General features: G+C 43.6%; 46 protein-coding genes and 5 pseudogenes. 22 read left to right on the forward strand and 29 right to left on the reverse strand.

The features are described 5' to 3' along the window. Positions 1-178: 178 nt before the first annotated feature. Positions 179-1,042: a glutamate racemase gene (gene murI / locus AACQ83_RS17635; protein WP_112878932.1), complete on the reverse strand. Its 864-nt coding sequence runs from the start codon at positions 1,040-1,042 to the stop codon at positions 179-181. Beyond that, positions 987-2,846, reverse strand: coding sequence for a TonB-dependent vitamin B12 receptor BtuB (btuB, locus tag AACQ83_RS17640; protein WP_112878933.1), 1,860 nt, complete (start codon positions 2,844-2,846; stop codon positions 987-989). The genes murI and btuB overlap by 56 nt, the downstream gene beginning before the upstream one ends. Before the next feature lie 199 nt (positions 2,847-3,045). Between btuB and trmA the strand changes: the two genes are divergently transcribed. Then, complete coding sequence (gene trmA, locus AACQ83_RS17645; protein WP_370446073.1) at positions 3,046-4,146, forward strand: tRNA (uridine(54)-C5)-methyltransferase TrmA; 1,101 nt, start codon at positions 3,046-3,048, stop codon at positions 4,144-4,146. Between the two features lie 62 nt (positions 4,147-4,208). Here trmA and AACQ83_RS17650 read toward each other — a convergent pair whose 3' ends face one another. Continuing rightward, on the reverse strand, positions 4,209-4,580 hold the full coding sequence (locus AACQ83_RS17650) for a YijD family membrane protein (protein WP_112878973.1): 372 nt from the start codon (positions 4,578-4,580) through the stop codon (positions 4,209-4,211). A gap of 23 nt (positions 4,581-4,603) precedes the next feature. Then, on the reverse strand, positions 4,604-5,248 hold the full coding sequence (gene fabR / locus AACQ83_RS17655) for an HTH-type transcriptional repressor FabR (protein ID WP_011148806.1): 645 nt from the start codon (positions 5,246-5,248) through the stop codon (positions 4,604-4,606). 374 nt (positions 5,249-5,622) lie between these two features. Here fabR and sthA point away from each other — a divergent pair, with 374 nt between their 5' ends. Further along, entirely contained in the window at positions 5,623-7,020 is a 1,398-nt protein-coding gene (gene sthA / locus AACQ83_RS17660; RefSeq protein WP_112878934.1) for a Si-specific NAD(P)(+) transhydrogenase, read from the forward strand. Here the strand turns inward: sthA and oxyR are convergent. From oxyR to argC, 5 genes are all read right to left on the reverse strand, one after another. Beyond that, positions 7,012-7,917 (reverse strand): DNA-binding transcriptional regulator OxyR, encoded by a 906-nt coding sequence (gene oxyR / locus AACQ83_RS17665; RefSeq protein WP_112878935.1) that lies wholly within the window; start codon positions 7,915-7,917, stop codon positions 7,012-7,014. The two genes, sthA and oxyR, sit on opposite strands and share 9 nt — an antisense overlap. Before the next feature lie 155 nt (positions 7,918-8,072). Continuing rightward, positions 8,073-9,452 (reverse strand): argininosuccinate lyase, encoded by a 1,380-nt coding sequence (gene argH / locus AACQ83_RS17670; RefSeq protein WP_112878936.1) that lies wholly within the window; start codon positions 9,450-9,452, stop codon positions 8,073-8,075. Positions 9,453-9,604: 152 nt separating this feature from the next. Next, positions 9,605-10,819 carry an argininosuccinate synthase gene (locus AACQ83_RS17675; RefSeq protein WP_112878937.1) on the reverse strand — a complete coding sequence of 405 codons (1,215 nt, stop codon included), beginning with the start codon at positions 10,817-10,819 and terminating at the stop codon, positions 9,605-9,607. A gap of 68 nt (positions 10,820-10,887) precedes the next feature. Further along, the gene (gene argB, locus AACQ83_RS17680; protein WP_112878938.1) at positions 10,888-11,661 is read right to left on the reverse strand and encodes an acetylglutamate kinase; all 774 of its coding nucleotides are present in this window, start codon (positions 11,659-11,661) and stop codon (positions 10,888-10,890) included. A gap of 25 nt (positions 11,662-11,686) precedes the next feature. Next, positions 11,687-12,691, reverse strand: a complete 1,005-nt coding sequence (argC, locus tag AACQ83_RS17685; protein ID WP_112878939.1) for an N-acetyl-gamma-glutamyl-phosphate reductase — start codon at positions 12,689-12,691, stop codon at positions 11,687-11,689. Positions 12,692-12,793: 102 nt separating this feature from the next. Between argC and argE the strand changes: the two genes are divergently transcribed. The 3 genes from argE (at position 12,794) to AACQ83_RS17700 (ending at position 17,753) form a co-directional block, all read left to right on the forward strand. Beyond that, positions 12,794-13,951: an acetylornithine deacetylase gene (gene argE / locus AACQ83_RS17690; RefSeq protein ID WP_112878940.1), complete on the forward strand. Its 1,158-nt coding sequence runs from the start codon at positions 12,794-12,796 to the stop codon at positions 13,949-13,951. A gap of 282 nt (positions 13,952-14,233) precedes the next feature. Next, a complete protein-coding gene (gene ppc, locus AACQ83_RS17695) occupies positions 14,234-16,870 on the forward strand; it encodes a phosphoenolpyruvate carboxylase (RefSeq protein ID WP_112878941.1) in 2,637 nt (878 codons plus the stop codon). Positions 16,871-17,171: 301 nt separating this feature from the next. Continuing rightward, the gene (locus AACQ83_RS17700) at positions 17,172-17,753 is read left to right on the forward strand and encodes a YolA family protein (protein ID WP_112878942.1); all 582 of its coding nucleotides are present in this window, start codon (positions 17,172-17,174) and stop codon (positions 17,751-17,753) included. A gap of 304 nt (positions 17,754-18,057) precedes the next feature. Here AACQ83_RS17700 and AACQ83_RS17705 read toward each other — a convergent pair whose 3' ends face one another. The 4 genes and pseudogenes from AACQ83_RS17705 to metF all read right to left on the reverse strand — a co-directional run bounded on the left by AACQ83_RS17705 (position 18,058) and on the right by metF (position 21,705). After that, positions 18,058-18,453 carry a type III secretion system chaperone gene (locus AACQ83_RS17705; RefSeq protein WP_112878943.1) on the reverse strand — a complete coding sequence of 132 codons (396 nt, stop codon included), beginning with the start codon at positions 18,451-18,453 and terminating at the stop codon, positions 18,058-18,060. Positions 18,454-18,464: 11 nt separating this feature from the next. Next, a complete protein-coding gene (locus AACQ83_RS17710) occupies positions 18,465-19,400 on the reverse strand; it encodes a hypothetical protein (RefSeq protein WP_112878944.1) in 936 nt (311 codons plus the stop codon). Between the two features lie 954 nt (positions 19,401-20,354). After that, positions 20,355-20,719, reverse strand: a pseudogene (locus AACQ83_RS17715) (Tc toxin subunit A-related protein); the annotation flags it as partial. A 101-nt stretch (positions 20,720-20,820) separates the two neighbouring features. Then, positions 20,821-21,705 (reverse strand): methylenetetrahydrofolate reductase, encoded by an 885-nt coding sequence (metF, locus tag AACQ83_RS17720; protein WP_112878974.1) that lies wholly within the window; start codon positions 21,703-21,705, stop codon positions 20,821-20,823. Positions 21,706-21,990: 285 nt separating this feature from the next. Here metF and AACQ83_RS17725 point away from each other — a divergent pair. Further along, positions 21,991-22,437: pseudogene (locus tag AACQ83_RS17725) on the forward strand (RNA-guided endonuclease InsQ/TnpB family protein); the annotation flags it as partial. A 48-nt stretch (positions 22,438-22,485) separates the two neighbouring features. Here the strand turns inward: AACQ83_RS17725 and AACQ83_RS17730 are convergent. Continuing rightward, on the reverse strand, positions 22,486-24,921 hold the full coding sequence (locus tag AACQ83_RS17730; RefSeq protein WP_112878947.1) for a bifunctional aspartate kinase/homoserine dehydrogenase II: 2,436 nt from the start codon (positions 24,919-24,921) through the stop codon (positions 22,486-22,488). Between the two features lie 2 nt (positions 24,922-24,923). Continuing rightward, positions 24,924-26,084, reverse strand: a complete 1,161-nt coding sequence (gene metB, locus AACQ83_RS17735) for a cystathionine gamma-synthase (protein WP_112878948.1) — start codon at positions 26,082-26,084, stop codon at positions 24,924-24,926. Between the two features lie 287 nt (positions 26,085-26,371). Here metB and metJ point away from each other — a divergent pair, with 287 nt between their 5' ends. Beyond that, the gene (gene metJ, locus AACQ83_RS17740) at positions 26,372-26,689 is read left to right on the forward strand and encodes a met regulon transcriptional regulator MetJ (protein WP_036780112.1); all 318 of its coding nucleotides are present in this window, start codon (positions 26,372-26,374) and stop codon (positions 26,687-26,689) included. A gap of 129 nt (positions 26,690-26,818) precedes the next feature. Here metJ and rpmE read toward each other — a convergent pair whose 3' ends face one another. After that, positions 26,819-27,034 carry a 50S ribosomal protein L31 gene (rpmE, locus tag AACQ83_RS17745; protein WP_112878949.1) on the reverse strand — a complete coding sequence of 72 codons (216 nt, stop codon included), beginning with the start codon at positions 27,032-27,034 and terminating at the stop codon, positions 26,819-26,821. Positions 27,035-27,254: 220 nt separating this feature from the next. Between rpmE and priA the strand changes: the two genes are divergently transcribed. From priA to rraA, 7 genes are all read left to right on the forward strand, one after another. Further along, a complete protein-coding gene (gene priA / locus AACQ83_RS17750; RefSeq protein ID WP_112878950.1) occupies positions 27,255-29,453 on the forward strand; it encodes a primosomal protein N' in 2,199 nt (732 codons plus the stop codon). A gap of 326 nt (positions 29,454-29,779) precedes the next feature. Beyond that, positions 29,780-30,808, forward strand: coding sequence for a DNA-binding transcriptional regulator CytR (cytR, locus tag AACQ83_RS17755; protein ID WP_112878951.1), 1,029 nt, complete (start codon positions 29,780-29,782; stop codon positions 30,806-30,808). Between the two features lie 69 nt (positions 30,809-30,877). After that, entirely contained in the window at positions 30,878-31,705 is an 828-nt protein-coding gene (ftsN, locus tag AACQ83_RS17760; RefSeq protein ID WP_112878952.1) for a cell division protein FtsN, read from the forward strand. 248 nt (positions 31,706-31,953) lie between these two features. Further along, positions 31,954-32,484, forward strand: a complete 531-nt coding sequence (gene hslV / locus AACQ83_RS17765; RefSeq protein ID WP_112878953.1) for an ATP-dependent protease subunit HslV — start codon at positions 31,954-31,956, stop codon at positions 32,482-32,484. 11 nt (positions 32,485-32,495) lie between these two features. Then, on the forward strand, positions 32,496-33,827 hold the full coding sequence (gene hslU / locus AACQ83_RS17770; protein WP_112878954.1) for an HslU--HslV peptidase ATPase subunit: 1,332 nt from the start codon (positions 32,496-32,498) through the stop codon (positions 33,825-33,827). 94 nt (positions 33,828-33,921) lie between these two features. Beyond that, complete coding sequence (locus AACQ83_RS17775) at positions 33,922-34,839, forward strand: 1,4-dihydroxy-2-naphthoate polyprenyltransferase (protein ID WP_112878955.1); 918 nt, start codon at positions 33,922-33,924, stop codon at positions 34,837-34,839. Between the two features lie 149 nt (positions 34,840-34,988). Further along, positions 34,989-35,498: a ribonuclease E activity regulator RraA gene (gene rraA / locus AACQ83_RS17780; protein WP_112878956.1), complete on the forward strand. Its 510-nt coding sequence runs from the start codon at positions 34,989-34,991 to the stop codon at positions 35,496-35,498. Between the two features lie 68 nt (positions 35,499-35,566). Here rraA and zapB read toward each other — a convergent pair whose 3' ends face one another. Beyond that, positions 35,567-35,809 carry a septal ring assembly protein ZapB gene (gene zapB / locus AACQ83_RS17785; RefSeq protein WP_011148831.1) on the reverse strand — a complete coding sequence of 81 codons (243 nt, stop codon included), beginning with the start codon at positions 35,807-35,809 and terminating at the stop codon, positions 35,567-35,569. A gap of 304 nt (positions 35,810-36,113) precedes the next feature. On the opposite strand from zapB, the gene AACQ83_RS17790 reads away from it, so the two are divergent. Together AACQ83_RS17790 and glpK are read left to right on the forward strand one after the other, a co-directional pair. Beyond that, complete coding sequence (locus tag AACQ83_RS17790; RefSeq protein ID WP_112878957.1) at positions 36,114-36,944, forward strand: MIP/aquaporin family protein; 831 nt, start codon at positions 36,114-36,116, stop codon at positions 36,942-36,944. A 30-nt stretch (positions 36,945-36,974) separates the two neighbouring features. Continuing rightward, complete coding sequence (gene glpK, locus AACQ83_RS17795) at positions 36,975-38,498, forward strand: glycerol kinase GlpK (protein WP_112878958.1); 1,524 nt, start codon at positions 36,975-36,977, stop codon at positions 38,496-38,498. Between the two features lie 57 nt (positions 38,499-38,555). Here the strand turns inward: glpK and emrD are convergent. Continuing rightward, positions 38,556-38,816, reverse strand: a pseudogene (emrD, locus tag AACQ83_RS17800) (multidrug efflux MFS transporter EmrD); the annotation flags it as partial. Positions 38,817-39,026: 210 nt separating this feature from the next. Here emrD and fpr point away from each other — a divergent pair. Continuing rightward, entirely contained in the window at positions 39,027-39,773 is a 747-nt protein-coding gene (gene fpr, locus AACQ83_RS17805) for a ferredoxin--NADP(+) reductase (RefSeq protein WP_112878959.1), read from the forward strand. Between the two features lie 2 nt (positions 39,774-39,775). Here fpr and AACQ83_RS17810 read toward each other — a convergent pair whose 3' ends face one another. Beyond that, positions 39,776-40,210 carry a DUF805 domain-containing protein gene (locus AACQ83_RS17810; protein ID WP_112878960.1) on the reverse strand — a complete coding sequence of 145 codons (435 nt, stop codon included), beginning with the start codon at positions 40,208-40,210 and terminating at the stop codon, positions 39,776-39,778. A gap of 67 nt (positions 40,211-40,277) precedes the next feature. Between AACQ83_RS17810 and AACQ83_RS17815 the strand changes: the two genes are divergently transcribed. Next, on the forward strand, positions 40,278-40,880 hold the full coding sequence (locus AACQ83_RS17815; protein WP_370446074.1) for a YiiQ family protein: 603 nt from the start codon (positions 40,278-40,280) through the stop codon (positions 40,878-40,880). A gap of 134 nt (positions 40,881-41,014) precedes the next feature. After that, the gene (gene tpiA / locus AACQ83_RS17820) at positions 41,015-41,782 is read left to right on the forward strand and encodes a triose-phosphate isomerase (protein ID WP_112878962.1); all 768 of its coding nucleotides are present in this window, start codon (positions 41,015-41,017) and stop codon (positions 41,780-41,782) included. Positions 41,783-41,834: 52 nt separating this feature from the next. Here the strand turns inward: tpiA and AACQ83_RS17825 are convergent, their stop codons facing one another. From AACQ83_RS17825 to AACQ83_RS17855, 7 genes are all read right to left on the reverse strand, one after another. Then, positions 41,835-42,830: a sulfate ABC transporter substrate-binding protein gene (locus AACQ83_RS17825; protein ID WP_112878963.1), complete on the reverse strand. Its 996-nt coding sequence runs from the start codon at positions 42,828-42,830 to the stop codon at positions 41,835-41,837. Positions 42,831-43,002: 172 nt separating this feature from the next. Further along, the gene (pfkA, locus tag AACQ83_RS17830) at positions 43,003-43,974 is read right to left on the reverse strand and encodes a 6-phosphofructokinase (RefSeq protein WP_112878964.1); all 972 of its coding nucleotides are present in this window, start codon (positions 43,972-43,974) and stop codon (positions 43,003-43,005) included. 174 nt (positions 43,975-44,148) lie between these two features. Beyond that, complete coding sequence (locus tag AACQ83_RS17835) at positions 44,149-44,427, reverse strand: hypothetical protein (protein ID WP_240000850.1); 279 nt, start codon at positions 44,425-44,427, stop codon at positions 44,149-44,151. Then, on the reverse strand, positions 44,417-44,668 hold the full coding sequence (locus tag AACQ83_RS17840) for a plasmid stabilization protein (protein WP_112878965.1): 252 nt from the start codon (positions 44,666-44,668) through the stop codon (positions 44,417-44,419). Before AACQ83_RS17840 ends, AACQ83_RS17835 begins: the two co-directional genes overlap by 11 nt. Positions 44,669-44,743: 75 nt before the next feature. Next, entirely contained in the window at positions 44,744-45,688 is a 945-nt protein-coding gene (locus AACQ83_RS17845) for a phosphatidate cytidylyltransferase (protein WP_191214902.1), read from the reverse strand. Continuing rightward, positions 45,685-46,326 (reverse strand): lysophospholipid acyltransferase family protein, encoded by a 642-nt coding sequence (locus AACQ83_RS17850; RefSeq protein ID WP_112878967.1) that lies wholly within the window; start codon positions 46,324-46,326, stop codon positions 45,685-45,687. The genes AACQ83_RS17845 and AACQ83_RS17850 overlap by 4 nt, the downstream gene beginning before the upstream one ends. Next, positions 46,319-46,993, reverse strand: a complete 675-nt coding sequence (locus AACQ83_RS17855; RefSeq protein ID WP_112878968.1) for a CDP-alcohol phosphatidyltransferase family protein — start codon at positions 46,991-46,993, stop codon at positions 46,319-46,321. The genes AACQ83_RS17850 and AACQ83_RS17855 overlap by 8 nt, the downstream gene beginning before the upstream one ends. A gap of 384 nt (positions 46,994-47,377) precedes the next feature. Between AACQ83_RS17855 and AACQ83_RS17860 the strand changes: the two genes are divergently transcribed. Then, a complete protein-coding gene (locus AACQ83_RS17860; RefSeq protein ID WP_112878969.1) occupies positions 47,378-47,728 on the forward strand; it encodes a type II toxin-antitoxin system RelE/ParE family toxin in 351 nt (116 codons plus the stop codon). Continuing rightward, entirely contained in the window at positions 47,725-48,030 is a 306-nt protein-coding gene (locus tag AACQ83_RS17865) for a helix-turn-helix domain-containing protein (protein ID WP_238399218.1), read from the forward strand. Before AACQ83_RS17860 ends, AACQ83_RS17865 begins: the two co-directional genes overlap by 4 nt. Before the next feature lie 663 nt (positions 48,031-48,693). Here the strand turns inward: AACQ83_RS17865 and AACQ83_RS17870 are convergent. Both AACQ83_RS17870 and AACQ83_RS17875 read right to left on the reverse strand, forming a co-directional pair. Beyond that, entirely contained in the window at positions 48,694-48,999 is a 306-nt protein-coding gene (locus AACQ83_RS17870) for a type II toxin-antitoxin system RelE/ParE family toxin (protein WP_023043869.1), read from the reverse strand. Between the two features lies 1 nt (position 49,000). After that, positions 49,001-49,279: a damage-inducible protein J gene (locus AACQ83_RS17875; RefSeq protein WP_112878970.1), complete on the reverse strand. Its 279-nt coding sequence runs from the start codon at positions 49,277-49,279 to the stop codon at positions 49,001-49,003. 155 nt (positions 49,280-49,434) lie between these two features. Between AACQ83_RS17875 and AACQ83_RS17880 the strand changes: the two are divergent. Beyond that, positions 49,435-49,729, forward strand: a pseudogene (locus AACQ83_RS17880) (transposase); the annotation flags it as partial. A 382-nt stretch (positions 49,730-50,111) separates the two neighbouring features. Here AACQ83_RS17880 and AACQ83_RS17885 read toward each other — a convergent pair. Then, a pseudogene (locus tag AACQ83_RS17885) lies at positions 50,112-50,223 on the reverse strand (IS982 family transposase); the annotation flags it as partial.

Below are 50,223 nucleotides of genomic sequence, written 5' to 3' on the forward strand. Positions count from 1 at the left end.
GTATACTACGCTTTTCGCCCGCAGAGTCAAGCGCTTATTGCCGCTTTCTCTGCCCGACCTCACAATGTTTATCAGCGTTGTGTCGGTCAGTGGTGGCGCATTATAGGGCGTTCTTTGGCGCTGGCAATACTTATTTTGAAAAAAATTAACGATCGATGATTATTTCATCAAATTTAACTTAAGTTATCAATTTTTCTAGTTTTGAAAATCCATATTCCTGCAAAACGGGGATTAATGCATCAGTATCAGCATTCACTTTCATACAATAAGCAAGACTATCTGCTGAAGTGCAAACAAGATTATTCTGATGTTTAACCAACCAAGCCGTTCTTCGAGCAATAGCAACACCAGAATCAATTAAACGCGTGCCATCAGGTAATATCTGAACTAATTCTTCTGCTAATAGTGGAAAATGGGTACAACCCAATACCACTGTATCAGGTGGTTTTTTCATTCTAAGCCACGGTTTCAGTATCTTTTTTAAAATATCGGAAGAAACCTTACCACCATGCAGTTTAATTTCAGCTAATTCTACTAATTCAGAAGAACCTATAGATTCAATCCTGCAACCTGTCGCAAACTTTTCGATAAGTTCTTTTGTATAGGAACGATTAACTGTTGCTCTAGTCGCCAATAATCCAACGACACCATTACGAGTTAACTTTGCAGCAGGTTTTATCGCTGGAACCACACCAACAACCGGAAAGCTGAACCGCTCACGTAGAGCTGGCAAGCTGACTGTACTGGCAGTGTTACATGCAATAACCACTATTGTCAGAAGGTGTTTTTGCTGAACAGCACCAACAATTTGAACGACTCGTTCAACAATAAACTCTTCCGATTTTTCACCATAAGGGAATGCTTCGTTATCAAAAACATATATATAATGGAGATCTGGTAATAATTGTCGGATCTCTTGGTAAATAGATAAGCCGCCTACCCCAGAATCAAACACTAAAACTGTTGGGCGTGCGGCTTTATTTAAATCAGAAGTTATAGCTCCCAGTGAGGTAGTATTCACGTCCTGGAATGCGATAGCCATAAACTGTCTCGTAATCTTTATCAAGCAGGTTGGCTATTCTAGCACGAATTGTCAGATAAGAAGTGACTGGATATGAAACTGTTAAATCCCAAAAGCTGGCGCCACCTAATTTCACACTCTTAGCCGGGAATGTACTGAAATCCTTGTCATAACGCCGCCCTAGATATTGATAAGTTAACCCCCAATCAAAATCATATAACTGCCAGTCAAGTTGATATTTCACTTGCTGCTTCGCACGACGAACTAAAATTTCATTAGTTTCACTATTACGGGGGTCAATATACTGTATTGTCAATTGATGCTGAAATATGCCAGTGTCTATTAAGCTAGTCCACTCAACACCTTTAATTTTTGCTTTACCAATATTGTAGTAGCGACTATTTGCATAATCGATCAATTGCTCAATCTCATTGCGATATACAGTCAGACGCCAATTTAGCTGGCCTGTGACGCCTTCAATACCGCCTTCCCATTGTTTACTTTCTTCCGGCTTCAAATCATGATTACCACCAAAACCATACATCTGGCTAAGCGTTGGAGCCTTAAATGCCGTACCATAAGAAGCGATCAAGCGATAATCTTTAATAAACTCCCAACCTAAACTGGCTTGCCATGTAGTATTCCAGCCAGCTTCTGAATGTTTATCTGAACGAATTGCGCCTTCTAAAATAAAATCTTTCAGCTGTTGCTGTGCTGTCAGATACATTCCTGTATTACGTACCGTTTTACTCTTCGGAATATAACTGGTTCCAGCTTCTATCGATTGTTCTTGGAAATCCACACCGGTACTGACCATGCCCTGATATAGCTGAAAAGTATTCCCCCATTGCAAGTTATATTGTTCAGAATCATTAAGGCTAGCAGACTTATCATAGCGTCCATATTGAGGATCAAAGTTATAATCTTTTGTATGACTATAACTGGTAATTAACTGGGATGAGTAGATCCCTTGGTTAAATCTGACTCCCATGTCATAGTGGCGGCTATAAAGTTCACGAGTATCCGGTCTGGCATATGGATAGCTCCAATTAATATCCGCATCATAAGATGTTCTATTGTTATAGCCATAAGCTCGAACAAATCCACTGACTTGCTCATTAAATTTTTGATCGACTCCCAACCAAAGCATTTTGCTCATGAAGCCATCACGATCAGGTTGTCTAAAACCACCGGTATTACCATCAGCAACAACATCGTATCCTTTGGTATAAGTATAGTTAGCTGCTGCTGTCAGAACTGTATTTTCAGCTATCGTTTGTTGAGTTGCACCATCATAAGTTTGATAACCATGTGAGCCGATACCTACATTAAAGCTGGTTCCTGGTTTCTCTCTGGTAGTGATGATATTAATAACACCACCAATAGCATCAGAACCATAAACAGCAGAACGTGGTCCACGGATATATTCAATTTTCTGAACCAATGATACAGGTATTTGGCTTAAATCAGAGGAGCCACTGATGCCCGCTTGATTCAAACGTATTCCATCCATCAATACCAATACATGACTAGCATGAGTACCACGTATAAACAAAGAGCTTAACTGTCCAATACCTCCATGCCGCGCAATATCAACACCGGGTAGACGACGCAAAATATCGGCTACACTATTTGGCTGCCAACGATCAATTTCATCCCGTGTTACAACAGTATAAGGAGCCAGTATGCTTGATACCGGCTGTTTAAAACGACTCGCTGTCACAACCAATGAATCCTGCGACTCCACCGCAACAGAAGCTTGATTCCAACCAGAAATTACCATGATTGAAACAGTGGATAATAATAACCGCTTTTTATTTATCATGAGAGAAAACATCCCACAATTTATTGTTAGAAGGACACGCTACGATGAAGCGTTGAACCTATTCATAGTTGAACCTATTCATAATAGTAAGCATAGACAGGATCGTGTATGAGTAATAAGAAAACTGGACATTCTTTGCTCTTCCCCTACAATTTTGCCCGAAAATTTTTCTTACTACAGATATAAGAGAACAAACATAATGCAAAATCTCCTGCCAACGGAAAGCTATGAACAGCAACTGACGGATAAAGTCAGCCGTTTAAAAAACATGATGGCGCCTTTCCAACCCCCGGGGCCAGAGGTTTTCCGCTCACCGCTATCTCATTACAGAATGCGAGCAGAATTTCGAATCTGGCATGAGCAGGATGATTTGTACCATATTATGTTCGATCAACAGACGAAACAGCATATTCGCCTTGTTCAATTCCCTGTCGCCAGTAAGTTAATCAACAAAATGATGGTAGTATTAATTGACTCCATTAGATCTGAACAGATCTTACGTCATAAGCTATTTCAAATTGATTATCTGTCTACTTGCAGTAATAAAATCCTTGTTTCTCTGCTTTATCACAAAAAATTGGGTGATGAATGGACACAACAGGCATTAAGACTGCGTGAAGCGTTAAGAAATAAAGGATTTGACGTTGAGTTAATTGGCAGAGCCGCTAAAACCAAAATCACATTGGATCATGATTATATTGATGAGGTTTTACCTGTTGCAGGCCGAAAAATGATTTATCGCCAGGTGGAAAACAGCTTCACCCAACCAAATGCTAGCGTCAATATTCATATGCTTGAATGGGCAATTAATATTACCAAAGATTCAAAAGGTGATTTACTTGAGCTCTATTGTGGTAATGGCAATTTCTCTCTGGCATTAGCTCAAAATTTTGAACGAGTATTGGCAACAGAAATTGCCAAGCCATCCGTTGCTGCCGCTCAATACAACATTGCAGCCAACGGTATTGATAATGTACAAATTATCCGAATGTCAGCAGAGGAGTTCACCCAAGCAATGAATGGTGAACGCGAATTTAATCGCCTTCAGGGAATCAATTTAAAAAGCTATCAATATGAAACTATCTTTGTCGATCCGCCACGTAGCGGCCTTGATGAAAAAACGCTTGAGATGGTCCAAACATATCCACGGATTCTTTATATTTCCTGTAACCCGGAAACCCTTTGCCATAATCTGAAAACATTAACCCAAACGCATAAAATTAGCCATCTGGCCCTGTTTGATCAGTTTCCTTATACTCATCATATGGAATGCGGCGTGCTTCTGGAAAAATTAAACTGATACTTGACGAATATATAAAACAAAAACGCCGGCAGATAGATTTCTCCGGCGTTTTTCAACAATTAATGACAATTTTCTGTAATTGCCTGGTTTTTACGAATTTTTACCTTTCTGTAAATCCAAAATACCAGTACGGTACCCATTACTGCGGGCAGAAAATTAGAGCCAATTTCAGGGTATTCAACCCTGATAATCGCACTATAACTAAATAATCCTAAGAGGAAACAAGCAACAACTAACTTAGGCATCCCATCTGGCATTGAATAATTTAAATAGCGCTGATGGATACAATAAATTGATAAAATCAGTGTTATCAATGGGAAAACTGAAAAAGAAACAACTGAGCTAAAAACTGCTGAAAACGTTCCATTCGTTGCTAATCCGACAATAAAAGCGAGTAACAATGTACTTTTGTCCTGGCGATATTGTTCCATCATTGCGTTCTCCTCCTTCATAGTTATTTAAGTTTAGGGTTCGGTGGGTTCATTTCTTTGCGATACCAATAATATGCACCTTTAGCAATCATCCGTAGCTGCAAGACTAAACGTTCTTCTAAACGCTGTCTTTTCTCCAAATCAATATCCAATGCTTCTGCACCGGCACTGAATACTATTGTTACCATTGCCTCTGCCTGCACCTCAGTAAAATGCCTCGGCATACAGCTTTCCTGTTCTAAATAGTCTGCCAGTTCAGCAATAAAATGTTGGATTTCCCGTGCGACAGCGGCACGAAATTCAGCAGAAGTCCCCGAACGTTCACGTAATAATAATCGGAATGCATTTGGATTATTACCGATAAATTCCATAAAAGTTGAAACAGATGTGCGGATGACACTGCCACCTTTAGCAATACGTTGTCGAGCTTGCCTCATTAACTGACGTAGCATCAAACCACTTTCATCCACCATAGTCAGCCCAAGCTCATCAACATCGCGGAAATGACGATAAAATGAAGTAGGTGCAATACCTGCTTCACGGGCGACTTCACGCAAGCTAAGGCTGGTAAAACTCCTTTCGGCACTCAACTGGCTGAAAGCAGCTTCAATCAGTGAACGACGAGTTTTTTCTTTCTGTTTCGCTCTGATGCCGATAATGTTACTCACACGAATCCTGACTCTTTATCTGAACTACATGTTAGGAAATATACCAAATTTTAACGCGTTTGCCGTAATGATATGCTTGTCATGTCATTTATAATGATCCATGTCATTTTCTCAGCGCATTTTCTTATTAGATATTAAGATGATAAAAGTGACTACGCGTAGTCAGAAAATCATTAAGGGGGCATTCCCCCTTTGTTAATTCGATCGTTAGATAATTATTTATTTTCCAAAAACTTCATGGTATCAGCATAGCGGGTAAAACTATGTTCAATTCACCCTAAACGATGACATAAACTCCTTATGAGGATTGGGTTATTAAGTCAACCGATGTTAATATAGCGTTGTAATTTTGTGTAAAAACAGGTCTCTCCTCTATGCAACATATTCATTTTGACGCCATTGTCATTGGTTCTGGTCCCGGTGGAGAAGGAGCAGCAATGGGATTGGTGAAACAGGGTAAAAGCGTTGCTGTTATTGAACGCTATAATAATGTCGGCGGTGGTTGTACTCATTGGGGTACCATCCCGTCGAAAGCCCTCCGCCACGCCGTCAGTCGTATTATTGAATTTAACCAAAACCCTCTGTACAGTGATAATTCCCGCGTTCTTCGCTCTTCATTTGCTGAAATCTTACGCCGTGCTGAAATGGTAATTAATCAGCAAACTAGAATGCGTCAAGGATTTTACGAACGTAATGGGTGTCGTATGTTTTCCGGAGAAGCAACATTCATTGATGACCACCGGGTGAGTGTGCGCTATGCTGACGATAGCCACGATATTTTAAGCGCAGATAAGATTATTATCGCAACTGGTTCTCGCCCATATTGTCCGCCAGATGTCGATTTCACTCACTCCCGTATTTATAACAGCGATTCCATTCTGAAATTGGATCATGAACCACGGCATGTCATTATTTACGGTGCCGGAGTGATTGGTTGCGAATATGCTTCAATCTTCCGTGGATTAGGCGTAAAAGTTGATTTAATTAACACTCGTAATCACTTACTCGCTTTCCTTGATCAAGAGATGTCAGATGCACTTTCTTACCATTTCTGGAATAGCGGTATAGTAATCCGCCACAATGAAGAATATTCTAAAATTGAAGGTGTTGATGATGGTGTTATCGTTCACCTTAAATCCGGTAAAAAAGTCAAAGCTGACTGTCTGCTTTATGCTAATGGTCGAACAGGTAATACGGATACTTTAGGGCTAAAAAACGTTGGTCTGGAAGCAGATAGCCGCGGTTTACTGAAAGTTAATAAGATCTATCAAACCAGCAACGAAAATATCTACGCTGTAGGAGATGTTATCGGCTATCCAAGCCTAGCCTCAGCTGCTTATGATCAAGGCCGAATTGCCGCCCAAGCGATGACGAAAGGAAACGCCGAAGTTCATCTGATTGAAGATATTCCAACGGGTATCTATACCATTCCTGAAATTAGCTCTGTAGGTAAAACCGAACAACAATTAACAGCAATGAAAGTGCCTTATGAAGTTGGACGCGCACAATTTAAACATCTTGCACGCGCACAAATTGCGGGGATGAACGTAGGAAGCCTGAAAATACTGTTCCACAGAGAAACAAAAGAGATTCTTGGCATTCATTGTTTCGGGGAACGTGCGGCTGAAATTATTCATATCGGCCAAGCGATTATGGAACAAAAAGGTGAAAGTAATACTATCGAATATTTCGTCAATACTACTTTCAACTATCCAACTATGGCTGAAGCCTATCGTGTCGCAGCTTTAAACGGGCTTAACCGGCTATTTTGATTGCCCGTAATAAGTGCCCATTTTAGCTCTAATAGCCTCTGCTAGTTGCTCATAGCGACCACGCAGAGGTGAACCAGGACGATAAATCAAAACAACAGACCGCTTAGGTTCAGGGCTGCCACACTCCAGATAACAGACGCCATCACGTTTTTTCTCTTGTGGTACTGCCAGATCAGGCAATAAGGTTATTCCGCTACCGGCAGCAACCATATTACGCAGGGTTTCCAAACTGGTTGCACGAAAATGGGTATCTTCCTTCGCGCCCGCCTGAAAACAGAACCCCATTGCCTGATCACGCAAGCAATGACCATCTTCTAACATCAACAATTTTTCACCTGCCAATTCATCCATAGCGATTTTTTTACGCTCTGCCCAAGAATGGCCATCATAGATAGCTAGTTTCATGGGTTCTTCAAACAATGGCACTTCAATGAAAGCTCTTGTCTCCTTAACCATTGCCAGAATCGCACAGTCCAATTTGCCACTATCCAACTGGGCTAACAGACTTTGAGTCTGGGCTTCATATAGATACATTTCCAACTTAGGAAACAAACTATGAAGCCCAGGGATAATATGAGGCAACAGATATGGACCAATTGTCGGGATCAAACCAATATGCAGAGGACCAGACATGTTTTCCCCTTGAAGTGACGCCATTTCCTGCAAAATCCTCACCTCGCGGAGAACTGTTCTGGCTTGTTCTACTAATAACATCCCTTGTTGCGTGAACAAAACTTTACGGCTGGTGCGCTCCAATAACATGACACCCAGATCATCCTCAAGCTTACGAATTTGCCCGCTTAACGTAGGCTGGCTAACGTGGCAAGAATCAGCAGCACGGCGAAAGTGCCGATGCTCCGCAAGCGCCACAAGATATTCCAGATCGCGGATATTCATTCCCACCTCAACATATTTAATATAAATGATAGAAACTACCAATAGATAATTATATCAATGTGAGGAAAAGACTATCAGATAATCCTTAAGAACTTATATATAAAGCTCTCATTTATTTTACAGGGGATAAATTAATCCCCCTACTATTATGATGACTAACTTAATTTTAGCCTCTGCTTAGCCTCTGCAATCGCTTTCATAACCTGTTTTTGCGACACTCCTCCCTTTGCAAGGCGTTTGTCCAGACAAGATTGCAAAGACAAAATATCATATACATCTTCAGTAATTGCACTACTGAACTTCTGCAACTCTGCCAATGACAACGCTTCCAATGCCTGCCCCTGGGCAAGCGCCATAATCACAATTTCCCCAACAATATGGTGAGCTTCTCGGAATGGAACACCTTTTGCAACCAAATAATCAGCTAATTCGGTCGCGTTAGCATAACCCTGTTTAGCTGCTTCCGCACAACGTGAACGCCTGACCTGAATACCATCTAACACCAACGCGGACATATGTAAACAATCCAGCCAAGTATCCAGCGCATCGAATAACCCTTCTTTATCCTCCTGCATATCTTTATTGTAGGCTAGCGGCAAACCTTTCAAGGTCATCATCATACCGGTCAATGCCCCCTGCACCCGGCCACATTTCCCACGAATTAACTCCAGTGCATCCGGGTTTTTCTTCTGTGGCATCAGAGAAGAACCGGAAGTGACTCGATCTGACAGTTCAATAAACCCGGCTTCACCGCTATTAAAGAAAATTAGGTCTTCCGCAAAGCGGGAAAGATGGATCATACTGATACTGGCATTAGATAACAGTTCCAATACATGGTCACGATCTGAAACGCTATCCAAGCTGTTACGCGTCGCAGAAACAAAACCTAGCCATGATGCTAGTTGTTCGCGGTCAATATCATAAGCGGTTCCAGCCAATGCACCACACCCAAGCGGGCTGGTATCCAGCCGTTTCAAAGTATCCTGTAACCGACTTTCATCACGGACCAACATTTCTACATATGCCAAGCACCAGTGAGCAAATGTGATAGGCTGCGCTCTTTGCAGATGGGTATAGCCCGGCATCACTGCATCCTGATTATTCTCCGCAGTAATCACCAATGCCTGCTGTAACTCCACAATTGCCTGATAGAGATGTGAAATGTATTCTTTACACCAAAGTTTGAGATCTGTTGCCACCTGATCGTTACGGCTACGACCAGTGTGGAGTTTCTTACCCAGATCGCCAACTTTACTGATCAACTGCCCTTCTACCCAACTATGGATATCCTCTGCACCACTTTGCAAGATGGCTTGTGGGTTAGCCTGAACCTCATTCAACAATTCATTTAATGCCAGCTCCAGTCTTTGTTGTTCTTCAACGGTCAGCACACCAACCGTTATCAACGCTTTCGACCATGCAACTGAACCGGTAATGTCCTGTTCCGCCAACCGGTAATCAAAGCGAAGTGAATCGTTAAATTGTTTGAACCGTCGATCTGCTTTCTGACTGAAACGCCCGCCCCAGAGTGCCATATTTTCGTTCCTGATTATCTGATGTCTGAGTGATTGATTACCTTTCATAAACAGCAATTTCATTCGCAACATGGAGATAATAGACTCGATAAATCAAATACAAGGATGAATTCACGATCTGGTCATTACCTCCATAACTACGAACGATGAAATTACTCTTTACTATTTAATGCCCGAATGCGCGAAGGGAGAGAATACAGACGGATAAATCCCGCTGCATGGCTGTGATCGTAAACCTCATCTTCACCAAACGTTGCAAACGCTTCAGAATAAAGGCTATTTGTTGATTTTTTCTGGATCGCTGTTACCTGACCTTTATAGAGTTTCAGTACTACTTCACCGCTGACATCCGCAGCCAACGCCTCAGCCGCGGCCTGAATAGATTGACGTAGCGGGGCAAACCAACGTCCGTCATAAACGACATAAGACATTTCTAGCCCAAGCTGCTGACGCCATTTAAAGCTATCACGGTCCAGAACCAGTTGTTCAACACCACGCAACGCAGCCATCATGATGGTTCCTCCCGGCGTCTCATAACAACCACGAGATTTCATTCCCACCAGCCGGTTTTCCACGATATCGATACGGCCGATACCATGTTTTACTCCCAAAATGTTCAGCGCTTCAAGGCATTGATATGGAGACATCACCTTGCCGTTAACCCCAACAACCTCGCCTTTCTCAATAGTGACACTGACCAATTCAGCTTCATCTGGTGCTTCTTCTGGATCGACTGTCCACACCCAACAATCTTTATTGGATGCATTCCAAGTACTTTCCAGTACGCCACCTTCGGTAGAGATATGCCACGCATTCTCATCACGGCTGTAAATTTTCTCCAATGTTGCGGTAGTTGGAATATCTCGCGCTTTCAGATAATCCAGCAACGCTTCACGGGAACGCAAATCCCACTCTCTCCACGGTGCAACTACTTTTAGCTGGGGGGCTAATGCCGTATAAGTGCTTTCAAACCGAACCTGATCGTTACCCTTACCTGTTGCACCATGAGCAAGTGCATCTGCTCCCACTTTCAGTGCCAATTCAACCTGTGCTTTAGCAATAATGGGGCGTGCCATTGAAGTGCCCAACAAATAGCTACCTTCATACAGAGCACCGGTTTTCAGTACCGGATAAACATAATCTTTAATGAATTCCTCACGCAGATCCACAACGTGACATTCTGATGCGCCAGAACGCAAAGCTTTCTGCTCCACGCCTTCCAAATCTTCACGGCTTTGCCCCACATCGGCAACAAACGCAACAACTTCACAGTTGCCATAATGTTCCTTCAGCCAAGGAATAATGGCAGAAGTATCCAGACCACCAGAATAGGCAAGAACGATTTTTTTAATATCTTTAGTATGCATGAAGTTACCCTTTGAAATTCCGTTGTTATTTATCAGCAAAGATTTGCCGAAAATTAATCAAACTTAATTTAAGCCAGAATACGAGTACCGACGGGAACACCGTTAAATAGATCGGTCAGTTGATCTGCATGACGCCAACTGGCGATATCTACCGGACGATCTAATGTCCTAGCTGCATCTAAAGCGGCATTCACCTTCACAATCATGCCGTCAGTAATGATGCCGTGGGCAATAAGTTGTTCTGCTTTCTCAACATTTATGTCAGGGATTCTCTGCCCTTTACCATCCAAAATACCACTAACATCAGAGAGCAATACCAAATCAGCACCTAGCGTCTGAGCTATCGCCGTTGCTGCCTGATCGGCATTCACATTCATCAGCTCCCCTTTATCCGTTACACCAATTGAGCTGATAATGGGCATATAACCCGCATCCAATAACATTTTCAGCAACTTAGCATCGCCCGGCATCGCTTTCCCCACATGCCCCAACTCTTCACTCAGTTGGGAAACCATGACCACATTACCATCTCCTAAATATAATCCAACTGATGCAAGTTGATATTTAGTCGCCCACGACAACAAGGTCTTATTGGCGATACCAGCCAATGCGCCAGTGATAATTCCAATCTGATCAGCGGGTGTTACTCGTAATCCTTGTTCCTTCACTATCGGTAGCTGCAACTTCTGCATCAGCTCATCCACCAGATAACCACCACCATGAACAACAACCAACTGACGTTCGTGTGTTTGCCGATATTCCTGCAATGCAGTAAACACGCGTTCCAATGCTTCTTCATTGTCCAATAACACGCCACCTAACTTTATGACTAAAGGTTCCATCTGCTCTACTCCTTCACGTCAACCATTAAAGTAATGCCTGAGTTTCTTCAAACCCAAAACGTATATTCATACACTGAACTGCCTGAGCTGCCGCGCCCTTCAAAAGATTATCCTCAGTACCCACAACAATCAGATGGTCACCCTCTACAACAAAACCGATATCACAGAACGGTAACCCAACAACGGATTTCAATGCTGGCACCCCTTTGCTGTAAAGCCTTACCAATGGCTTATCTTTGTATGCTTGCCGATACACCTCATCTATCTGTTCTGCGGTAACACCCGGCTTCAATTTACAGGTAATTGTGGCAAGAATACCCCGCGCGAAATTGCCAAGATGTGGAGTAAAAATCACCCTGGTTCCCAGATGCTCCTCAATCTCCGGTTGATGACGATGGGTAAATATTCCATAAGGTTGCAAACTGATTTCGCAGAAGCTGTTGGTCATGCTGGCTTTCCGACCTGCTCCACTTACACCACTAGTAGCATTAATCACCGGCCAATGGCTGGTATCCAGCAAACTATTTTCCAACAGCGGTTTCAGGGAGAGTTGAGAAACTGTTGGGTAACATCCCGGTACAGCAACTAATTGGGCCTGTTTGATTTTTTCAGCCTGCCATTCGGCAAGTCCATATACTGCTTGTGCTAACCATTCAGTATGCTTATGTTTGAATCCGTAGTATTGTTGATAAATCTGAGCATTTTGTACGCGGTAGGCACCAGAGAGATCAAATACAGTGCAACCTGCTGCCAGAAATAACGGCGCAATGTCATGACTAACTTCATGGGCGGTGGCAAGGAAAACCACATCAATCCCTTTAGCAGCATTAATAATATCAGTCAGCGGTTGCAGCGGTAGATCAACAATGCCTTTATACTGTGGATGTAAATCTGAGAAGCATTTATCTGCATCAACGCTCTGAGCAGAAACCATGAGTCTAATCAGATTCGTATGCGGATGACGATGCAGATATGCTGCCAGTTCTGCTCCGGTGTAACCACTTGCACCAACAACCAGCGTATTCAACATAGGATATCTTTACCTTATGCTCAGTATTCAAACGGGATAATGTATTTTTATTCAAAAAAAATGCATGAATATTGATACTATCATGAATAAAGGCTGTCAACAGTGAATATTAAATTACCTCCATTTATTGAGCTATTTCGGCAATTAATCGCGACTCCATCTATCAGCGCCACCGATGTCAGTATTGACCAAAGTAACGAGTCTCTCATCAACCTACTGGCAAGTTGGTTGAAAGAAATTGGTTTCGAGATTGAGATACAGCCCGTCCCCGAAGCCCTCGGAAAATACAATCTACTAGCAACATTGGGGAGTGGCCCGGGTGGATTACTCTTATGTGGACACACTGATACCGTACCCTTTGACGAAGGACTCTGGACGAAAGATCCTTTCACCCTGACAGAGCGCGATAACAAACTGTACGGTTTAGGTACAACAGACATGAAAGGCTTTTTCGCCTTTATTATTGATGCGTTACGGGACATTAATGTCAGTAAAATAACCCGTCCGCTGCACATTCTGGCAACCGCAGATGAAGAGACAACAATGGCAGGAGCCCGCTATTTTGCCGCAAGTACTACTATCCGACCAGATTTCGCTATTATCGGTGAACCCACTTCATTGCATCCTATCTGCGCACATAAAGGACATTTATCGAACGCTATCCGCATTGTTGGCCAATCCGGGCATTCCAGTGATCCAGACCGTGGTATAAACGCCATTGATTTGATGCACGAATCTATTGGTCACCTGATTGAACTACGCAATATACTAAAAGAGCGTTACAACAATCCGGCGTTTGCCATTCCATATCCAACTATGAATTTCGGCTATATTCACGGAGGTGACGCAGTAAACCGTATTTGTGCCCATTGTGAATTGCATATGGATATTCGCCCGTTACCGGGACTAACGTTACAGGATCTGAACGGACTGTTAAATGAAGCGCTGGAACCGGTGAAGCAACGCTGGCCTGGCCGCTTAACTATCGATGAATTACATTCCCCTATTCCCGGTTATGAATGCCCAACCGATCACAAGATGGTTGACGTGATTGAGAAACTGCTAGGCCGCAAAGCTGAAACGGTCAACTACTGTACCGAAGCACCATTCATTCAGAAAGTATGCCCAACTTTAGTCCTTGGCCCTGGTTCTATTGAACAGGCACATCAACCGGATGAGTTCATTGATATGTCATTTATTAAACCCACCAGAAAGATAATTTCTCAGTTAATAGATCATTTTTGTCTAAGCAATAATTAATTGTTTTACTCGTCCCCCAAAAGTCAGGGGGACTCAAGCATCATAACAATTAACAAAAGTACTCTTCCCAAGCTTTCTGATACATAAGTAATACTTATAGACCATAGCCTACCATTAAATTTTAGAAATTTCACCCAAACTGATTATTTTCTGATATGAATATGAGGGCTTAGGGTCAATGCAACACTGTGGCGCCACAAAAAATAACTTCCCGCCACTTAAATGAAATTTTTCTACAGGAACAGAATCAACATCCTGCCAGCAATAAAGGCTAAGAGTCACATGAACCAACAATATTCTGCAATGCGTAGTAATGTCAGCATGCTAGGTAAGCTGCTCGGAGACACGATCAAAGAAGCTTTAGGGGAAGATATTCTCGATAAAGTTGAGACTATCCGCAAATTATCCAAATCGTCCCGCGCAGGTAATGAAGCACACCGCCAGCAGCTATTATCTACATTGCAAAACCTATCTAATAATGAACTGCTGCCAGTTGCCCGTGCTTTCAATCAATTTCTCAACCTGACAAACGTCGCAGAACAATATCACAGTATCTCCCCGCATGGTGAAGCTGCCAGCAACCCCGTTGCGTTAGCGAAATTATTCACCCACTTAAAAGAAAAAAATTTCAGTAACGACGATCTGAAAAAAGCGGTAAATGAACTGTCTATTGAACTGGTTCTCACCGCTCACCCAACTGAAATCGCTCGTCGTACATTGATCCATAAACTGGTAGCCGTTAACACCTGTCTATCGCAACTTGATCACGATGATCTGGCGGATTATGAGCGTAATAACATTATGCGCCGCCTGCGCCAGTTAATTGCCCAATCATGGCATACCGATGAAATCCGCAAAATCCGTCCTACCCCAATTGATGAAGCGAAGTGGGGGTTTGCTATGGTGGAAAATAGCTTGTGGGAGGCTGTGCCAGCATTCCTACGTGAATTCAATGAACAACTGGAAGAGTCAATTGATTACAGCCTGCCAGTTGAAGCGGTACCTGTCCGCTTTACTTCCTGGATGGGCGGCGACCGAGACGGCAACCCAAATGTCACCTCTGAAGTCACTCGTCATGTATTACTGCTTAGCCGCTGGAAAGCAGCCGATCTATTCCTAAAAGATATTCAGGTTCTGGTTTCTGAACTATCCATGTCTGAATGTACACCAGAAGTTCGTAAACTAGCAGGTGGTGATGAAATTCTAGAACCTTACCGAGAAATTGCTAAAAAATTGCGGACACAACTCAGCAATACATTGACCTATTTGGAGAAACAACTGAAAGGAGAACAAGTTCTGCCACCAACTGATTTGCTGGTGGATAACGAACAGCTTTGGCAACCACTTTACGCCTGTTATCAGTCACTAAAAACCTGCGGGATGGAAATCATTGCCAACGGTCAATTATTAGATATCTTACGCCGTATCCGTTGCTTCGGCTTATCACTGGTACGTATTGATGTACGCCAAGAAAGCACTCGCCATACAACCGCCGTTTCTGAACTGACGCAATACCTGGAATTAGGTGACTACGCCAGTTGGTCAGAAGAAGAAAAACAGGCTTTCCTACTGTATGAACTGCACTCCAAACGTCCATTGATCCCACATAACTGGCAACCAAGCGCTGAAACGCAAGAGGTTTTCGCAACCTGTAAAGTCATTGCCGAGTCACCTCAAGACGCTATCGCCGCTTACGTTATCTCAATGGCTAAAGTACCTTCTGATGTATTAGCGGTTCACTTGCTACTGAAAGAAGCCGGTTGTCCGTTCACTTTACCCGTTGCCCCATTGTTCGAAACCCTTGATGACCTGAATAATGCCGAAAATGTCATTCAGCAATTAATGAATATTCAATGGTATCGCGAACTGATTCATGACAAACAGATGGTGATGATTGGTTATTCTGACTCAGCAAAAGATGCCGGAGTGATGGCTGCGGCATGGGCGCAATACCGAGCACAGGATGCCTTGATCAATGTTTGTGAAAAAGAGGGCATTACGCTGACCTTATTCCACGGTCGTGGCGGTACTATCGGCCGTGGCGGTGCGCCAGCACATGCTGCTCTGCTTTCCCAACCACCGGGAAGCCTGAAAGGTGGCCTACGTGTGACCGAACAAGGCGAAATGATCCGCTTTAAATTCGGTCTGCCACAAGTCACTATCAGTAGCTTAGCCTTATATGCCAGTGCGATTCTGGAAGCAAACCTCCTACCACCGCCGGAGCCTAAACTGGAATGGCATCAGGTGATGGATACCCTGTCTGATGTTTCCTGCAAGATGTATCGCGATTATGTACGTGAACAGCCCGATTTTGTACCTTATTTCCGCGCGGCAACACCAGAACAGGAATTAGCTAAACTGCCTCTAGGTTCTCGTCCAGCCAAACGTCATCCGGCGGGTGGTGTGGAAAGTTTACGCGCTATCCCGTGGATTTTCGCCTGGACACAAAATCGCCTAATGTTGCCAGCCTGGTTAGGTGCAGGTGCCGCGCTACAACAAGTTATCAATGATGGAAAACAGGATGTATTAGCAGAAATGTGCCGTGATTGGCCTTTTTTTACCACTCGGATTGGTATGTTGGAAATGGTCTTCGCCAAAGCTGATTTATGGTTGGCAGAATATTATGATCATCGTCTGGTAGATAAGAACTTATGGCCGTTAGGTCAGAAACTGCGCAAGCAACTCTCCTCGGATATTAAGACGGTATTAGCCATTTCTAAAGATGAACACCTAATGGCAGATTTACCATGGATTGCAGAATCAATCGCCCTACGTAATGTTTACACTGATCCACTAAACGTCTTACAGGCAGAACTATTACTGCGTTCCCGTCAGCAACAACATCCCGATCCTCAGGTTGAACAAGCGTTGATGGTAACCATCGCCGGTATCGCAGCAGGAATGCGAAATACAGGTTAGTAGTAGGTAATCTTAGCGCAACAGTAGTGACACTATTGAGCACAGCACAAGTATCTTTTGTCTCCAGACAACCCCATACAAAATGTGCTCAATAGATAACGAAAAAGAAGTTATTTCTCACCAAGCGAAGCGTACTTGAAAAAAAATTCCTTATCATTTATCCCCTTTTTTCCGCAGTAAGATAAACACGGAAGCAATCACCCACGCAAAAGTTTCGATCATTACATAAATAAAATTTAATAATGTGATTTTTTCTCACTTCCCTAGAATTGTGCTTTTCCATTTCTAAGAGGATTCAGTCGTGAAGAAAAATAAACTTGCCATGTTGTTATCTCTTGCTGCCTTATTTGGCGTTAATGCCTATGCCCAAACAGAGCAACCGAAGGAGGTCCATACTGCTCAAAATGCCCTGGCAGCGCAATCCCAGCTACTGCCTAACCCAGAAAGCCCCATCCTGGCCGAAGAAGAGAAAAAGCTCGACATTAAATCTGAGGTAGCTTACGCCCCCGCACCTCCACTAACCAATATGTGGGTCTATGCCGTTGGCTCAACGAATTGCGGATGGGAATACACTTCCAACTTGCCAGTGACAAACTGCAATCACGGAGGATACCAGCTCCGCGCCGCCGTTCTGGAAATTGGCTACGGATATAATTCTTTTGCCTGGATGAACGGCAGTATACTGCCATACTCACTGTACTCTTCTACACCAGTTTGCATTACAAACGGGCACTACAATTGGCCATGTGCTGCGGGCCAAATTGTGGTTGGCTTCCTGAAAGAATACAGCCTCGATGGCTACCAGAATGGTACCTTCAGTTACCAGAACACTTCTGCTAATTGGCCTCGAAATACCATGTCAACGCAGATCAGCATTCTTTGACTTGCTAAAACCCATTTAGGAGTCTATTAAGAAGGGCGGGAAACCGCCCTTGTTCATTTTTACGCACAGGTATCGACGCCGATGGTTTAGCCTCGTAATTAGGCAATTATATAAAATTAATTTAAAAGTTTACCTCGGTGAATTTCTCACAAATTATTTCCGTTAGGCTCCCTCTGTAGGAAAGCCTGTACCCAGTAATAAAGTTATTAATCAACGAATGGTATAACGAATGCACAAAATAATATCGCTCGTAGCTTTCAATAATACACCTGATTAATCTTTAAAGCTTCTTAAGGTTTTTCGCCTAAACTTTGTGCCACGAACTCCCTTGAATACTTAACGGCGGCCATTCTTGGCTTTCAGTAATAGGTGCCGTAGCCGTAAGGTCCCTTGCTTGCTGTAACATCCGCTCGACCAAGTTGGTCAATAACTCAGCATCCAGCCTCTCCAACCATTCACGGCTCCAAAGCAGAGTCTCTCCCTTACCACTACGGCTCAGTTGCAATGACGGCCAATCGGCCAGTGTAGCCAACGAACAAGGTTCGACATCACCTAGTGGAATAAACAAAGTTACCAACTCATCGCGTTGGCGGATATGCAAACTAAAAGGGCCGAGAGGTAGATCGAGCCCCTCCGAATGCAGAGATTCTTCGGTCTGCCCAAGGCGTCGGCACAGTTCCGATAATAAGGAATTGAACATGGTTACCCTTGTTACCTTTTATGGTTGTCAAACACAGATTCAGTCGGCGGCCACAGGTTAGCGATCGGAGGATTACTCGACGTGCCTTGCAGTTTACCACCTATGGTCGCAGCCCAAGGATCGATGACATATGCCTGGGAGCCCCAAGTTTCGGGTTTGCTGAGCTCACTATTGGGATCACGACCGACCACCACGAAGCAGTGGGTCTGGCTATGCCCCTTGGCGCCACGATGAGCGACTACCTCAATGCGCTGCTGGTCATTTTGATTGTGCTTCATCAGTTCGGCTGCCGCAGAGTAGGCCAAAGTGGTGCAGCAACCAGCCTGAGCTTGAGCGACCCGGGCGGCGATAGATTGCAGTTGGTTGAAACTGACGTTGCCTTGTCTAGCGGCGATAGCCGCCATGTTGGACATCATATTGGCCTGGCTGTTACCCCTCAGGCGGTCCGGGCTGTCATTGAATAACCTCAATCTCTCCATGATTTGCTGATAATGAGAATTCTGCTTGCTAACGAAAGTGCCGGCATCAGTGCATGCGTAAGTACCCATCTTCTGTAAAGCTGGCATAGCCTGCTGCAACATCGCTTGGGGACCGGCCGCCATCACCTTTGGCTGGAGAGTGCGCACCACAGCGCCTTGTTCTGCCAGAGCCTGTTTAAGCTCGGCAAGGCGGGAGCTACGGGCCGCCACCTCTTTAGGGTGGTGGTTCTCCCAGTGCTGGATAGCATCCTGCACCCGTTGGGCTTGCGCACTGTTGGGAACACTCTGCAATTGGCGCAGTTCGGTGATCAAATGCTTGAGATCCGAACTCTGGAAATGCAAAGGACCTCGCCGAACAGACTGTTCGAACAAGCGGTTACCCTGTTCGAGTAGGGGAGAAGATGCAGTGTGCTGAGGAGCTTGCGTTTGGCTAAGCAGTGTATGACCGCCAATATGCTGAATATGCATTATTCTTTCCAAAATAGGTTGAGTTGATTAAGAGTATCTTAGTATTTCTCCTGCCCTGTTTATGTAAAAAAGTGATCTGATTTTTATCTGTTTAAGGTGTCAGAGAAAAGGATTCTCCGGGGATAGATGTCCAGGATTATGGAACAACAACAGTTCATACTGGACGAAGGCTTATGGTGGACTTTACTTATTAAACCGAGATGATCTAACAATGACAATGTAGTGTGGGGATACAAACTCAATATTAAAACTTGCTTACTCAATTTTTATACAGAAAAATACCGTATACGTTAATTTGCCGTATTTAAAGAGGAATGATAATGACTGCTATCGCTCGATTTAATTTAAAGATGGGCACAGATGAAAAACAGATGAAAAGGAAATTATTTCTCGCGCCGCGGCTTTAATGGGCACAACAATGGCTGCATTTTAGATAGAGACTCTCGTATAACAATGACAGTCCAGGATTTTCAGGCATTCACAACTGCTTTAAATGATGCTTTCACTCCCAATGCTGCTTTACAAAACGTAAAATAAGTAAATAAGTAAATAAGTAAATAAGTAAATAAGTAAATAAGTAAATAAGTAAATAAGTAAATAAGTAAATAAGTAAATAAGTAAATAAGTAAATAAGTAAATAAGTAAATAAGTAAATAAGTAAATAAGTAAATAAGTAAATAAGTAAATAAGTAAATAAGTAAAATATTATATTAAATAATATATAAAACATCAAGTTAATTTTAAAATTTACCTTCTATAAATATCTCACAAATTGCTTTTGTCCCGGTTCCCCCAAAGGAGATCCGATATTCTATACCCTATGGATTTCAAGATGCATCGCAACGGCAAGGGAGAGAATCCCCGGGAGCATAGATAACTATGTGACTGGGGTGAGTGAGTGCAACCAACAAAGAGGCAACTTGAAAGATAACGAGTATATAATAATGAAATTAATTAACGGATGGTGTAACGAATGTGCAAAATAATATCATTCGTGGTTTGCAATATTGCTTTTTGCTTGTCGGTGGCATTCAGGAATTGAAGATTCAATCTATCGTCATCATCAAAGGTAATATCTTCAAATGGCAGATATTTGCCGCCATTGAAATCCAGTTGAAACTGACTACTATCATTGGTGCCATGAGATACAGCCAATTCTGAACAGCTATCGGTAATTTAATACCACCACCATAGCTGAGCATAGCCTGAATATCCTAATAAGGCCCAACCAATGCAGGCAATGCAACACTGATTTGCTTGATACGACGAATCTTGTTATCACCAACGATGCTGTCCGGGTAATCGCTCTCCAATTGCATTTATTAGTCGAATCCGCCGATAATAAGAATTCACTCTTTATAACAATACTGCGAAAAAAATATGCTCTTACTAAGCAACATTTCTTAATAAGAGCCAATGATTAAGGACGAACACCCAAAGTATGACAAATTGCATAACTCAGTTCTGCGCGGTTTAAGGTATAAAAATGAAAATCCTTCACACCTTCGCGGCTTAAAATCTTCACCATATCCATTGCGATAGAAGCACCAACTAAATTTGCGCTTTCAGGATCATCATCCAGCCCATCAAACATTCTGGTCATCCAACTTGGAATACGCACATTAGTCATTACAGCAAAACGTTTAAGCTGACGGAAATTGGATACCGGCAAAATTCCCGGTACGATTTCCACATCAATCCCGGCAGTCACACAGCGGTCACGAAAACGTAGGTAACTTTCCACATCAAAGAAGAATTGAGTAATAGCACGGTTCGCCCCCGCATCAATTTTTCGTTTCAGGCTAATCAAGTCAGCCTGAGAACTTTTTGCCTCAGGATGCACCTCAGGGTAAGCCGCAACGGAAATATCAAAATCAGCCTCTTTCTTAAGTAATTCAACCAGATCAACTCCATACATTTTGGGTTTTTCACTGTTTTCCGGTAAATCACCCCGCAAAGCCACAATATGGCGAATACCATTTTTCCAATAATCACGGGCAATTTCGCACAATTCATCGCGGCTGGCATCAATACAAGTAAGGTGCGGAGCCGCTTCAAGGCCGGTTTTTTCTTTTATTCCCTTGATTATGCTATGGGTACGATCACGCTCGCCAGAGTTAGCGCCATAAGTAACAGAAACAAATTTAGGCTTGAGGGTGCTCAGGCGATTAATGGATTTCCACAGGGTTTTTTCCATCTCGGCTGTACGCGGTGGAAAGAATTCAAATGAAACACGGATCTGTCCTTCCAGTTCAGCCAGATTCTGATTCAGCGCCTCGCGCTGATTTGCGTGAAAAAAACTCATATCCTGCACCTCGTTAACAAGCGGAATAATTTCCCATCTTAATAATTTGCCAGTTACTTTTATTTGCACATCTAAACACCTATACGTTTAGACGTCCAAATAAGATGAGGGATCGGCATTTTTTAGTCAACAACAAAGTTGAGTTAAATCGGTGAGGAATATTCACCCTGAATCGGAAAAAAATTCATCGAGGAATCTTTAGCAAAAACCGCCGTAAACCCTTGCCCAGTGCGGGGATATCAGGCGAAAAGCCCAAAAGGCTTTGAGCGCGGTGAAGATCCCGAAATTGTCAACGCCACCCGTAACCTGCGTCGAAAGCAGAAATCGCTGTCCCGCAAACAAAAGGGCAGAGCTAACCGCAGCAATGCCCGATTACGTCTGGCGGCAGTCCATGAGCGGATAGCCCATGCCCGCGCTATCGGGGATGCGGGCTGGCATGGCTTCCTCATGAAACTGGAATACAAAGCCGCAGCGGCGGGGGTCCATCTGGTCAAACTGGATCAGTGGTTCGCCAGCTCGAAAACCTGTCATTGCTGTGGTCACAAAGTGTCGGAAATGCCGCTGCGTAAGCGGATCTGGCAATGCCCTTTCTGTCGAGTCGAACATGACCGCGATATCAATGCGGCGATCAACATCCAGCGCAAGGGCATAACAGCATTACAGGCGGCGGGACTCGTCTTTTCTGCCCACGGAGGCCAGCGTAAATCCGTCATAAAGACGGTGGCGGCCTGAGAAGTGGGAAGCCTCGCCGTTTTTTACGGCGGGGAGCAGTCACAAAGCTTAAAGCAGTTGTGACAAACGGTTAAGGTCAGACTGAATCGCTCCGGCGGTCACGTCCCGACCTGCCCCCGGCCCACGGATCACTAACGGATTATCACGATACCAACGGCTCTCAATCGCAAACACGTTGTCGCACGGTAGCAAAGACGCCAATGGGTGATCAGGACGTACCGCCTCAACACCCACCTTTGCCTTACCATTCGCATTAAAACGGGCAACATAACGCAGCACCATGCCCATTTCCTGCGCCGCGGCTAATCGCTGCACCATCTGCGCATTGATAGCACCGCTATTATCAAAGAATTGTTCAATAGAGCCTGATTCTGCTTCTTTCGGCACCAGTGACTCAACACGCACTTGCTCTGGCTCAATCTCATACCCTGCTTCACGGGCAAGGATAATCAATTTACGCATCACATCCTGACCAGACAAATCAATACGCGGATCAGGTTCTGTCAATCCCTGTTGCCACGCCTGTTCAACTAAATCACTAAACGGTACTGAACCATCAAATTGCAGAAACAGCCAAGATAATGTGCCGGAGAAAATGCCACTAATGGACAAAATGGTATCACCACTCTCCCGTAAGTCCCTCACGGTATGATTGATAGGTAAGCCAGCGCCAACTGTTGCATTGTAAAACCAATGGCGACCTGTTTTAGTAAATGCATCACGAATGAAACGATAATCACTGCTACTGGAAGCACCGGCAATTTTATTGGCACTGATAACATGGAAACCATAACTGGCAAAATCACTGTAACATCGAGCTAGTTCTTCACTCGCCGTCACATCTAGGATCACCAAATCGTCATAAGGATGCGCTCGCATCCACAGAAATAATTCATCAACATCATATTCTGTCGCTTCGTCATCAAAAAAAGCTAATGCTCGACTAGCATCAATCCCTTGATAGTCGAGTAAACTCCGGCGACTATCCGCCACACCGGCCAGAACAAATTCAAAATCACTGCGAGCCGAAATGTTTTTCTGCTCACGAGCGAATAACTCCAACCAACGAGAGCCAATATTTCCTTTACCAAACAAAATCAGACCAATCTGTTTTTCAGCCCGGAACAAACTCTGATGCAACCCCTGAATCACATGTTCAGTCTGATTAGTCCGCAACACAGCGACAAGGCTGATGCCATCCTCCGCATGCCAGATAAATTCTACCGGCTGATCTTTAAGTTGCTGATAAAAACGGTGGCAATGTAATGGGTTCTTGCATACACCAGCTCCAACCAGTGCCACCAGCGCCAAACCTTCTCTAAGGGAAAGTTTCCCCGGAAGCGTAGCATCTTCCAGCACACACAATGCACTATTCACCACTTCGGAAGTGTAACAGAGCTGAATCAAATTACAGTCTAGATGGATACCTGTCGCCAATGGGCGAATTTGTTCTCGCTTTAACAACAGATCAATATCTTTGTATATCTGTTTAAAATCATGATGAGCGGCCACATGCAACTCAATTAGGCAAACATCATCATGACTAGTAACAATTTTTGCGCCAGTCCCAGAAGCCAAAACCCTTTCAATACGCGTTGATCCTTGCTCCGGCTGGTAGCTGCAACGTAATAGCAAATCAATATCACTGAAGGAAACAGGCTGTAAGGTACGAGCATGCAACACGGGTGCGGCAAGACGAGCAAGTTCGCTGGCTTCATCCAAGCGTAATAGTGGTAACAAACAGGCATCTTTGACTTTTCTCGGATCAGCACTGTAGACACCAGCAACATCACTCCAGATGGTTACCCGCCTCGCCCCTGCCAAAGCCCCAACCTGAGTTGCGGAGTAGTCACTGCCATTTCGCCCCAATAACACCGTTTCTCCATCATGATTACTGGAGATAAAACCGGTCACCACCAGTCGTTTATTTAGGTTTTGTGTTAGCAACTGATTTAGCAATGGTTGGGAAAGGGTAACATCAATTTGCGGCTGAGCCGCCCGTTCCGCGCGTAAAAACTGGCGAGCATCCACCCAAGCGCTAGGAATACCCTGAACTTCAAGCACAGCCGACATCAAACGCGCGGACCAGATCTCTCCGTGCCCCACCACTTCTGCATAAGTCACATCACTAACGGGTTTATCCAGTAATGCACTTAGCTTTTCAAGATCGGCAATAAAACGCTTCACCAACTCTTCAGCAACAGTTTCAGGTAGCAAACCTCTAATCAGATCCTGCTGATAACGGCGCAGAACCTGCTGTACCTGATGGGCAGAAATACGGTCGCTCTGGCTAAGTTTAAGCCAATTAATTAACTGGTTAGTCGTGCTGCCTGCCGCGGATACCACCATTAAATCACCGGGTTGGCTGTAATTAGCCATAATCTTGGCTACCCGTTGATAACATTTCACATCCGCGAGACTACTTCCACCAAACTTATGTAATTGGCGGTCATTTTCCGCCGTTGCAACTACCAGTGCACTCATGGTCACTCCTTTACTACTGCCTGAAATGCATTTTCCAAATCAGCGATTAAATCCTGACTATCTTCAATACCCACAGAAACACGCAATAGTGAATCCGTAATCCCCGCTTCCGCCCTTGCCTGTGCTGACATGCCAGCGTGAGTCATGGTAGCCGTATGAGAAATTAAGGTTTCCACACCGCCCAGTGATTCCGCCAAAGTAAATAACTTTAACTCAGACAGAAAACGGCGTATCGCCTGTTCACTACCATCTAACTCAAAGCTTATCATTGCGCCAAAACCAAATTGTTGCTTACAAGCAATTTCATGCCCAGGATGATCTTTCAAAGCAGGATAAAAAAGTTTTTTCACTAACAGTTGCTGTTGAAGATAATTGACGATCTCCAATGCATTCTTTTGCTGTAGCAAGACCCGTGGCGATAAAGTGCGCATGCCGCGCAACAGCAGGTAGCTATCAAACGCCGCACCGGTCACACCAATATTATTCGCCCACCAAGCGAGTTCCGTTGCAACCTCTTCATCCTTTGCAATAATGGCTCCGGCAATCACATCAGAATGTCCATTAAGATATTTAGTACAGGAATGCACAACCAGATCTGCCCCCAACTCCAAAGGCTTCTGTAGTACAGGGCTCAGGAAAGTGTTATCAACAATGACTGTCGCACCTACCTCATGGGAAAGCTGGCATATATGAGCAATATCGACAATACGCAATAAAGGATTACTGGGCGTTTCAATCAATACCAACTTTGGTTTTTTGGACAAGACTTGCTTTAATGCCTGTTCATCACTCTGATCGACAAAAGCCACTTCATAAGCACCGCGTTTAGTCTGGCTGTCAAATAAACGGTAACTGCCACCATAACAGTCATGAGGCGCAACCAACAGATCGCCAGGCTGAAGGAAAACCGTGCATAACAGGTGAATAGCTGACATTCCACTGCTGGTCATGATAGCACCCGCTCCCCCCTCCAGCTCAGCTAATGCCTGTTGCACCATATCGCGGCCCGGATTACTCCTGCGGGAATAATCATGTGTCCTTGGCTGATTAAAATCAGTAAAATTATATGTGCTGGAAAGATATATAGGCGGAACAACACAACCATACTGTTCATCATTATTCAGCCCATTGCGAACTGCTATTGTTGCCGGCTTGCGTGTCATATCAGCTACCACTATCTGTCATAAATTAAGTCAGGGAAGAATATCCGCTACCACAGTAGACGTCAATACATCTAGACATCTAAACCTCTTTACGGTTAGATTAGACAATGGGATAATTATTCATCATAACTAATGCTGCTTTATTTATCAGTAGCCATTAGTTTATCGCATATACTATAACTGTATAATTGATAAGGAAATCACGATAAAATGGCAATATGTCACAACGAAAGCTGGTGCTGTTATCTGGCTTAATTTTATGATTTTACGACTATTTAAGGTACCCCATGGCTGAGTGGAACGGTGAATATGTCAGCCCTTATGCTGAACATGGCAAAAAAAGCGAACAAGTGAAGAAAATCACAGTCTCGATTCCTTTGAAAGTGTTGAGAATCCTCACTGATGAACGCACTCGTCGCCAGGTCAATAACCTGCGTCATGCAACTAATAGTGAATTGCTGTGTGAAGCATTCCTGCATGCATTTACTGGACAGCCGCTACCCGATGATGCTGATTTACGTAAAGAGCGTAATGATGAAATCCCAGAGGCAGCCAAAAAAATCATGCGGGAATTAGGTATTGATCCTGATACCTGGGAATATTGATAGTAGCGAAAAAAACTCCTGTAAAAATTCAGGGATTTTTTATTTTGGCTAAAATGCAAAACGCCCGATGCAAAACACCGGGCGTTAGTACCAGTCGGCCTGTCATCATGGACAGGCTCAATTCTGCAATTATTTGCTGACACCTGGAACATTGAAACGTTTCTTAAAGCGATCAACACGACCACCAGTAGCAACATCACGTTGTTTACCCGTATAGAATGGGTGGCATTGGCCGCATACGTCCAGGTTCAGAGCGTGACCAGCGGTAGATCTAACTTGTATTACATTACCGCAAGAGCAGGTTGCAGTAATTTCTTCATATTTAGGATGAATACCTTTTTTCATGGGATAACCTCTGTTAAGGCCGTGTCGCTATCCAGCCCTGTTGCCGCCAGACACCACACGTCGTGTTGATAAAATGAGTTTGGTATCTTCCGTACCAAAGGTGGCGGATCATACAGAATATCTGCCTATCTCGCAATGAAATCCACTCAACACCTATGGTACTCTATAATCAATTTTTGATTACATTTTAACTTACCCATTGATTTTACGGAATAATTTTATGGTTGTTGTTCAGGTTGCTCTGCCTGTCCCTCTTACCCGCTCTTTTGACTATCTGCTACCCGCAGAGAGTCAATTACCCGTTGCAGGAATGCGGGTAACAGTCCCTTTTGGCAAACGTAAAGCGATTGGTATCGTTACCGGGATAGTTGACAACAGTGATATTCCAGCAGAACAACTGAAAACCATAGAATCTATTCTCGATACTCACTCCTTATTTCCAGAAAACCTTTGGCAATTATTGCTCTGGGCATCCAGTTATTACCATTACCCCATCGGTGAAGTCCTGTTCCATGCATTGCCGGTGCTGCTTCGTCAGGGAAAACCCGCAGAATCAACTCCACTATGGCAATGGCAAGTCACGCCAACAGGCGCTGAATTACCGCTAGCACAACTGAAACGCTCGCCAAAACAGCAGCAAGTACTGGCAACCCTACGCCGTAAAGCAATATATCGCCATCAGATTACAGAACTGGAACTGAGCGAAAGCGCTTTCCAATCGCTCAAAAAGAAGTCACTTATCGATTTATACCCTGTGCAACCTGAATCTGAGAACTGGCGAAATCACTTCCAAATCACCGGCGAACGCCTGAAATTGAATACCGAACAAGCCACAGCAGTTGGTGCTATCCGTGCAGAAGACCAGCAATTCTCTCCCTGGTTACTGGCGGGCATCACCGGATCAGGTAAAACAGAAGTTTATCTCAGTGTGTTGGAAAATATTCTGGAGCAAGGTAAACAAGCGCTGATACTTGTACCGGAAATTGGCCTGACACCACAGACCATCCGTCGCTTCCGTGAACGTTTCAACGCACCGGTTGATGTTCTTCATTCAGCCCTGAATGACAGTGAACGTCTTGCTGTATGGCTACGAGCGCGACAAGGTGAAAACGCCATTGTCATCGGTACACGCTCAGCCCTATTTACCCCTTTCGCCTGCCTTGGCATCATCATTATTGATGAAGAACATGACAGCTCTTATAAGCAACAGGAGGGCTGGCGTTACCATGCCCGTGATTTAGCGGTATTCAGAGCAAAAAAAGAGAATATCCCGGTAATCATGGGCTCTGCGACCCCAGCACTGGAAACACTTTACAACGTGCAACAAGGCAAATACCGCCCGCTAACATTGTCCAAACGGGCAGGTTATGCTCAGCCAGCGACTCAGCATCTGTTGGACTTAAAAGGCTTACCACTCAAAATCGGGTTATCTCAACCACTAATAAAGCGTATTGAAGAACACCTACAAGCCAATAATCAGGTCATACTTTTCCTTAACCGCCGCGGTTACTCACCTGCCCTACTCTGCCATGAATGTGGCTGGATTGCAGAATGCCAACGCTGTGACCATTATTACACGCTGCATCAATACCATCGTCAGTTACGTTGCCATCATTGTGACAGCCAGCGCCCCGTTCCCCGTCAGTGCCCGCAATGCGGTTCTACTCATCTTCAACCTGTTGGCCTTGGCACAGAACAGCTTGAAGACGGTATTTCAGCCCTATTCCCTAACGTACCTGTTACCCGCATTGACAGGGATACCACTAGCCGCAAAGGAACACTGGAACAACAACTGGCTGACATTCACGCCGGAAATGCCCGTATACTGATTGGCACCCAAATGCTGGCAAAAGGTCACCATTTTCCTGATGTCACACTGGTCGCGTTACTCGATGTTGATGGTGCCTTATTTTCAGCAGATTTTCGGGCAGCAGAACGTTTCGCACAACTTTATACACAGGTTTCTGGTCGGGCTGGTCGGGCTGGTAAACGAGGAGAAGTGGTTCTTCAGACTCATCATCCTGACCATCCATTACTGCAAATTTTGCTCAATAAAGGCTACGATGCTTTCGCTATTCAAGCTATGGATGAACGCAAAAGTGTGTTTTTACCACCATTTACCAGCCATATTATCTTACGGTCAGAAGATCACGATAATCAGCAAGCACCTGCTTTTTTACAACAACTACGCCTGCTTTTTGAACACCACCCTTTGCGGGATGATAACTTATGGATCATGGGCCCGGTTCCTGCATTACAGTCAAAAAGAAGTGGTCGTTATCGTTGGCAACTATTAATTCAACATCCATCCAGAACTGTTTTACAAAAAATCATGGCACTGGTTTATCCACAGATAACAGCTTTACCGCAAACCCGAAAAGTGAAATGGAATATCGATGTTGATCCAACTGACAGTTAGTAATTAATCGCCTCTATTTTAAAACACATAACCTGAGCAGATTAAACATACTCTTATTTACTATTTAAAAAATCACACCCAACAATCCGTAACCAATGAAAAATTACTCACTAATTTGCGAGCCATATCGAATAAATGATTTATATCACACTTTTTTACAAACTAAGGAATAAATGAATTTGCCAAACTGTTTAGAATGATCCCTTAATAACATTGTCATAACCTTAAACCGCATGTCGTTACTTTCCTTAAAGTCACTGACGGTTTCCCGGCAACCAGAAAATGACAATCATTTAACTAATCAGTCAGGAAATGAGGAGTGAGTTTTGGAGCAGAAAAAGAATGGCACCTCCGCAACAATGAAAGATGTCGCTGAAGTGGCTGGCGTTTCTACCGCAACAGTATCGAGAACACTCATGAATCCAGAAAAGGTTTCTTCCCAGACCCGACAAAAAGTGGAACAAGCTGTACTGGCTGTGGGCTATTACCCAAATAATTTATCCCGTAATCTTAAACGCGGTGAGTCAAAAACTATTTTAGTGATAGTGCCAAATATCAGCGATCCCTTTTTCACTGACGTGATTTGCGGCATTGAAGAGACAGCGGAACAACATGGCTATCTGGTTTTAATCGGTGATTGCCAACATCAGCAAAAACAGGAACACGCGTTTCTCAACCTGATTGTCACCAAACAAATTGATGGTCTGTTGCTACTGGGTTCGAATATCCCGTTTGATGCCAGCAAAGAAGAACAAAAAAACCTACCACCAATGGTAATGGCAAACGAATTTGCACCAGAGCTAGAACTGCCGACTATTCATATTGATAACCTGACCGCCGCATTCAATGCGACTCATTATCTACAAACATTGGGACATAAACGCATTGCCTGCCTCTCCGGTCCGGAAAATATACCGATTTGCCGCTATCGCCTTCAGGGATATATCCAAGCATTGCGTCGCTCTGGTGGGACAATTCGTGAAGATTATATTGTCCAAGGTCACTTTACCCATGAAAGCGGCGCAAAGCTGACTGAACAGTTGCTCTCTCTGCTGGATCCCCCTACAGCCATCTTCTGCCACAGCGATGTTATGGCGATTGGCGTGATGTGGCAGGCTAAAAGAATGGGCTTAAAAATACCGGAAGATTTATCAATCATTGGGTTTGATAACTTAAGTCTCGCCATGTACAGCGATCCGCCGTTGACAACCGTTGGACAACCCAGTTATCAAATTGGCCACAAGGCAATGTTACTGTTGCTAGATCAAATCCAGGGTCACACAACTTCAGGCGGTTCTCAGTTACTGGAATCGGAATTAATTATTCGGCAAAGCACCTGTTCGCCTAAAAGCTAGGCAAATAACCGCAGGTTAAGTAACATATCGTTTATTTTCTTTTACTTAAATTACTCAGCGAATTAGACAGTGGCACAACGAGATTATGTGAGTCGCGGGCGTTCAAATACCCGCCGTAAAAATACCGATAAGAAAAAACACCAAGCCCAGGGGCTGCCAAAAGCAACGCTGGCCATCGCGGTAGCCTTAGTCGTTATCTTTATTGGTGGCCTTTACTTTATTACCCACAATAAACAGAAAAGCGAACCAGAAATACTGCCAAAACATTCTAAGCAAAACAATGGATTACCACCAAAACCAGAAGAACGTTGGCGCTATATCAAAGAATTGGAAAATCGCCCCGTTGGCATCGAGACACCACGTGATCCCTCATCCGGGGGGCAAATCAATTCACAAACTCAGCTGACCGCAGAGCAACGGCAGTTACTTGAACAAATGCAAGCGGATATGCGCCAACCGGCGACTTCGCTGCCAGAAGTGCCATACAATGGCGTTCAAGTGCCGCGTTCACAAGTGATCATCAAGCCATCAGCGGAAACACAACAGCTGCTGGAAACAAGACCACAACTACAGCCTCGACAAACGTTACCACAACAACCAATGCAGACTCAGCCAGTTCAGCCACAAACTCTACCACCGGCTGAAACCAGTAAACCTAAGCCCGTAGAAAAGGCCCAGCGTATGATTTTACAATGTGGTTCATTCCGCAATATGGACCAAGCTGAATCAGTACGTGCCAATCTGGCATTTGCGGGTATTGAAAGCCAGATCACAACGGGAGACGGCTGGCATCGTGTTGTTCTTGGTCCCTACAGTAAAAACACCGCAGAAAAAATGCGGGAACGTCTGAAAGGCGCTGGCGTATCAGGTTGCATTCTCCGTGTTACTGGGGGTTGAAAAATGATAATTCTCCCCCATCTATACTGCCAACACCGTGCACACGGTATTTTCGATAGCCGTATACCCTATGGATTTCAAGATGCATCGAGACGGCAAGGGAGCGAATCCCCGGGAGCATAGCTAACTATGTGACCGGGGTGAGCGAGTGCAGCCAACAAAGAGGCAACTTGAAAGATAACGGGTATATACACTGTCGAAAGTACCGTGCGTCACATTTATCTATTTTTGTAACCAAGGGCTTACTCGTGACTACAATCGTAAGTGTTCGCCGTAATGGCCAAGTCGTAATCGGTGGTGATGGACAGGCAACGATGGGTAATACCGTCATGAAAGGCAATGTCCGTAAAGTTCGCCGCCTCTATAATGACAAAGTAATCGCGGGTTTTGCCGGCGGTACAGCAGACGCTTTTACTCTGTTTGAACTGTTTGAACGTAAACTTGAAATGCACCAAGGGCATCTGACCAAAGCAGCGGTTGAGCTTGCTAAAGACTGGCGCACTGATCGCATGCTACGCAAACTGGAAGCTCTGCTGGCAGTCGCAGATGAAAATACCTCCCTGATCATTACAGGTAACGGCGATGTCATTCAGCCAGAAAATGACCTAATTGCCATTGGTTCCGGTGGCCCATACGCCCAATCTGCTGCACGAGCAATGCTGGATAATACCGATCTCAGCGCCAGACAAATTGCAGAGAAAGCGTTAACCATTGCCGGTGATATCTGCATTTATACCAACCATAATCACAACTTCGAAGAACTTCCTTCAAAAGCGTAAGGGTAGATAGTATGTCTGAAATGACTCCACGCGAAATTGTCAGCGAACTTGACAAACACATTATTGGTCAGGACAAAGCGAAACGCGCTGTAGCTATCGCACTCCGTAACCGCTGGCGTCGTATGCAGCTAGATGAAACGCTGCGCTACGAAGTAACACCTAAAAATATCCTGATGATTGGTCCGACTGGGGTAGGTAAAACCGAAATCGCCCGTCGCCTGGCAAAACTGGCAAATGCGCCGTTTATCAAAGTCGAAGCGACAAAATTCACCGAAGTTGGCTATGTTGGTAAAGAAGTCGACTCTATCATCCGTGATCTGACCGATGCCGCGGTTAAAATGGTCCGCCTGCAATCCATCGAAAAAAACCGTTATCGGGCAGAAGAATTGGCAGAAGAGCGTATTCTGGATGCCCTGATCCCACCAGCCAAAAATAACTGGGGACAAACGGAGACGCAAGTCGAGCCATCAGCCGCACGCCAGGCATTCCGTAAGAAACTACGTGAAGGTCAACTTGATGATAAAGAAATCGAGATTGATGTTGCTACCACACCTGTGGGCGTCGAGATCATGGCGCCTCCGGGTATGGAAGAGATGACAAATCAGTTGCAATCTATGTTCCAGAACCTTGCCGGTCAGAAACACAAATCTCGTAAGCTAAAAATCAAGGATGCTTTCAAGCTACTGATCGAAGAAGAAGCCTCTAAACTAGTTAACCCGGAAGAATTGAAACAACAGGCTATTGATTCCGTTGAACAACACGGTATTGTCTTCATTGATGAAATCGACAAAATCTGCAAACGAGGTCAGACCTCAGGCCCTGATGTTTCCCGTGAAGGTGTTCAGCGTGACCTGTTGCCATTGGTGGAAGGTTGTACAGTATCCACTAAACACGGCATGGTAAAAACAGACCACATCCTGTTTATCGCCTCAGGTGCATTCCAGGTTGCCAGTCCTTCCGATCTTATCCCTGAATTACAAGGGCGCCTGCCGATCCGAGTGGAGTTACAGGCACTAACTACAAAAGATTTTGAGCGTATTCTGACTGAACCGAGTGCATCCCTGACGGAGCAGTACAAAGCACTGATGGAAACGGAAGGTATGATCATCAGTTTCACGGATGATGGCATTAGCAAAATTGCAGAATCCGCATGGCAGGTAAATGAATCGACCGAAAATATCGGGGCCCGTCGCCTACATACTGTGCTTGAGCGGCTGATAGAAGATATCTCCTTCGAAGCCAGCGAACGCCGTGGCCAGTCAGTTGATATTGATGCCGACTATGTTAAAAAACATCTAGATGAATTGGTTGCAGATGAAGATCTGAGCCGCTTTATCCTATAATCGGTATATACGATTTCTGATCCGCTATAATGAATCATGGGAGGCAAGCCTCCCATGATTCATTATAAATTTACAGGAGTAAGTGAACTCAGAAATGAACTCATCAACTTCCATCAGTCAAACTCAAGCATGGCTGGAAAGTTTGCGCCCTAAAACGCTACCACTCGCCCTTGCCGCCATTATTACTGGCTCAGCCCTTGCTGCTTGGACAGGGCATTTCAAGCTACCAGTCGCCTTACTAGCGCTATTAACAGCTGCCATACTGCAAATTCTGTCCAATCTCGCCAATGATTACGGTGATGTTATCAAAGGCAGTGATACTGAAAAGCGTATCGGGCCACTACGGGGTATGCAAAAAGGCATTATTACCATCTCACAGATGAAAAAAGCGCTGAAGATTATTGTCCTGCTAACTTGTCTGTCTGGTAGCGCCTTGATTGCCGTTGCCTGTGAAGAACCTAGCGATATATTCGGTTTTTTAGCACTTGGCTTGCTAGCAATTATTGCCGCAATTACCTATACAGTCGGTACAAAGCCTTATGGCTATATGGGACTTGGCGATATTTCAGTACTGATTTTCTTTGGCTGGTTAAGTGTTGCCGGTACTTATTATCTTCAAGCAGGTTTTTTTGACTCGGTTGTCATACTCCCGGCGACAGCCTGTGGTCTTCTCTCTGCTGCTGTTTTAAATATCAATAACTTGCGTGATATTGAAGATGACAAACGGCATGGCAAAAACACCCTGGCCGTCCGTCTCGGCCCTAAAAAAGCCCGTCATTATCATGGATGTTTAATAATCACAGCAATACTCTGCTTGGTATTATTCACCATACAAAACCCGTCTGGCTGGTCAAGCTGGTTGTTCCTGCTCGCTCTGCCTTGGTTGTTCAAACATATGTGGTATGTACTTAATGAACCCACACCGGAGGGAATGCGACCAATGTTGGGACAGATGGTTAAGGCGGCATTATTGACTAATATTCTATTTTCAGTTGGTCTTATTTTTAATTAGACAATATTTGCGCTGTTTTTCCGAAGGTGTTGTAACTTAATCATTCTGGATACCTGTTAACAATATCAATTTAATAATTGATGATTTTGCTAACATCGGCCTGAAAGGGATATACTTACTGTTCCATACCTTAACCAGACGTAAATCCTATGAAATATGATACTTCCGAGCTTTGTGACATCTATCAAGAAGAAGTAAATGTGGTAGAGCCTATGTTCTCCAATTTTGGCGGGCGTACTTCATTTGGTGGTCAAATCATCACGGTTAAATGCTTTGAAGACAACGGGTTACTGTACGACCTGCTTGAAGACAACGGTCATGGACGCATTTTACTGGTAGATGGTGGTGGTTCTGTACGCCAAGCATTAATTAACGCTGAGTTGGCACAACTCGCTGTGCAAAATGGATGGGAGGGCATTGTTGTTTACGGTGCTGTACGTCAGGTTGACCAGTTAGCAGAGTTCGACCTCGGCATTCAAGCTATAGCCGCTATTCCTGCTGGCTGTCGTGATGAAGGGACCGGCGCAAGCGATATCCGGGTGAATTTTGGTGGTGTCACCTTCTTCTCTGGCGATTATTTGTATGCCGATAACACCGGTATCATTTTGTCTGAAGAACCACTGGGACTTGATGATAACGAAGAAGATGAGATCATCTGATGATAACGTATGATAAAACTAAGGGCGATTTTTCAGATCGCCCTTCTCTTGTCTGTTGGAAATTTTAATTACTGAACATCTTCCATTTTGCCTAACAAGGCACGCAAACGTTCTTGCCATACTTGTTGCTCTTGTTTTAATTGCTCATTTTCATGAGCCAGAGACTCACGGCCGCTGGTTGCATTCTGGATCTCCTGAGACAAAGATCGATTTTTTTCTTTTAATTCTTCAATTTCCATTTGTAGCAGGGTAATAGTATCAATCGCCTGCTGAACCTTGGCTTCCAGCTTTTCAAACACTTCAAATGACATTCTCGGTTCCCCCTTATAAGCAATTGTCTGATTGTATGTAGCCAAAGCTCCCCTGTCTAGCAACATCCCCAACACATGAAAAATAACTACCAAATAAAAAGCTCAAAATGTCTCACACTTTAATTTTTAGCAAAATAGCGGATAAATGCGGATTCGCTCATTTTGTTGACACAACACACACATTTTAATTTCGCTATTTCTCGTTTCCGCTCATTAACGATAAATTTACATAATCTCCTTTTCAATTTCTGAAAGGTGACAATAATAATTACGCCTCTAAAATCTTCTTTGTAGGATAGAACATATGAGCCAAACCACTAGCACGACATTAACCGGACAATGTATCTCTGAGTTTCTTGGTACCGCACTATTGGTTTTCCTTGGAGTAGGCTGTGTTGCCGCTGCACGTATTGCCGGCGCGCAATTAGGCTTATGGGAAATCAGTATTATTTGGGGTATGAGCGTTGCGTTGGCTGTTTATCTCACCGCAGGTGTTTCCGGTGCTCACCTTAACCCAGCAGTGACGATTGCCTTATGGTTGTTTGCCCGTTTTGATGGCAAAAAGGTTATCCCTTTCATTATTGCCCAAATGATTGGTGGCTTCATCGCTGCCGTTCTCATTTACATGATGTACTACAGCGTATTCCTTGATTACGAACAGGTACACAATATCATTCGTGGGACGCCTGAAAGCCTGTTTACAGCAGGTGTATTCTCTACTTACCCAATGGCGCCACTGTCCATTTCTCAGGCTTTTATGATAGAAGTTATCATTGCCGCCATTCTGCTCTGTTTGATTCTGTCGCTGACTGACGACGGCAACGGTATTCCCCGCGGTCCTCTGGCCCCGTTACTGATTGGTATTGTGATTGCCGTTATCGGCGGTGCATTTGGCCCATTAACCGGTTTCGCGCTGAACCCGGCCCGTGACTTTGGCCCCAAATTAGTTGCTTATCTGGCTGGTTGGGGAGATATTGCCCTGACGGGTGGGCGTGAAATCCCTTACTGTCTGGTTACTCTGACCGCCCCTATTATCGGCGGTATTGTGGGAGCATTTGGCTACCGCAAACTTATTGGTCGCAATTTACCATCTGATGTTCATAAGACTGAAGACCAGAAGAATAAGAAAGCCTAAAGTAGAGCATTACCAGAACAGGTTATTATCATGACAACAGAAAATATGATTGAGAAAAAGTATATTGTCGCTCTTGATCAGGGAACCACCAGTTCCCGAGCAATAATTCTTGATCACGACGCCAATATTATCTCAATTTCCCAAAGAGAGTTTACGCAAATTTATCCTAAACCGGGTTGGGTAGAACACGATCCAATGGAAATCTGGGCAACCCAAAGCTCAACTTTAGTAGAAGTATTGGCGAAAGCGGATATTAGTTCTGATCAGATTGCCGGTATTGGGATTACCAACCAACGTGAAACAACGATTATTTGGGAAAAAGAAACCGGTAAACCTATTTACAATGCCATCGTTTGGCAATGTCGCCGTACCGCAGACGCGTGTACTAAACTCAAACAAAAAGAGGGATTAGAAGAATATATTCGCCAGAATACAGGGCTGGTAGTAGACCCTTATTTCTCCGGCACCAAAGTAAAATGGATCTTAGATAACGTCGCAGGCGCCCGTGAACGAGCTGAAAAGGGTGAGCTCCTATTCGGTACTGTGGATACTTGGCTGGTATGGAAAATGACTCAAGGCCGTGTCCACGTTACCGATTTCACAAACGCCTCCCGAACAATGCTGTTCAATATTCACAATCTGGAGTGGGATCAGCATATTCTTGATGAGTTACAAATCCCGCGATCCCTACTGCCTAGCGTTCATTCATCTTCTGAGATTTATGGTCAGACCAACATCGGCGGTAAAGGCGGCACCCGGATCCCTATCTCAGGTATCGCAGGTGATCAGCAAGCTGCTCTATATGGTCAACTTTGTGTCCAACCGGGTATGGCGAAAAACACCTACGGGACAGGCTGTTTCCTACTGATGAACACGGGTACAGATGCCGTACGCTCCAATCACGGCCTACTGACAACCATTGCCTGTGGTCCTCGCGGCGAAGTGAACTATGCACTTGAAGGTGCGGTTTTCGTTGGTGGTGCCTCTATTCAGTGGTTGCGTGATGAACTGAAACTTATTGCAGATGCGGCTGACTCCGAATATTTTGCCACTAAAGTTAAAAATAGTAACGGCGTGTATGTGGTCCCTGCTTTTACCGGCCTTGGTGCCCCCTATTGGGATCCCTATGCCCGAGGGTCAATTTTCGGCCTAACCCGCGGCACCAACAGTAATCACATCATTCGTGCGACGCTGGAATCTATCGCCTATCAGACCCGTGATGTACTGGACGCTATGCAAGCTGATGCAGGCACCCGGCTGCAAGCACTACGGGTAGATGGTGGAGCCGTTGCCAATAACTTCCTGATGCAATTCCAATCAGATATTCTTGGCACCCGTGTAGAACGCCCTGTGGTACGTGAAAGCACTGCATTGGGTGCAGCATTCCTCGCAGGATTGGCAGTTGGCTACTGGAAAGACCTGGATGAAGTGAAAAGTAAAGCCACCATTGAAAAAGAATTCCGTCCAAGCATTGAAACCACTGAACGTAATTACAAATACAATGGCTGGAAAAAAGCAGTTGCCCGTGCGCAGGATTGGGAAGATAAAGGCTAAAGCATTCTAATTAATATAAAGAAAGGGTGAAATTACCACCCTTTCTTTACTATATGATTAAACGACATGTCCCTGGCGTTGCATCCTATGTGCCAATGGTAACCAACAAAGCAAGATCAAAACTGACGTAAAGAATATCAGCATGCCTACACTGAATTGATTATTTTGCGGCAGCATTGCAGATAACCAGGTTACTAAGCCAGAGCCAACATTCTGCAAACCACCGACCAGCGCTCCCGCTGCACCGGCCAGATAAGGAAATGGCTCCATTACCCCTGTTATTGCTAGTGGAAACAACATTCCTGCACCAAAGAAAAAAGCAGTGCGCAATTTTATTTTCAGAAAAAATTGCAGTCAATTACGCCACATATGGCAACAAATATGCACATATAAACCCAGCATTAATAAAATAATAGTTAATTTTTCTATGACACAGAATCGATAATGGTATTTATCTCTATAGGACTAAAATAGCGACGTAAAAACAAACTGTTCGGAGATTTCTTTCGGGATAGGAGATAAGTTCCAATGGCAAACTGGGTTACAGGAAAAGTTACACAAGTTATTCACTGGACGAATACCTTATTCAGCATCAGGATACATGCACCGGTTGAAGAATTTACTGCGGGTCAGTTTGCAAAACTGGCGATGGAAATAGATGATGAACGGGTGCAACGGGCCTACTCTTATGTTAATGCCCCGATAGATAATAATCTTGAATTCTACTTAGTGACGGTTCCAGAAGGCAAACTCAGCCCACGGTTAGCAGCTCTGCAACCGGGTGATGATCTCTTAGTAACAGAACAAGCCGCAGGCTTTTTTATTCTTGATGAAATACCTGATTGTGAAACATTATGGATGCTTTCAACAGGGACTGCCATTGGCCCTTATCTGTCAATCCTCCAGCAAGGCGATCATCTGGATAGATTCAAGAACATCGTATTGGTGCATGCGGTCAGACTAACACAAGATTTAAGCTATCTGCCCTTAATGCAGCAATTAGTTGAACGTCTCAATGGCAAGTTACGAATTCAGACTATCGTCAGTCGTGAACAAAACCCCGGCTCATTGACTGGCCGTATCCCGCCATTGATCGAGAACGGCGAACTTGAGTCCGCTGTCGGACTTACGATGAGCAGTGACAACAGCCATATTATGTTATGCGGTAACCCTCAGATGGTGAAAGATACCCAGCAACTACTAAAAGAGCAGCGCGGAATGATAAAACACTTACGCCGCAAACCGGGGCATATCACCAGTGAGCAATATTGGTAATTTCAATCATCTTTGACAGAAATAAAATCCACTTTCTCTGTCGCCTCACCAAACCGGTTTGGCCCATCCGTACCACGGAATACACCGCAATCAAGCACCATCATTACAATGATCAATGTGGGGATAAAACGGCCAATCCCCCATTGCCAGAACGGTGCCATGCCACCCCAGTCAACAGCAATCAACAGCCCTGCCAGTAATAAAAGCAGCGACCAGCCTCCTCGCTTATTTCGATCATGCAGACGCTTAACCATCATTGCCGCTACGGGATACATCACCAAGACAAGTGCAAAAACAGCATAGTGCATGGTCAAAGAATTCATTCCCTGAATAGTCAAGATAACAAACATCAAAGCCAAGCAAACACCAATGCCAATCCAGAATTCACAACGCCCAATTCGTCCTTTGAATGAAAAACCCCATTGTTGTAATGTCATCTATTCTTTTCCAATCGTGTATTCTGTTTCTCTGCGCAGTTTAACCTAAGCGAGCGGCAACATGAAAATGGACGTTAATAAATTTCTAGCCATAATATTAGCGGCAAACAGCGTCGGTTTGCCATTGGTAGCCAATGCTGATAAATCTACAACCACAGAACCCACAGTACAAGCGACCTATCTTCTGCCGAATGCCCCCTCTTTCGATGAAACTATCCCGCGATTTCGCGAAAAATATAATCGCCGCAACCCGACATTGCCACTACGCGAGTATCGGGTAATCATAAGTAAAAACATTTATCCTCCACTGACACGAGCTGCCAGCAAAATCAATGAAAAACTCTATTCTTCCGCCGTACTTGAGCGAGGAAGCGAAAAAATCAAAAGCCTGCAACTGACATTACTACCATCAGAAAATACCGCTGAAACTCAGCAAAACCAAATGTTGGCAGAGCAGTACATGACCGCCCTAATGCGCCACTTTAACCCAACGCTTTCACAGGAACAAAGCAAAGAGAATATTGATAACTTACTCATAAACAGCAAAAAATCGCCATTTTACAGCCACAACATCGGCGCTATTCGCTATATTGTGGTAAATAGTAGTGAAAAAACGCTTACTTTCGCTATTGAACCGATTAAGCTATGGTTATTTGAACCCGATAACTAATCAAATTTAGCAATAAAAAAAAGCTATTGTTGGCAATGATCACTATACTGTGGAGCGCCGATCTACCGAATCGATCTTAAGAATGAATTTCATTCAACTCACTACTTAAACATTCTCTGGTTGGAGGAAAAAACATGCGACATCCATTAGTTATGGGTAACTGGAAATTGAATGGCAGCACCCATATGGTTAACGAACTCATCACTGGCCTGCGTCAAGAATTAAGCAGTGTTACCGGCTGTGACGTCGCTATCGCGCCACCAGCGCTTTATCTCTCTCAGGCTAAACAAGCACTGGCTGGCAGCCGCATTGCTCTAGGTGCACAGGACGTTGACGTTAACCTGTCTGGTGCATTTACCGGTGAAACTTCCGCCACAATGTTGAAAGACATTGGCGCAGAATACATTATTATCGGCCACTCTGAACGCCGTACTTACCACCAAGAAAGTGATGAATTCATTGCGAAAAAATTTTCCATTCTTAAACAACAAGGTCTAATCCCTGTTTTGTGCATCGGCGAAACTGAACAGGAAAATGAAGCCGGCCAAACTGAAAGCGTATGTGCAAGGCAAATTGATGCGGTTCTGAACACATTGGGCGCAGAAGCATTTCAAGATGCGGTCATTGCTTACGAACCTGTTTGGGCGATTGGTACAGGCAAATCAGCAACACCAGCACAAGCTCAGGCTGTGCACAAATTCATTCGTGATCATATTGCGCAGAGAGATGCAGCAATCGCAAAACAGGTCATTATCCAGTACGGCGGCTCTGTAAACGCAGATAATGCCGCTGAACTATTCGCTCAGCCAGACATTGACGGTGCATTAGTTGGCGGTGCATCTCTAAAAGCTAATGCTTTCGCTGTTATCGTAAAAGCCGCAGCCACTGCGAAAAAAGCCTAATTCATATTTCAACGATAACTGACCGCCGTACACCTACGGCGGTTACTCATTTCTATCGCTGAATAATCTCATCAAACACACCGCCAGTCGCAAAATGCACTTTTTGAGCTTCACCCCAACCGCCGAATATCTTATCGACAGTAAATAATTCCAACGCAGGAAAAGAGGAGCGGTACTTATCAGCAACCGCTTTATCACGTGGTCGATAATAGTTTTTAGCCGCTATCTCCTGCCCAACTGGCGAGTAAAGGTATTGCAGATATTCTGTTGCTAACTCACGGCTATGACGTTTATCAACAACCTTATCAACAACAGAAACCGTCGGCTCAGCCAGAATTGAAAGACTAGGTGTCACAATTTCGAATTTATCTTTATCAAGCGCATTAATCGCTAATAATGCCTCATTCTCCCAGGCAATTAATACATCACCGATTCCACGCTCGACAAAAGTACTGGTCGCTCCTCTTGCGCCAGAATCGAGCACTTCAACATTCCGGTAAAGGGCTTTAACAAACGCTTTCGCTTTGTCCTGTTCCTGATTGTTATGAATCAACCCATAACCCCATGCAGCCAAATAATTCCAGCGTGCACCGCCCGATGTTTTTGGATTAGGTGTCACAACAGATACTCCTGGACGAACTAAATCTGACCAGTCTTTAATTTGCTTTGGATTACCTTTCCGCACTAAAAAAACAATGGTTGAAGTATAGGGGGCAGAATTCTCTGGCAAACGCTTAATCCATGCTTTCGCTATCCGGCCACGTTCCGCAATGGCATCCACATCATAGGCCAAAGCCAGTGTCACCACATCCGCCTCAAGGCCATTGATAACAGAAGTTGCCTGTTTACCCGAACCACCATGAGATTGCCGGATTATCACTTTATCCCCAGTCTTCTGCTGCCAATAATTACTAAAAGCCTGATTATATTGCTGATATAACTCGCGGGTTGGATCATAGGAAACATTAAGAAGCTGAAGATCTTTTGCCCATACGCTGCTACTGGTAATCAATAGTAACGCCAATGCCACACGCCATCTGACTTTCATTTGAATCTCTCCACAAGCTGTTTTAACTGTTATGAAATTCAAGGCTGACAGAAAGCGTTATCACTCAGAAATAATTAAAAGCATTTATTTATATGCGATAGGAATATACTAAGGAGACATTACAGCCTCCAACGAGGCTGCAACGGATTTAGATTTGCCGGGATTAACGTGATCAATACAACTTTTTCGCGGTTTCCAACCAATCCTGTTTAAACACACGTTTCATATTTTGCACTGCATCAATGATGTCATGATGAACAAGTTTCTCGTTCTGAATACCAACACAACGACCACCATAACCTTCCAACAGTAATTGAATGGAATATGCCCCCATACGGGAAGCCAGAATACGATCATAGGCAACCGGGGAACCACCACGCTGAACATGGCCTAAGACTGTGGCACGGGTTTCATGATGCGTCTCTTTTTCGATATGTCTCGCAAGTTCATAAACATCACAAACATGTTCGGTAATTGCAACGATGGCGTGGCGTTTACCTTTATCGATACCCGCTTTAATTTCAGCTACGAGCTCATCACAACTAAATGAGACTTCCGGTAGAACAATAAACTCACAACCACCTGCAATAGCGGCTGACAAAGTGAGATCACCACAATAACGTCCCATGACTTCAACAATGGAAATACGTTTGTGGGAAGTCGAGGTATCACGCAGACGGTCAATCGCTTCAACCACCGTTTCCAGCGCCGTGAAATAGCCGATGGTATAGTCGGTACCCGCCACATCATTATCAATCGTGCCCGGCAGACCAATGCAGGGGAAACCCGCTTCTGTCAGTTTTTTCGCGCCAAGATAGGAACCGTCACCGCCGATAACAACCAGAGCATCAAGACCGTTTTTTCTCATGTTCTCAATAGCGACAGTACGAACCTTCTCATCCCTGAACTCTGGGAAACGAGCTGAACCTAGAAAAGTACCACCACGGTTAATCATGTCGGATACACTAAAACGGTCAAGTTTCTTCATGCGGTTTTCATACAAGCCAAGATAGCCATCATAAATACCGAAAACTTCCAACCCTTCGGCTAATCCCGCACGGACCACACCACGAATAGCTGCATTCATACCCGGCGCATCACCGCCACTCGTTAAGACACCGATTCTTTTGATCTCATTGCTCATGACGACCTCTGACTTGTAGATGTAATAATTGCAAACCCGCTAACGGCGGACTCCGTATGCGATCACTTTGCCTGAGAAATCTGCCTTTTTAACCTGCTACCACCCAGCGTACTGAAACAATCAAGCTGAATTGATTCAACTTTTCATATAATACGGTAAAAAACCAAGTCTGCATTAACAATAAGTCCCTTTTTTGAGATCAAGTTGGCTAAAAAGCCATTTAATTATGCTCCTATAGCTCTTAAGGTCATCAACCAACCTCCGAGAAATCCTATCCTTATATCCCCGCTCGCACTGGGCAACTGTCTTGAGCGACAATTTATAAACCAAATCTCCGGCCCGTTTACCAATAGCAATGACGAGCAAGATAATCTCATTGTCGTTCACCTCTGGATAACCTAACTTCTTCCACTCCTTTAAAGCTCGCTTTTCAAATTTCAGACTATAGGTCATCAAGGCTCACACTAACAAATTCAGCATCTTTTAAACGATTATCGGCAACTTTGTTCAATGCAGCATCCTCAGCCAATTCCTGATAGTAAGCGAATAATTCAGGCGGCACACAATAAAACACTGGTTCATTTCGGTTTAGGATTACGGTAGCCTCACCTTCTCCCTGTAAATATGTTCCCATAGGGTTACGTTTCAGATCGGTAATACTCGCCGCTGTGTTTGTTAAGATTTGATATGCCATACACCACCTCATGCAATTATATAATTCAACACTAGATCATTTAAGAGCACCTTTAAATGATCTTTTATTTAATCTTTATGTATAAAAATAACGTGTCAGATGGAAAAAGACTGGGGCGGCAAAACATAACGAATCGATCCTATCTAACATGCCACCATGACCTTCAATCATTTCACCGAAATCTTTAATGCCACTATCACGTTTTATCGCCGACATACACAAGCCACCAATAAAGCCCATCAGCGTAATCGCTAATGACATCAAACCTGCCTCCCACGGAGAAAATGGCGTCACCCAATAAAGTGACATTCCTAATAACACTGAAACCAAAATGCCACCAACAAAACCTTCAACTGTTTTATTTGGACTCAATTTAGGCACAATAGGATGTTTGCCAAATAATTTACCAAACACATATTGCAAGACATCTGACATCTGCACCACAATCATTAAAAACAACAATAACTCGACATTCTCCCCTTCATAACCTGGAATATCTAACATCAATAAAGCGGGGGCATGGCTAATACAAAATACAGCAACTAACATACCCCACTGTATTTTGGCTGTCCGTTCCAGAAAGTTCGTTGTATCTCCAGCCAATGCAATACGAGCAGGTAAAAACAGGAAAACATAAACAGGAATGAAAATAGAAAATACGCCATACCACTCAATACCAACGGCAACGTATTGCAATGGCATAAAAATAAAGAAACACCAGAACATGGCCTCATGGTCACTTCGTCGTGTTGGTGTCAAAGTGAAAAATTCCCGTAAAGCGAAAAATGACATACTCGCAAATAATAACACTGAACCGATTGGCCCAATAATCACCGACAACACACAAATAATACACATCCCCCACCAGCCACGGATACGGGCATTCAGATTATCGATTGTCGCATTACTGTTATCCCTTGAATATTTGGAGGAAAGTATTGCACCAACAATACTGGCAATAATTAACGGCACGAACATACCACCCAACAACAGGAGTAGTTTATTATTAAGCATAGTCATAATATTAACGCCTCCAATGCCTGACGAGCTCTCTGCAAAAAGTCAGCTTTTTCCTCTTTTGCACCTAACTTTTCCAAAGGTTGCCCAAATGTTGCCGAGCAAATAACAGGAACAACAAGTGCCGAGCCTTTTGGCAAAACCCTGTTTAAATTTTCCAGATAAACTGGAATAAGCTCAATATCAGGATATTTCTTCGCTAAATAATATAGCCCCCCTTTAAACTTATTGATTTGTTCCCCACTCCCTCGCGTTCCCTCCGGGAACAAAATTAAAGATTCCCCTCGTTTTAATACATCCTCCATGGGTGTCAGGGTATTTCCCTTTAAACAATCCTCTCCTTTACGATCAATAAGCACAGCCCGAAAAACTTTATTAATAAAATATCTGCGCAGATAAGTTTTACTCCAATAATCACGCGCAGCAACTGGATGCACCCGTGAACGTAACACCCGAGGAAATCCAGCCCAGATAACTAATCCATCCAGATGACTGCTATGATTAGCATAATAAATTCGGGAAACTACCGATGGCTTACACCCAATCCAACGAATTCTCACTCCTGTTAACAAACGGCAAAGCCCAGACAGAAACGAACCCATACCTTTACTTACCAGTGTCCCTGCTTGTGGTTTATTCATTACAAGCATCCTTCTCTTGTAATTCATTCAATATGACTCTGGTTCGCCGAACACATGTCCAGAGACAACCCAACGTGATAACGACTAATACCGCCAATAAAAGATACTGGCTCCATAACTGAGGTAAAAAAGCGGCAACAATTGAACTAACAGTAATTAACGCCATCCGATGCTGTTTCGCCATCGGACCGAGGAAACGCTGAGGTAAACCGCAAGTCCCACCTAATAAGCGAATATAAGCGGTCAAAACAGCTAATAATGCAGTAATACAGCCAAGAGAAACCGCAAATGGAAAAAGTGTTAAACCATACCCCACCCCAATCAGAATAAAAGAATCAGCAATACGATCAGGAAGATCATTAAAAACAGTACCGGCAGCCGTCTTCAATCCCCCTTCAACAGCAACCATGCCATCCAATAAATTACACATTAGTCGGCCTTGAATAAGCAAGGCACCAATAATCAATAAAACTGAAGTCAACCAAAAAGACTCGACTAAAAAACACACGGCAAAACACACGCCAGCTAATACAGCAAAAACAACGCTGGCAACAGATATGCCATTTGGTGTCGCCCCTTTACATTGCAACCATTTAGCCATCTTACTGGCCCACACTGCATTGCGTGTCTTGATCGGACGCCGATCTTTTACCTCGTTACCAGACATACCTTTTCCCTTTTTGAGCACAAATGAACAATCAAATCTACTTAAGTTAAATGAAATAAGATAAACAGGATTGGTTAGAATAACAACAATAAAAAAACCTGCCGGTGGGAAGAGGGAAAACGAAGATAGCGTTCATTTTTACAACGCAATACTATGTAATAAAAGGATTTATTTAAAGAAATATTCAACTTTTTGGGTGCAGTTCAATTGGGGCTTATCAATTCAGAACATCATAAAAAATCTTAATAAAAATTAACTATCACTACTACAAGTACATTAATCTCCCGATCTTACAGCTACCTTTAAGTTACATTAAATACAAAATTACCTTTTGCTCTATATTACTCTACAGGCTAATATTTACTGTGGAATGGGAGATTAACCATGATAGAAATTTTTTTCCATCCATCCGCAAACTCTGAAGTAGATGGATTATCAGAAGAACTACAAGGTAAGTTTTATGCGTTAATAGATACATTATCTGATAAACAGCATGATTTACGAGAACCACACTGCAAGCTACTTGAAAAAAGAAACAAAATTTTCGAATTAAGGACAAGTGACGTAGACAACATAACACGAGCTACATGGTGCTACGGGGAAGAACAAAACACTATTTACATGCTTAGTTTCTTTATTAAAAAGTCACAAAAAACAGATGTAAGAGACAAACAAACAGCTATAAATAGAAAAAAAGACATGATTAAAATGCATGAAAGAGGGGATCTAAAATGAGTAAAATAATGACTTTCCGCGAAAAATTGGAAGCCAAGAAAAGAGAGGGAAACCCTGCATTTATCAAGGCATTTGAAGAAACAAAACAGGCTTTAGACCTACATATTCAATTGCAAGAGGAAATGAGATCATGGAGAGAACAGGCGGGGTTAACAAGTGCACAGGTAGCGGAAAGAATGGGAGTTAAGCCTCCAACAATTTCAAGGCTTGAAAAAAACGCAGATAGGGCAAGCATTGAGAGAATTTTAAAATATGCTAGCGTTTGCGGAGTAAAGGAAATCAAACTTACTATTGCATCGTAAAAAGCCGCCTCAACATAGGTAATGCTGCTCAGTTAAGTTTTTTTTATAACGGGCAGGATATTATTCTAGTATATAAGGCACTGAACGTTCGTTTGGTGCTATCCCATTTTTCTGACCGTATAGATCAGTGGCTTATCCATTGCAAAAAGCTATTGCCAAATCTCTTCAAATGGCAATTAGTTAAACAACCATTGTCTGCAAAATTTTTTGAGATTTTGGGTTACGGCCCCTGTATGGCGTATGCTCATCTAGCACCCGACTATTTGCAATCACGTTAAACCCACTGAATGGCGGCATGGAAATTTAGCAGTAACAAGCAACCGTAGCACTCAAAAGTGTCCACACTTAAAAATTTCCACGCTACTTACAGTTGCTCACAAAAATTTTATCTGATTGATTTTAAAGTGAATTAATCTTAGCCAGATAAAAAAATCCCGCCAAAAGGCGGGGGAAAAGACAGGGATGGTGTTTGTTTTCCAAACATAACACATTGTAATAAAAGGATTTAAAAACAAAAATATCCACACCGTGACCACATCGATATACAAAAAAAGCCCTTCGCATGCCGAGGGGCTTTTTTATAACTCAGTTTACTGTCAGACAAAGAAATGCTCCCAGTTATCTGGCTGGAATATTTTTGAGATTCACCTCAAAGTTTTTTACTTAAAAAAGCCCGGTTATTCTTCTGGAGGTGTGCAATATTCTGAGAATTTTTATATTTTCTATATCCTCATCGTAACGGTAGAGCATGATGAAAGGAAAATGAGGGACAACGAGTTTTCTATAACGTTTATCTGGGCTGTTACGAGCCTTTATGCCTGCATATGGGCTAACTTTCAGAAGTTCAGCCATTTCCGAAAATTTTGTATCAACTTTATCAGCCAATAACAGCCCAGCCTGTTCAAAGAAATAGAAATAAATTTGCTCCCGGTCAGTTTGGGCGGTTTCTTCCCATGAAATACGTATCACTTTATCCCCTGCTCAGCTTATTACGCAGTAGAGCCATCCGATGATGACTTTCAGAATCATCGATGAAATGAGCCAAGCCATTTTCACATCGGTCAATTGCTTTCTCAATTTCCGCTTCTAACCAGTGAGCATGGGTATTTTTTTGATACTCACGTTCTTCATTCGCCAACTCTTCGGCTTTTTGTCTCATTAACTTTGTTAAGTCTGTCTGATGGCGTTTGGCAGCTTGCATGGCTAAACGCTTGGTTTCTTCATCAATACGAAAATGAATCGTCTCCATTCACCCTCCTTCGTTCACTATTGCCTCAAAGAATGTTGTCATTTGTGTTGTCACATTAGCACAATAACCTATAACAACAATGTTGTTTTCAAAGAAAACAATCAGATTATTGACAAAGTGTTGGTTTTTTATCCGGCACTTTGCCAATAATCTGAAAAATGATAACCCGCCATATCTGGGAGGCCAGTAAAGAGCAGGCCAGAGAAAACCGATTAACCCTATGGGGGAATAAAGATCTACAAACGACGAAAGGAGGTGATAGAGCGCAGTTTTGCGGATACGAAGCAACATCACGGACACCGTTATACCCGTTTTCGTGGGTTGCAGAAAGTGCAAATACAGTGTTTTTTGGCAGCAACAGCCCAAAATATCAAGAAGATAACATTGCTGATCGCAATGCTTTGTTGCTTTTATTTCTGGAGAACAAGCATTTTATTGCAGGAGAAGTGAAAATAACGCCCTAACGGGGGATTAGACCGGGTTAATGAGGAAAATGGAGACATTATGATTCATAATGAAAGAACCCCCTTTATTTTCAACGAGGTTTGTCAGCAGTTTGAAACCCCTCATATATGTATGAAGGGTTATAAGCCCTTTGCGGGAGAAATTTCTAACAAAGCCCTCATGGGGAATAATCATACTCTAGTTGATAGAATCCAAAAGCCAACTTTCAGATTTACCGATAAGACTTGATGTGCCGATGATTTTGATTATTGCACGTTGTATCTTTTCAACATCTTCACACGTCAAATATGGCTGAAATTGTTCATAGCTAAAATAACGTGCTCAAGCACCAAAAATATTCGTTTTTAGTAACTAACCTGAGTTCTGGTTAAGCCGTCACTAATATGTCCATTTCTGAGCGGGAGATATTCAGTGACGGTTTGTTCTCTTTGAAACAATAAGCGATTAGCCCTCCTAACACATTCAACATGAATCCCTGT

It is taken from the genome of Photorhabdus sp. S10-54 (assembly GCF_963878145.1).
GTDB classification, from domain to species: Bacteria; Pseudomonadota; Gammaproteobacteria; order Enterobacterales; family Enterobacteriaceae; genus Photorhabdus; species Photorhabdus kayaii.

What these genes read in the sequence shown, in the direction of transcription:
- AACQ83_RS17825 (WP_112878963.1), bottom strand. Translation starts at nt 42,830, where the DNA reads ATGAAAGTCAGATGGCGTGTGGCATTGGCGTTACTATTGATTACCAGT.
- hslU (WP_112878954.1), top strand. Translation starts at nt 32,496, where the DNA reads ATGTCTGAAATGACTCCACGCGAAATTGTCAGCGAACTTGACAAACAC.
- AACQ83_RS17705 (WP_112878943.1), bottom strand. Translation starts at nt 18,453, where the DNA reads ATGTTCAATTCCTTATTATCGGAACTGTGCCGACGCCTTGGGCAGACC.
- metF (WP_112878974.1), bottom strand. Translation starts at nt 21,705, where the DNA reads ATGAGTTTTTTTCACGCAAATCAGCGCGAGGCGCTGAATCAGAATCTG.
- AACQ83_RS17650 (WP_112878973.1), bottom strand. Translation starts at nt 4,580, where the DNA reads ATGGAACAATATCGCCAGGACAAAAGTACATTGTTACTCGCTTTTATT.
- AACQ83_RS17810 (WP_112878960.1), bottom strand. Translation starts at nt 40,210, where the DNA reads ATGACATTACAACAATGGGGTTTTTCATTCAAAGGACGAATTGGGCGT.
- rpmE (WP_112878949.1), bottom strand. Translation starts at nt 27,034, where the DNA reads ATGAAAAAAGGTATTCATCCTAAATATGAAGAAATTACTGCAACCTGC.
- AACQ83_RS17845 (WP_191214902.1), bottom strand. Translation starts at nt 45,688, where the DNA reads ATGACTATGCTTAATAATAAACTACTCCTGTTGTTGGGTGGTATGTTC.
- AACQ83_RS17875 (WP_112878970.1), bottom strand. Translation starts at nt 49,279, where the DNA reads ATGGAGACGATTCATTTTCGTATTGATGAAGAAACCAAGCGTTTAGCC.
- oxyR (WP_112878935.1), bottom strand. Translation starts at nt 7,917, where the DNA reads ATGAATATCCGCGATCTGGAATATCTTGTGGCGCTTGCGGAGCATCGG.
- AACQ83_RS17850 (WP_112878967.1), bottom strand. Translation starts at nt 46,326, where the DNA reads ATGAATAAACCACAAGCAGGGACACTGGTAAGTAAAGGTATGGGTTCG.
- trmA (WP_370446073.1), top strand. Translation starts at nt 3,046, where the DNA reads ATGCAAAATCTCCTGCCAACGGAAAGCTATGAACAGCAACTGACGGAT.
- AACQ83_RS17730 (WP_112878947.1), bottom strand. Translation starts at nt 24,921, where the DNA reads ATGAGTGCACTGGTAGTTGCAACGGCGGAAAATGACCGCCAATTACAT.
- argB (WP_112878938.1), bottom strand. Translation starts at nt 11,661, where the DNA reads ATGGAACCTTTAGTCATAAAGTTAGGTGGCGTGTTATTGGACAATGAA.
- AACQ83_RS17710 (WP_112878944.1), bottom strand. Translation starts at nt 19,400, where the DNA reads ATGCATATTCAGCATATTGGCGGTCATACACTGCTTAGCCAAACGCAA.
- murI (WP_112878932.1), bottom strand. Translation starts at nt 1,042, where the DNA reads ATGGCTATCGCATTCCAGGACGTGAATACTACCTCACTGGGAGCTATA.
- AACQ83_RS17860 (WP_112878969.1), top strand. Translation starts at nt 47,378, where the DNA reads ATGATAGAAATTTTTTTCCATCCATCCGCAAACTCTGAAGTAGATGGA.
- ppc (WP_112878941.1), top strand. Translation starts at nt 14,234, where the DNA reads ATGAACCAACAATATTCTGCAATGCGTAGTAATGTCAGCATGCTAGGT.
- pfkA (WP_112878964.1), bottom strand. Translation starts at nt 43,974, where the DNA reads ATGAGCAATGAGATCAAAAGAATCGGTGTCTTAACGAGTGGCGGTGAT.
- fpr (WP_112878959.1), top strand. Translation starts at nt 39,027, where the DNA reads ATGGCAAACTGGGTTACAGGAAAAGTTACACAAGTTATTCACTGGACG.
- AACQ83_RS17775 (WP_112878955.1), top strand. Translation starts at nt 33,922, where the DNA reads ATGAACTCATCAACTTCCATCAGTCAAACTCAAGCATGGCTGGAAAGT.
- metJ (WP_036780112.1), top strand. Translation starts at nt 26,372, where the DNA reads ATGGCTGAGTGGAACGGTGAATATGTCAGCCCTTATGCTGAACATGGC.
- AACQ83_RS17815 (WP_370446074.1), top strand. Translation starts at nt 40,278, where the DNA reads ATGGACGTTAATAAATTTCTAGCCATAATATTAGCGGCAAACAGCGTC.
- metB (WP_112878948.1), bottom strand. Translation starts at nt 26,084, where the DNA reads ATGACACGCAAGCCGGCAACAATAGCAGTTCGCAATGGGCTGAATAAT.
- AACQ83_RS17865 (WP_238399218.1), top strand. Translation starts at nt 47,725, where the DNA reads ATGAGTAAAATAATGACTTTCCGCGAAAAATTGGAAGCCAAGAAAAGA.
- priA (WP_112878950.1), top strand. Translation starts at nt 27,255, where the DNA reads ATGGTTGTTGTTCAGGTTGCTCTGCCTGTCCCTCTTACCCGCTCTTTT.
- btuB (WP_112878933.1), bottom strand. Translation starts at nt 2,846, where the DNA reads ATGATAAATAAAAAGCGGTTATTATTATCCACTGTTTCAATCATGGTA.
- argH (WP_112878936.1), bottom strand. Translation starts at nt 9,452, where the DNA reads ATGGCACTCTGGGGCGGGCGTTTCAGTCAGAAAGCAGATCGACGGTTC.
- sthA (WP_112878934.1), top strand. Translation starts at nt 5,623, where the DNA reads ATGCAACATATTCATTTTGACGCCATTGTCATTGGTTCTGGTCCCGGT.
- AACQ83_RS17675 (WP_112878937.1), bottom strand. Translation starts at nt 10,819, where the DNA reads ATGCATACTAAAGATATTAAAAAAATCGTTCTTGCCTATTCTGGTGGT.
- AACQ83_RS17790 (WP_112878957.1), top strand. Translation starts at nt 36,114, where the DNA reads ATGAGCCAAACCACTAGCACGACATTAACCGGACAATGTATCTCTGAG.
- AACQ83_RS17855 (WP_112878968.1), bottom strand. Translation starts at nt 46,993, where the DNA reads ATGTCTGGTAACGAGGTAAAAGATCGGCGTCCGATCAAGACACGCAAT.
- zapB (WP_011148831.1), bottom strand. Translation starts at nt 35,809, where the DNA reads ATGTCATTTGAAGTGTTTGAAAAGCTGGAAGCCAAGGTTCAGCAGGCG.
- rraA (WP_112878956.1), top strand. Translation starts at nt 34,989, where the DNA reads ATGAAATATGATACTTCCGAGCTTTGTGACATCTATCAAGAAGAAGTA.
- AACQ83_RS17840 (WP_112878965.1), bottom strand. Translation starts at nt 44,668, where the DNA reads ATGGCATATCAAATCTTAACAAACACAGCGGCGAGTATTACCGATCTG.
- argC (WP_112878939.1), bottom strand. Translation starts at nt 12,691, where the DNA reads ATGTTGAATACGCTGGTTGTTGGTGCAAGTGGTTACACCGGAGCAGAA.
- tpiA (WP_112878962.1), top strand. Translation starts at nt 41,015, where the DNA reads ATGCGACATCCATTAGTTATGGGTAACTGGAAATTGAATGGCAGCACC.
- glpK (WP_112878958.1), top strand. Translation starts at nt 36,975, where the DNA reads ATGACAACAGAAAATATGATTGAGAAAAAGTATATTGTCGCTCTTGAT.
- AACQ83_RS17835 (WP_240000850.1), bottom strand. Translation starts at nt 44,427, where the DNA reads ATGACCTATAGTCTGAAATTTGAAAAGCGAGCTTTAAAGGAGTGGAAG.